The 57,671-nt window shown below is 63.0% G+C and carries 55 protein-coding genes, 1 pseudogene and 1 riboswitch (1 of these 57 only partly in view); of the genes and pseudogenes, 31 read left to right on the top strand and 25 right to left on the bottom strand.

The window, feature by feature from the left end; genetic code table 11:
• Positions 1–2,625 carry the 5' portion of a sacsin N-terminal ATP-binding-like domain-containing protein gene (locus I7X09_RS08695; protein WP_200316403.1) on the bottom strand. 48 nt of this gene lie to the left of the window's left edge, so only the first 2,625 of its 2,673 coding nucleotides appear in the window; it begins with the start codon at positions 2,623–2,625; its stop codon lies beyond the left edge, outside the window.
• 68 nt (positions 2,626–2,693) lie between these two features.
• Positions 2,694–3,515, bottom strand: a complete 822-nt coding sequence (locus I7X09_RS08700; RefSeq protein WP_095968833.1) for a DUF3027 domain-containing protein — start codon at positions 3,513–3,515, stop codon at positions 2,694–2,696.
• 38 nt (positions 3,516–3,553) lie between these two features.
• Between I7X09_RS08700 and I7X09_RS08705 the strand changes: the two genes are divergently transcribed.
• The 3 genes from I7X09_RS08705 to I7X09_RS08715 all read left to right on the top strand — a co-directional run bounded on the left by I7X09_RS08705 (position 3,554) and on the right by I7X09_RS08715 (position 6,642).
• Complete coding sequence (locus tag I7X09_RS08705; protein WP_200316404.1) at positions 3,554–4,384, top strand: glutaminyl-peptide cyclotransferase; 831 nt, start codon at positions 3,554–3,556, stop codon at positions 4,382–4,384.
• Between the two features lie 69 nt (positions 4,385–4,453).
• Positions 4,454–6,148, top strand: a complete 1,695-nt coding sequence (locus tag I7X09_RS08710; RefSeq protein ID WP_200316405.1) for an MFS transporter — start codon at positions 4,454–4,456, stop codon at positions 6,146–6,148.
• 26 nt (positions 6,149–6,174) lie between these two features.
• Entirely contained in the window at positions 6,175–6,642 is a 468-nt protein-coding gene (locus tag I7X09_RS08715; protein WP_234036855.1) for a DUF2771 domain-containing protein, read from the top strand.
• An 87-nt stretch (positions 6,643–6,729) separates the two neighbouring features.
• On the opposite strand, the gene I7X09_RS08720 is transcribed toward I7X09_RS08715, so the two are convergent.
• Positions 6,730–7,143 carry a cold-shock protein gene (locus tag I7X09_RS08720; RefSeq protein ID WP_007733502.1) on the bottom strand — a complete coding sequence of 138 codons (414 nt, stop codon included), beginning with the start codon at positions 7,141–7,143 and terminating at the stop codon, positions 6,730–6,732.
• 215 nt (positions 7,144–7,358) lie between these two features.
• Here I7X09_RS08720 and I7X09_RS08725 point away from each other — a divergent pair, with 215 nt between their 5' ends.
• Positions 7,359–7,586, top strand: a complete 228-nt coding sequence (locus tag I7X09_RS08725; RefSeq protein ID WP_095968829.1) for a hypothetical protein — start codon at positions 7,359–7,361, stop codon at positions 7,584–7,586.
• 33 nt (positions 7,587–7,619) lie between these two features.
• A pseudogene (locus I7X09_RS08730) lies at positions 7,620–8,010 on the top strand (YccF domain-containing protein).
• Between the two features lie 95 nt (positions 8,011–8,105).
• On the opposite strand, the gene I7X09_RS08735 reads toward I7X09_RS08730, so the two are convergent.
• Complete coding sequence (locus tag I7X09_RS08735) at positions 8,106–9,503, bottom strand: YncE family protein (RefSeq protein WP_095968828.1); 1,398 nt, start codon at positions 9,501–9,503, stop codon at positions 8,106–8,108.
• Positions 9,504–9,895: 392 nt separating this feature from the next.
• Positions 9,896–10,105, top strand: a riboswitch (cyclic di-AMP (ydaO/yuaA leader).
• Between the two features lie 8 nt (positions 10,106–10,113).
• Between I7X09_RS08735 and I7X09_RS08740 the strand changes: the two genes are divergently transcribed.
• Positions 10,114–10,677, top strand: a complete 564-nt coding sequence (locus I7X09_RS08740; RefSeq protein ID WP_095968827.1) for a transglycosylase family protein — start codon at positions 10,114–10,116, stop codon at positions 10,675–10,677.
• Positions 10,678–10,760: 83 nt separating this feature from the next.
• On the opposite strand, the gene I7X09_RS08745 is transcribed toward I7X09_RS08740, so the two are convergent.
• Complete coding sequence (locus I7X09_RS08745; RefSeq protein ID WP_019744939.1) at positions 10,761–10,949, bottom strand: hypothetical protein; 189 nt, start codon at positions 10,947–10,949, stop codon at positions 10,761–10,763.
• Positions 10,950–11,009: 60 nt separating this feature from the next.
• Here I7X09_RS08745 and I7X09_RS08750 point away from each other — a divergent pair, with 60 nt between their 5' ends.
• Positions 11,010–13,334 (top strand): helicase-associated domain-containing protein, encoded by a 2,325-nt coding sequence (locus I7X09_RS08750; RefSeq protein WP_124567575.1) that lies wholly within the window; start codon positions 11,010–11,012, stop codon positions 13,332–13,334.
• Between the two features lie 87 nt (positions 13,335–13,421).
• Positions 13,422–13,547 carry a hypothetical protein gene (locus I7X09_RS29590; RefSeq protein ID WP_007733507.1) on the top strand — a complete coding sequence of 42 codons (126 nt, stop codon included), beginning with the start codon at positions 13,422–13,424 and terminating at the stop codon, positions 13,545–13,547.
• 425 nt (positions 13,548–13,972) lie between these two features.
• Here I7X09_RS29590 and I7X09_RS08755 read toward each other — a convergent pair whose 3' ends face one another.
• Positions 13,973–14,623: a TetR/AcrR family transcriptional regulator gene (locus I7X09_RS08755; RefSeq protein WP_200316406.1), complete on the bottom strand. Its 651-nt coding sequence runs from the start codon at positions 14,621–14,623 to the stop codon at positions 13,973–13,975.
• 229 nt (positions 14,624–14,852) lie between these two features.
• Here I7X09_RS08755 and I7X09_RS08760 point away from each other — a divergent pair, with 229 nt between their 5' ends.
• The 5 genes from I7X09_RS08760 (at position 14,853) to I7X09_RS08780 (ending at position 21,915) form a co-directional block, all read left to right on the top strand.
• Positions 14,853–16,085, top strand: a complete 1,233-nt coding sequence (locus I7X09_RS08760) for an LLM class flavin-dependent oxidoreductase (protein ID WP_234036856.1) — start codon at positions 14,853–14,855, stop codon at positions 16,083–16,085.
• Positions 16,082–17,158, top strand: a complete 1,077-nt coding sequence (locus I7X09_RS08765) for an alcohol dehydrogenase catalytic domain-containing protein (RefSeq protein WP_200316407.1) — start codon at positions 16,082–16,084, stop codon at positions 17,156–17,158. The genes I7X09_RS08760 and I7X09_RS08765 overlap by 4 nt, the downstream gene beginning before the upstream one ends.
• A 180-nt stretch (positions 17,159–17,338) precedes the next feature.
• Positions 17,339–18,997, top strand: coding sequence for a DNA repair helicase XPB (locus I7X09_RS08770; protein WP_003940219.1), 1,659 nt, complete (start codon positions 17,339–17,341; stop codon positions 18,995–18,997).
• 102 nt (positions 18,998–19,099) lie between these two features.
• On the top strand, positions 19,100–21,178 hold the full coding sequence (locus I7X09_RS08775; RefSeq protein ID WP_200316408.1) for a peptidase: 2,079 nt from the start codon (positions 19,100–19,102) through the stop codon (positions 21,176–21,178).
• 74 nt (positions 21,179–21,252) lie between these two features.
• A complete protein-coding gene (locus I7X09_RS08780; RefSeq protein ID WP_095968822.1) occupies positions 21,253–21,915 on the top strand; it encodes a DUF3239 domain-containing protein in 663 nt (220 codons plus the stop codon).
• A 9-nt stretch (positions 21,916–21,924) separates the two neighbouring features.
• On the opposite strand, the gene I7X09_RS08785 is transcribed toward I7X09_RS08780, so the two are convergent.
• From I7X09_RS08785 to I7X09_RS08810, 6 genes are read right to left on the bottom strand one after another with little or no spacing between them, the layout of a single operon-like run.
• The gene (locus I7X09_RS08785; RefSeq protein ID WP_200316409.1) at positions 21,925–22,911 is read right to left on the bottom strand and encodes an LLM class F420-dependent oxidoreductase; all 987 of its coding nucleotides are present in this window, start codon (positions 22,909–22,911) and stop codon (positions 21,925–21,927) included.
• Between the two features lie 13 nt (positions 22,912–22,924).
• On the bottom strand, positions 22,925–24,157 hold the full coding sequence (locus tag I7X09_RS08790) for an MFS transporter (protein WP_200316410.1): 1,233 nt from the start codon (positions 24,155–24,157) through the stop codon (positions 22,925–22,927).
• Positions 24,154–25,500: an LLM class flavin-dependent oxidoreductase gene (locus tag I7X09_RS08795; protein ID WP_200316411.1), complete on the bottom strand. Its 1,347-nt coding sequence runs from the start codon at positions 25,498–25,500 to the stop codon at positions 24,154–24,156. The genes I7X09_RS08790 and I7X09_RS08795 overlap by 4 nt, the downstream gene beginning before the upstream one ends.
• Before the next feature lie 31 nt (positions 25,501–25,531).
• Positions 25,532–26,404, bottom strand: a complete 873-nt coding sequence (locus tag I7X09_RS08800) for an ABC transporter permease (RefSeq protein ID WP_200316412.1) — start codon at positions 26,402–26,404, stop codon at positions 25,532–25,534.
• Entirely contained in the window at positions 26,397–27,218 is an 822-nt protein-coding gene (locus I7X09_RS08805; RefSeq protein ID WP_200316413.1) for an ABC transporter ATP-binding protein, read from the bottom strand. Before I7X09_RS08805 ends, I7X09_RS08800 begins: the two co-directional genes overlap by 8 nt.
• Entirely contained in the window at positions 27,215–28,294 is a 1,080-nt protein-coding gene (locus I7X09_RS08810) for an ABC transporter substrate-binding protein (RefSeq protein ID WP_200316414.1), read from the bottom strand. Before I7X09_RS08810 ends, I7X09_RS08805 begins: the two co-directional genes overlap by 4 nt.
• Positions 28,295–28,571: 277 nt before the next feature.
• Between I7X09_RS08810 and I7X09_RS08815 the strand changes: the two genes are divergently transcribed.
• Entirely contained in the window at positions 28,572–29,534 is a 963-nt protein-coding gene (locus I7X09_RS08815) for a sigma-70 family RNA polymerase sigma factor (protein WP_200316415.1), read from the top strand.
• On the opposite strand, the gene I7X09_RS08820 is transcribed toward I7X09_RS08815, so the two are convergent.
• Complete coding sequence (locus I7X09_RS08820; protein WP_200316416.1) at positions 29,510–31,231, bottom strand: FUSC family protein; 1,722 nt, start codon at positions 31,229–31,231, stop codon at positions 29,510–29,512. The genes I7X09_RS08815 and I7X09_RS08820 overlap by 25 nt on opposite strands.
• A gap of 188 nt (positions 31,232–31,419) precedes the next feature.
• On the opposite strand from I7X09_RS08820, the gene I7X09_RS08825 reads away from it, so the two are divergent.
• Positions 31,420–32,607 (top strand): acyl-CoA dehydrogenase family protein, encoded by a 1,188-nt coding sequence (locus I7X09_RS08825; protein WP_095968814.1) that lies wholly within the window; start codon positions 31,420–31,422, stop codon positions 32,605–32,607.
• A 4-nt stretch (positions 32,608–32,611) separates the two neighbouring features.
• On the opposite strand, the gene I7X09_RS08830 is transcribed toward I7X09_RS08825, so the two are convergent.
• Both I7X09_RS08830 and I7X09_RS08835 read right to left on the bottom strand, forming a co-directional pair.
• Complete coding sequence (locus I7X09_RS08830) at positions 32,612–33,229, bottom strand: TetR/AcrR family transcriptional regulator (RefSeq protein ID WP_234036857.1); 618 nt, start codon at positions 33,227–33,229, stop codon at positions 32,612–32,614.
• A 5-nt stretch (positions 33,230–33,234) separates the two neighbouring features.
• Positions 33,235–33,891, bottom strand: coding sequence for a TetR/AcrR family transcriptional regulator (locus I7X09_RS08835; RefSeq protein ID WP_124567585.1), 657 nt, complete (start codon positions 33,889–33,891; stop codon positions 33,235–33,237).
• 183 nt (positions 33,892–34,074) lie between these two features.
• Between I7X09_RS08835 and I7X09_RS08840 the strand changes: the two genes are divergently transcribed.
• From I7X09_RS08840 to fadD11, 7 genes are read left to right on the top strand one after another with little or no spacing between them, the layout of a single operon-like run.
• Positions 34,075–35,631, top strand: a complete 1,557-nt coding sequence (locus I7X09_RS08840; RefSeq protein WP_200316417.1) for a flavin-containing monooxygenase — start codon at positions 34,075–34,077, stop codon at positions 35,629–35,631.
• A complete protein-coding gene (locus I7X09_RS08845; protein WP_200316418.1) occupies positions 35,631–36,563 on the top strand; it encodes a metal-dependent hydrolase in 933 nt (310 codons plus the stop codon). Before I7X09_RS08840 ends, I7X09_RS08845 begins: the two co-directional genes overlap by 1 nt.
• Positions 36,560–37,651 carry a PDR/VanB family oxidoreductase gene (locus I7X09_RS08850; RefSeq protein WP_200316419.1) on the top strand — a complete coding sequence of 364 codons (1,092 nt, stop codon included), beginning with the start codon at positions 36,560–36,562 and terminating at the stop codon, positions 37,649–37,651. Before I7X09_RS08845 ends, I7X09_RS08850 begins: the two co-directional genes overlap by 4 nt.
• Positions 37,648–38,148, top strand: a complete 501-nt coding sequence (locus I7X09_RS08855; RefSeq protein WP_200316420.1) for an SRPBCC family protein — start codon at positions 37,648–37,650, stop codon at positions 38,146–38,148. The genes I7X09_RS08850 and I7X09_RS08855 overlap by 4 nt, the downstream gene beginning before the upstream one ends.
• Complete coding sequence (locus I7X09_RS08860) at positions 38,145–39,578, top strand: aldehyde dehydrogenase family protein (protein WP_200316421.1); 1,434 nt, start codon at positions 38,145–38,147, stop codon at positions 39,576–39,578. Before I7X09_RS08855 ends, I7X09_RS08860 begins: the two co-directional genes overlap by 4 nt.
• A gap of 4 nt (positions 39,579–39,582) precedes the next feature.
• Positions 39,583–40,581, top strand: a complete 999-nt coding sequence (locus I7X09_RS08865) for an SDR family oxidoreductase (RefSeq protein WP_200316422.1) — start codon at positions 39,583–39,585, stop codon at positions 40,579–40,581.
• Positions 40,578–42,380, top strand: a complete 1,803-nt coding sequence (fadD11, locus tag I7X09_RS08870; protein WP_200316423.1) for a fatty acid--CoA ligase FadD11 — start codon at positions 40,578–40,580, stop codon at positions 42,378–42,380. The genes I7X09_RS08865 and fadD11 overlap by 4 nt, the downstream gene beginning before the upstream one ends.
• Here the strand turns inward: fadD11 and I7X09_RS08875 are convergent.
• The 5 genes from I7X09_RS08875 to I7X09_RS08895 all read right to left on the bottom strand — a co-directional run bounded on the left by I7X09_RS08875 (position 42,356) and on the right by I7X09_RS08895 (position 46,243).
• Positions 42,356–43,441 (bottom strand): ATP-binding cassette domain-containing protein, encoded by a 1,086-nt coding sequence (locus I7X09_RS08875; RefSeq protein ID WP_200316424.1) that lies wholly within the window; start codon positions 43,439–43,441, stop codon positions 42,356–42,358. The genes fadD11 and I7X09_RS08875 overlap by 25 nt on opposite strands.
• Entirely contained in the window at positions 43,438–44,247 is an 810-nt protein-coding gene (locus I7X09_RS08880; RefSeq protein WP_095968803.1) for an ABC transporter permease, read from the bottom strand. Before I7X09_RS08880 ends, I7X09_RS08875 begins: the two co-directional genes overlap by 4 nt.
• Complete coding sequence (modA, locus tag I7X09_RS08885; protein ID WP_095968802.1) at positions 44,244–45,053, bottom strand: molybdate ABC transporter substrate-binding protein; 810 nt, start codon at positions 45,051–45,053, stop codon at positions 44,244–44,246. The genes I7X09_RS08880 and modA overlap by 4 nt, the downstream gene beginning before the upstream one ends.
• 90 nt (positions 45,054–45,143) lie before the next feature.
• Positions 45,144–45,539: a TOBE domain-containing protein gene (locus I7X09_RS08890; protein ID WP_200316425.1), complete on the bottom strand. Its 396-nt coding sequence runs from the start codon at positions 45,537–45,539 to the stop codon at positions 45,144–45,146.
• Positions 45,540–45,664: 125 nt separating this feature from the next.
• Positions 45,665–46,243 carry a carboxymuconolactone decarboxylase family protein gene (locus tag I7X09_RS08895; protein WP_200316426.1) on the bottom strand — a complete coding sequence of 193 codons (579 nt, stop codon included), beginning with the start codon at positions 46,241–46,243 and terminating at the stop codon, positions 45,665–45,667.
• Between the two features lie 135 nt (positions 46,244–46,378).
• Here I7X09_RS08895 and I7X09_RS08900 point away from each other — a divergent pair, with 135 nt between their 5' ends.
• Positions 46,379–47,569, top strand: a complete 1,191-nt coding sequence (locus tag I7X09_RS08900) for a pyridoxal phosphate-dependent aminotransferase (protein ID WP_200316427.1) — start codon at positions 46,379–46,381, stop codon at positions 47,567–47,569.
• Complete coding sequence (locus I7X09_RS08905; protein ID WP_095968801.1) at positions 47,566–48,576, top strand: AraC family transcriptional regulator; 1,011 nt, start codon at positions 47,566–47,568, stop codon at positions 48,574–48,576. Before I7X09_RS08900 ends, I7X09_RS08905 begins: the two co-directional genes overlap by 4 nt.
• Here I7X09_RS08905 and I7X09_RS08910 read toward each other — a convergent pair.
• Together I7X09_RS08910 and I7X09_RS08915 are read right to left on the bottom strand one after the other, a co-directional pair.
• On the bottom strand, positions 48,573–48,998 hold the full coding sequence (locus tag I7X09_RS08910) for a VOC family protein (protein WP_095968800.1): 426 nt from the start codon (positions 48,996–48,998) through the stop codon (positions 48,573–48,575). The two genes, I7X09_RS08905 and I7X09_RS08910, sit on opposite strands and share 4 nt — an antisense overlap.
• A 57-nt stretch (positions 48,999–49,055) precedes the next feature.
• Positions 49,056–49,496, bottom strand: coding sequence for an Lrp/AsnC family transcriptional regulator (locus I7X09_RS08915; RefSeq protein ID WP_020970517.1), 441 nt, complete (start codon positions 49,494–49,496; stop codon positions 49,056–49,058).
• A 79-nt stretch (positions 49,497–49,575) separates the two neighbouring features.
• Here I7X09_RS08915 and I7X09_RS08920 point away from each other — a divergent pair, with 79 nt between their 5' ends.
• The 4 genes from I7X09_RS08920 (at position 49,576) to I7X09_RS08935 (ending at position 52,417) form a co-directional block, all read left to right on the top strand.
• The gene (locus tag I7X09_RS08920; protein ID WP_200316428.1) at positions 49,576–50,313 is read left to right on the top strand and encodes an AzlC family ABC transporter permease; all 738 of its coding nucleotides are present in this window, start codon (positions 49,576–49,578) and stop codon (positions 50,311–50,313) included.
• Positions 50,306–50,635, top strand: coding sequence for a branched-chain amino acid transporter permease (locus tag I7X09_RS08925; RefSeq protein ID WP_095968798.1), 330 nt, complete (start codon positions 50,306–50,308; stop codon positions 50,633–50,635). Before I7X09_RS08920 ends, I7X09_RS08925 begins: the two co-directional genes overlap by 8 nt.
• A 140-nt stretch (positions 50,636–50,775) precedes the next feature.
• Positions 50,776–51,912 (top strand): HoxN/HupN/NixA family nickel/cobalt transporter, encoded by a 1,137-nt coding sequence (locus I7X09_RS08930; RefSeq protein WP_200316429.1) that lies wholly within the window; start codon positions 50,776–50,778, stop codon positions 51,910–51,912.
• Positions 51,913–52,042: 130 nt separating this feature from the next.
• Positions 52,043–52,417 (top strand): hypothetical protein, encoded by a 375-nt coding sequence (locus I7X09_RS08935; RefSeq protein WP_200316430.1) that lies wholly within the window; start codon positions 52,043–52,045, stop codon positions 52,415–52,417.
• A gap of 37 nt (positions 52,418–52,454) precedes the next feature.
• Here I7X09_RS08935 and I7X09_RS08940 read toward each other — a convergent pair whose 3' ends face one another.
• Complete coding sequence (locus I7X09_RS08940; protein WP_234036859.1) at positions 52,455–53,099, bottom strand: response regulator; 645 nt, start codon at positions 53,097–53,099, stop codon at positions 52,455–52,457.
• Positions 53,096–54,232 (bottom strand): sensor histidine kinase, encoded by a 1,137-nt coding sequence (locus I7X09_RS08945; RefSeq protein ID WP_200316431.1) that lies wholly within the window; start codon positions 54,230–54,232, stop codon positions 53,096–53,098. Before I7X09_RS08945 ends, I7X09_RS08940 begins: the two co-directional genes overlap by 4 nt.
• Before the next feature lie 132 nt (positions 54,233–54,364).
• Here I7X09_RS08945 and I7X09_RS08950 point away from each other — a divergent pair, with 132 nt between their 5' ends.
• Both I7X09_RS08950 and I7X09_RS08955 read left to right on the top strand, forming a co-directional pair.
• Entirely contained in the window at positions 54,365–55,072 is a 708-nt protein-coding gene (locus I7X09_RS08950; protein WP_234036860.1) for a class I SAM-dependent methyltransferase, read from the top strand.
• Entirely contained in the window at positions 55,069–55,971 is a 903-nt protein-coding gene (locus I7X09_RS08955) for a DedA family protein (RefSeq protein WP_200316432.1), read from the top strand. Before I7X09_RS08950 ends, I7X09_RS08955 begins: the two co-directional genes overlap by 4 nt.
• A gap of 383 nt (positions 55,972–56,354) precedes the next feature.
• Here the strand turns inward: I7X09_RS08955 and I7X09_RS08960 are convergent, their stop codons facing one another.
• Entirely contained in the window at positions 56,355–57,146 is a 792-nt protein-coding gene (locus I7X09_RS08960) for a MerR family transcriptional regulator (protein WP_166809314.1), read from the bottom strand.
• Positions 57,147–57,393: 247 nt separating this feature from the next.
• Here I7X09_RS08960 and I7X09_RS08965 point away from each other — a divergent pair, with 247 nt between their 5' ends.
• Complete coding sequence (locus I7X09_RS08965; RefSeq protein ID WP_234036861.1) at positions 57,394–57,621, top strand: hypothetical protein; 228 nt, start codon at positions 57,394–57,396, stop codon at positions 57,619–57,621.
• Positions 57,622–57,671: the final 50 nt, after the last annotated feature.

A 57,671-nucleotide genomic window follows, 5' to 3' on the forward strand; every position in this document is an offset into this window, starting at 1 on the left:
GTCCGAGTCCACCCACCACGGCACGGTCACCGTCGCCTCCACCGCTCCCGTCAGTTCCACTGTCAGTTCGTGGTGGATCACTACCTCGCCGCCGGGAACCTCACGGCCGAGGGCGGCGAAGCCGAGAACCGCCTGTGGTTCGTTCGCCCACGTAGTCACGATGCCGGTGCTGCTCACTCGACCGTGAACGGACGTAGACGCCGTCGCGACGTCGAGCAGATCCGCCAATGCGTCAGCCGTATCGAAACTGCCGAGCACCACTCGTTGTGCAGGTAGTGCCGCCCCCAGCCACGGTCGGTCGAGGACAAGAGCGTCGCCGGGATCGACCAGATCGCCGGAAAGCCCGCGCACGAACGGCGGCAGGTGCAGTTCCTCCAGGTCGAGAACCCGTCGCTGAGCTGCCTCGCCCAGCAGTCGGTGTGTCCGAGCGACGACCGCGGAGGCCGGCATCCGCAGTGGGTCGGCAAGCCGATCGAGTAGCAGCTGAGCCAGTTCCGGATCGTCGACGGTATCCGATGCCAGCAATCCGGAGAAGAATCCGGCGTCGGGGTGTTCGGCGGCATCGAGCAATCCCTCGAAGGTGCGATCTCCCGGAGCGCGCAGCAAGCCCAGCACCTCACCGCTCAGTTCCGCATTCGAACGCAACCACCACGCCGTGTATCCACGACGGTCGGTGAGCAGCGCCCGTGTCGCCGGTGACTCGACCAGCAGCGACAACGCCTGCGGCCAGCGGTCTTCGTCCACGAGATCGAGATCGCGCACGGCTTCGACGCATTCGGGGTCCTCGTCGAGGGTGTCCCACCATGCGTCTTCGGCGTCGAGATCGTGATCGGGGCCGGACGGCAATTCCTCACGGACCACCGTGAAGCTCCACCCGACACCGACTACCCGTAGCGCCTGCTCCCCCACCTGTTGAACGAAATCAGCGTCGACGATACCGAAGGGAGAATCCTCGACCAGGACGCTTGCGAGGGGAGCTCCCGGAAGCAGAAGTTGGTCGGCAGACCGCAATTCGCCATCCGAATCAGGAAGCAGCACTTCACCGATCCACGACGGCAGCGCTCCTGGCGCCACATGGGCCGCCAGTCCGAGCACCACCTGCGCCAAGTCCGCCGCTACCGAATCATCCTGATCCGCAGCATCTTCGATCAATGCTCGCAGTGCCGGATCGGACAGCAGGTCGGTGGCACTGGCGGTCTGTGCTCCCAATCGGGACAGCAACGGGTGCGCTGCGACAGGATGGACCAACCTCGTCCACTGCACCGACGGTGAGTCTTCGCCCAGTTCGACGCCGACGACGACGGTCCGCGGACCGGTCACCGTTCGTCCGTCGGAAAGCGGAACCGGCAGTGTTCCAAGCTCTTCCACCGCGAGAGTGTCGATCACCAAGGGTTCGAGAGCCGAATAGAGTCGATTCCACCACTTCGGTTCACGTTCCACGCCGCTGAGCAGTTCGGCGATACGCGCGAGCCCGATGCGGTGCGTCGAGACCGCCGCGAGCGCTCGCTCGTGCTTGGGCCCGGAGAGCTCGGGGACAACCAGGCCGCCGATGATGTCGGTGAGCAACTCGGCAAGGTCATCACTGAGCCCGGGCACCACGGATGCTCGCTGCGGCGCGCGGTCGGGTTCACCGACCACCGGAAGCCACTCGTTTTCCTGCAGCTCCTTCAGAAGCGCTTCGCGCAGAAGCGAATCGGTTTCGCTGCGGGCAAAGGCAGGGATCGGGACGAGTGCCGTTCGCTGCCGAGGAGGTAGTGCAGCAAGGAACTTCGCATACCCCTCGGCAAGCGGAGCGATCGGTGCAGCGGGCATGAGGCGTCGCCGATCGGGTTGCATTGCAATGTCGGCAATGACGATCGCGGGGATCGACAGTTCCTCGTCGGATCGCGTCGGCGCCCGCAGGACGTCGCCTGCGACCGGCTCGACGACCCCGTCGCGGACCGGAACCAACCATCGTGCGTCAGCCGCCGTGTACTGCCACCACGTGCGATCACCAATGGAGATCTCGACGAGACCGGACTCCAACACTCGTTCCGATCGCTGAAAGATCTTCTCGCCCACACGAATAGATCCGAGGGCCGGAAGTTCGAGAAGCAGGTCGACGGCCTCGCGCGTCATCTGCGAAAGCAGCGCTGCGGCATCGACTTCCGGCCGAAGCGTCAGCACCACTTCCGAATCGGCACCGTCGCTCGGTAATTCGCCCGAGGGCCACACCAAACGAAGTACGGGGACACCGGTTTCCGGCACGGGGAGCTCGCGTGACTCGATCTCGCGCAGCGTGTGTGACGCGGAGAACCGAATCGATCCCGTCGACGAGCGCAGCTCCACCTCGTCACCGACCGAGAGAACTGCCGAGAATCCGACTCCGAACCGGCCCGTCACACCTTCGTCGGTGTCGACCTTGTTCGACGCTCGCAGCGCGGTGAGTGCGTGGACGCCGGATTCGTCCAGCGGACGGCCGGTGTTCGCCACCGTCAGAGTCCGACCGTCCAGGTCCACCCACAGTGAGCCCTCGATGCCCTCGCGCGCCGCCGCATCGGCAGCGTTCTGCGCCAACTCGGTGAGCAGACGGTCGCGGTACCCGGCCTTCGCGAGGTCGGATTCCGCAGCCGCGTCTTCACGCAATCGCGTCGGAGATTCCGACCACGCGCGCAGCGTCGCCTCGCGGAGTGCGTCCGTGCCGAACGGATCTTCTACTCGGTGGATACCGAATCCTCAACTGCAACAACGCTCGACGGGCGAGCGGGCACCGCAATCAGCTCGACTGCTCCGTCGTCGAATGCGTCGAACTGCGGCGATCCCGCACCGAGCGGCAGGCTGGTGTCCGAGTGCGCGCCACAACCGTAGGACGCGCTGACCACACGGCCGTCTGCGGAGAGTTCGTTTCCGCACACGCCGAACGCTGCGTGCAACGAACCGGCGAGCGGCAGGAAGAAACCACACAGCCCACACGTCGACGGAGCAGCCTTCGCCATCTCCGACTCCGGGCCGAAGTCACCGTCGAACCAACGCTGCGCGGCATCGAGTCGACCCTCGAGGCTCATGACCTGTTTGCGGCCGAGCCCGATTTCGAGAGCTACCTCGTCGACTTCCGGGTCACCGGTGGCGACGTAGCCGGGAACGAGCCGAGGATCCTCGGCCGGCGGAGCCAGTAGGTCACCGACGGAGAGATCGCCGGGACGGATCCGCTGATCCCATGGCAGCCATTCCGGCGCAACCAACGCGTCGGGACCTGGCAGCAGCGCCAACTCACTGACCGTTGCGTGGGTGTCCTCCGGTCCGGCAGCGACGACGACCGCCCACTGCCAACCGCGGTATCCCGGAATGTCTGCTGCAAATCGATGGGTGGCGGCAAATTCGTCCTCCGACGTCACGCCGAGGTATGCCCCCACACCGCCTTCATGCAGGTCGACGACTGCCGTTCGGGCAAGCTCGACCGCATCGGCCAGTACTGGGCGCGGCACTGCACGCTCTGGAGAAGTAGCAACACTCACTCCTCCAGTTTGCCGCACCACCGCAAGTCCGCAACGCACTGGGCTGCCATGCTGGGCAGATGAGTAGGTCACACGCCAATTCCGTGCGTACTTTCGCAGTGGTCGCCGTGATCGCGTCGGCCTTGGTGGGGTGCTCCGATTCCCCCGGTACCCCCGACAACCTCACGACCGAAACCGGCTCCGTCGAGATCGTCCGAGTGTCCGCGCACGATCCCGGCGCGTTCACGCAAGGCCTCGAGATCGACGGAAATCGCCTCTACGAAAGTACCGGGCGCGTCGGGCAGTCCTGGGTCCGCTCGAGCGATATCTCGGACGAGCAGTCCCCCGCTTCGGGACCGGAGATTGCACGTGCCGATCTCGACCCGCCGTTGTTCGGTGAGGGCATCACGATCGCCGGAGACACACTGTGGCAACTCACCTGGAAGGACGGCGTCGCAATCGCCCGGGACAAGAACACTCTGAGCGAACGTGAACGGTTCCCCCTCGACACCGAGGGATGGGGAATCTGTTCACTCGGGGATCGGCTGGTCTCCAGCGACGGTTCGGCCAGGTTGACCTTTCGCGATCCCGAAACCTTCGCGTCGATCTCCACGATCGACGTCACCAGAGCCTCGGAGTCCGTCGGCAAACTGAACGAACTGGAATGCGCCGAAGACGGCTTCGTCTACGCGAATGTCTGGACCACGGACACCGTCGTCCGAATCGATCCGGCGGACGGGCGCGTCACCAACGTGTACGACGCTTCGCCGCTACGCGAAGAACTCGTCACGGATGGATCGACCAGCACCGTCGACGTTCTCAACGGCATCGCGCAGATTCCCGGTACCGATCGATTCCTGCTCACCGGCAAGTATTGGCCGCAGATGTTCGAAGTCCGTTTTGTTAACTGAGTCCGACATGACACAGGACTCGCAGGGGTGTGCGTGGTAGCCGCGCCGACACTAGGACAGAATTGAGTGGTGACCGGACCGCGCGAACCCTACGACCCCGAAACTCGGCGAATCCACGACGAGCCGGAGGGGCAACAGGTGCACCCCGGTTACGACAATTACCCACCTGCGGCCCGCCCGGACAATTACCCGCCCTCGGCCCGTCCCGCTGCCCGTCGCACGCCGTTGCCGCCGCTGCATCCGATTCCCGAATCGCGGGCAGACTCCGATTCCGCGGCCGGTTCGAAGGCGCCGGGTGCGGACGCTCCCAAGGCTCCCCCGATGCCTCGCAAGCTCACCGTCACTCGCGTCGCAGCGATGCGCAGCCGCGAACTGACGAACAAGGGCATCGCGACCTTCCAGCGCGCAGCGAAGGCCGACGGCGCGGACAAGTCCGGTCTGACTGCTCTCACCTACGCAGTGATGACGAACAACGCGACCGACGCGGCGATCTCCGTCGCTCTCGCCAACACGCTGTTCTTCTCGGCGGCGACCGGTGAGGACAAGACCAAGGTCGCGCTCTATCTCCTGATCACGATCGCTCCGTTCGCCGTGATCGCACCGCTGATCGGTCCGATGCTCGACCGCTTGCAGCGCGGCCGCCGCATCGCACTCGCGTCGTCGTTCGGAATCCGGACGCTCCTCGCGGTGATCCTGGTCTTCAACTTCGACAGTTGGATCCTCTATCCGGCCGCGCTCGGAATGATGGTACTCAGTAAATCGTTCTCGGTGCTCAAGAGTGCGGTGACACCACGCGTCCTACCACCGGAAATAGACCTGGTGCGCGTCAATTCGCGTCTGACGGTCTTCGGTTTGATCGGTGGAACCATCGGGGCCGGTGCTGTCGCAGGTGCGCTCGCGCTCGCTTTCGGTTCCACCGGAGCCTTGTGGTTCGCAGTCGCCGTCACCGTCTTCGGCGCATATCTGAGCATGCGAATCCCGTCGTGGGTCGAGGTCACCGAGGGTGAGGTTCCCGCGACCATCACCTACCACCCGGACGAGGCACACCACGCCGGCAACGCCCCGCCACAGCCGAACGCGAAACCGGCCAAGGTCCGACAGCCTCTCGGACGCGCCGTGATCATCGGACTCTGGGGCAACGGGACCATTCGCGTACTTACCGGCTTCCTGACGCTCTACATCGCGTTCGTCGCCAAATCGCGTACCGATCACGAGCCACTCCAGCAGGCCATGATGCTCGGCCTGGTCGGCGCGGCAGCCGGTCTGGGTAACTTCGCCGGAAATGCCGCGGGTGCGCGCCTCAAGCTCGGCCGGCCCGCATTGATCGTGCTCCGGTGCACGGCGTCGGTATGGGTCATCGCGGTGATCGCAGCTCTGACGGACAACCTGATGACCGCCGCCCTTGCCACACTCATCGCCTCGGCCGCCAGCGCACTCGCCAAGGTCTCCCTCGACGCGTCACTCCAACACGACCTGCCCGAGGAATCGATCGCGTCCGGATTCGGTAGATCCGAGACGGTTCTGCAGTTGAGCTGGGTACTCGGCGGCGCATTGGGGGTTCTGCTTCCGACCGAATACTGGATCGGGTTCACTGTTGTATCGGTGTTCCTGACGATCGGGCTCCTGCAGACCTTCCTGAGCTACCGAGGAAGCAGCCTCCTGCCCGGCCTCGGCGGGAAGCGACCCGATCTGGCCGAGCAAGAAGTGACCGAAGTGATTTACACCGGTAAATCCAACCGAGGACAAGGAAGTACTCCGCAGTGATGATGCGCTCGAGAACAAAGAAGATCGTGGCAGCGATCAGTGTCCTGATGGTGGTGGCACTGGTTGCTTACGTCTCCGTTCTTTTCGTGATCATCAAGAACATCAACGACGACCCCGACAAGCTGCCGGTCATCACTGCATACGCACACGGCACGACGATCGAGACCAACCCTGCCGGGTTCTGCACCATCGATCTGTCCCAGTGCGCCCAGGTGGGCGACATCTACGCCCTCGATGTTCCCGCGGGCTACCCGCTGCAGCTGTCGTTGTCGACGGACGTTTCGGATGCGCAGTGGGCACTGCTCGCCGTCTACGAGGACGCCGACGGCAACCAGACCGGTGAGCCCCGAGTCTTCGAGCCCGGCGAGGCCTTGGCCGTGACGGTCGAGTCTTCGAGCGATCCCGTCAAGCAACTCGTCGGCGTCGAAATTCACCTCGCGGTCGGTGAGGGAAGCGAACAGGGACTGTTGATCTGGTCGATCAAGACCGCCTGATCCTCTGAACATGAAAATGCCCTGCACACCGATCGGTGTGCAGGGCATTTTGTTTCGAAGCCGTGTACGGCAGCTCGCATCGAGCGATCAGGTGTCGAGCTCGCGAGCAACGGCCCGGACGACCTCGGAGATCCGCTGAGCGGTCTTGCGGTCCGGGTACTTGCCGTTGCGCAGATCCGGCTGGACCTTCGCCTCGAGCAACGTGATCATGTCCTCGACCATGCCGTGCAGCTGGTCAGGGGTGTGCTTGCGCTCGACGGGCTCGCGACGCGTCGCCGTAGCACCCCGCAACGACGGCGCCGGCTCGAGCACCTTCAGGCTCAGCGCCTGCGGACCGCGGCGGCCTGCAGCCATGCCGAACTCGACGCGCTGGCCGGCCTTCAAGCCTTCGACACCCTCGGGGAGGGCGGAAGCACGGACGTAGACGTCCTCGCCCTCTTCCTGCGACAGAAAGCCGAAACCCTTTTCGACGTCGTACCACTTCACCTTGCCGGTCGGCACCGCGTTCACCTGCTCATCACTCGACTGGGGCATCTGCCCCAATGTGCTCGGGAGGCTCCCGGAAGAGCCTCATGGCCTTGCTCGCATTGCTTCCGGTGGAAGAATGCAAAAGAACGCGCCCCACACTTGCTTCAGCGGGGCGCGCAGTCTGTTACCAGTCTACCTGTGACCAACCCGTGTCGGCACCCAGGTTTACAGGCACTATCCTCGTAGGTGTGGACCCTCAACCGAACCCGCGCACTTCCGGCACCGGAAACGGTCTGTTCCGTACGGCGATGGCACTCTTCATTGTCGGATTCCTGGCGATCGTGGCCATCTTCGCAGTCCATATCTTCAGCGACACCCCACCCGGCCTGGCCTTGTACCTGGTGGCACTTGCGTGCCCGATCGGCTTCATTCTGGCCATCGTCTACACGCTCAGATCCGGTCGACGCGTGCGCTGATCACTCCCGCCTCCAACCGAAAGGTCACTGACCATGAGAATCCTCCTGAACGTGATCTGGCTGGTGTTCGGCGGCTTCTGGCTGGCGTTGGGTTACTTCGCCGCAGGCATCATCTGCTGCATCCTCATCATCACGATTCCCTTCGGAATCGCAGCATTCCGCATCGGCATCTATGCACTGTGGGCCGTTCGGTAAGACCGTCGTCGACAAGCCGACCGCTGGCGTCGGTTCGATGATCGGCAATGTCATCTGGGTGATCATCGCCGGTATCTGGTTGGCGATCGGACACATCGTCACCGCCGTCGCGATGGCAATCACGATCATCGGAATTCCGCTCGCGGTCGCGAATCTGAAGATGATTCCGATCTCGCTGATGCCGCTCGGCAAGGAGATCGTCGACGTGGACCGCGTCAATTACGCGTAGCCGTGGACCGCGTCAATTACGCGTAGCCGGCAGCACAGCCAGAAGAACCCGACCACGGCAGGCGCTGTGGTCGGGTTCTGTCGTATCAGGTCGGATCAGCGGCCGAGGCTACCGAGTCCGGGGAGATTGCCGAGCGAACCGGTACCCGTTCCCGGGTTGCCCGGATCTACGGGGCCGACCGGACCCTCGGAGACCACGATGGTCACGCTCGACGCGCGCGAGAGCACGCTCTTCGCAGTGATCTCGACGGTGACGCTGCCGACAGCGGTGGGGGTTCCCGAGATGGTGCCGTCCTGTGCAAGTGACAGTCCACCGGGCAGAGTGCCGTTGGTGAGTGCAAAGGTTGCGCGGGAGTCAGCGGAAGCAAGCTTCTGCGAATACGCCTTGCCGACCTGACCAGCAGGCAGTTCGACGGTCGCGGGCAGCGGGTACGCAGCAACTACCGTCACCTTGCCCCCGTTGGTCGTCGACGCGATGGCGCCGGTCGAGGTATCGAGTGCGAGGTTTTTGACCTTCTCCAGTGCGGGAACCTTGGTATCGGTCAGAGCGGTGGTGGCGCGGGTCGTCAGGTCGACCGACCACAAGTGTCCGTTCATGATGTCCGCGACATATGCAATGCCTGCAGCCGAGTCGACGCTCACGCCGTTGGGAATCGCAGTCGGAGACAGCGTGGTCTTCGACAGGACTGCGCCGGCTGGCGTGATCGTCCACAGGTTGGTCGCCCTGGTGTCGGTCATGTAGACGTTTCCGGTGTTCGTGTCGACATCGACGTCGACCGGGTAGAGGTTGTCGGCACGCACGATCGACTTGAGCGCTCCACCCTTGCGTACGTCCGCCTGCCACAGCGTGCGTCCGTAGTTCTCGTCGAAGAAGTTGGTGTCTGCGATGTAGAGGAAGCCGCGGTCGCCGTCGAAGGCGAGCTTGGTCGGCGTTGCCGACTTGTCGACGAGAATGCTCGACACGGCGTCGGCGGCGTTGGGGTCGACGACTCGGATGTTGCCGGACTTGTAGTCCGAGAAGTACGCGCGGTGCGTTGTGGGGTCGACGACGACATCGTTGATCTGCGGCCGCGAGCCGTCAGGGTTCTTCTCGCTCAGCGTGACCGTCTTTTCGACCTTGCCGGTCTTGGTGTCGACAATCGAGATCGCGCCGCCGTAGGAGGAGGACACGTATGCGCGTCCGAGGCCCGAGTCCACGGCAAGTGCCGACGGGTAACCGACGACACCGTCGATGTTGCCGACGGACTCGCCGGTGTTCGTGTCGACGACGGACAACGAGCTGGTCGGTCCGCCGTACTGCGTGATGTATCCGCGGTGGGTTGCCGAGTCGACGACGATGTCGCCAGGCTGCGTTGCGGAATAACTTCCGACAACGCCGTGTGTCGGATCCTCGGGTGAGGCGTGTGCAGCGGGAGCAGTGACGGCCAGGCCGACAGCAGCAGCGGCGACGGCGAGGGACGCGGTGACCGCGCGCCGACGGTAGTGCAGATTCATGAGGGGTGCCTTAATGCTTTGGAAGACTCTGAGGATTCTGCCCTTCGGGCAGATGAGGCAAACCTAACCTAAGTTTCAATTTCGATGTTGAGACGCAGGCCACATCTTCGGCCGGAATCGACGCGCCTCTCAATCACCCGCCATTCCATTTCCATATAACGTGTGACCTTGCTCACATTACGGATGGATAACGGAACGGACACAACCGGACATTCACTCAGGCACCCCCACCTACCTGGGAAGAGTCTCCTGCGCTTTGTGTGACGCGTTGTACGTCCTTCGCCACGCCGCGTTATCAAATGGTGACACGAGAGACTCGAGCCGTTACCGTCGTTTTCGGCCGGGAAACTCGGCCACCTCCGGCCCGCCGCGCCAAGCCTTGTCCCGCGGGTACCGGACTTCCGACAGAGCATTCCAGGGACGAGGACGGGGGACCCAAAGTCCTCTGTGAGAACAGAAAAGTTCTCCAGTGGACACCGGTTCGATCGCAAGACCGAATCTTGGGGTGAAGCCAGACCCTTTCCAGCCAGGAAAGGCGAGGCCGGGCGACCTCTCAGCCCGAACCCGACAGCTGACCTCGCAGGCGCGTGTGGAGAGGATTTCGACCATCATGAGCGGACGCCATCGCAAGCCCACCACCACCGGCCGCACTGTCGCCAAGGTCGCCGTCACCGGCGCCATCATGGGCGTAGCAGGAATTGCAGCCACCGGAACCGCAAACGCTGCCCCCGACTCCGACTGGGATCGTCTCGCCCAGTGTGAGGCCGGCGGAAACTGGGCCATCAACACCGGCAACGGTTACCAGGGCGGACTGCAGTTCTCCCCCAGCACGTGGAACGCACACGGCGGCGGACAGTATGCAGCCACCGCAAACCAGGCCACTCGCGAGCAGCAGATCGTTGTTGCCGAGCGTGTTCTCGCAAACCAGGGTTGGGGCGCATGGCCGTCCTGCTCCTCCAGCCTCGGACTGAGCAGCGGCGCCACCGAGCGTTCCGCTCCGGCCACCACGGCTCCTCAGGCAGCTCCGGCTCCGGCTCAGCAGGTCGCTCAGACCGTTGCACACCCGGTCGCTGACGCCATCGATCAGGCAATCGCGTTCGCCAAGGCCAACGGCATCCCGGTCGACCCGCAGATCCTCGCAGTCGCCGACACCGCGAAGACGTTCCTCAAGTAACACCGGTAAGACTGTCCGCTCGGACGCTCGAACATCAAGAAGGCCCGCACCGATTCGGTGCGGGCCTTCTTCGTGTCGAGTTGTTATCGGTTGATGACGGTGTGCGGGTGTACGTAGGGAAGTGACTCCACCGGAACCGGAAAGGTGGTGTCCTCGCCGAAGGGTGAAAGTCCACCTGCGCGGGTCGATGACAATTCGGTCACTGCGTGATCTCCGTCTGCAGTTTCCGGCCATCCTGGATCTACATAGTGTTGCTTCGAATTGTTGGCCACGAAGTCATTTTGACAGGACGCCGTTACGCCGTACAGACCAGGTCTCTAATCTGATACCTGATGACCGAAACACGTGGCACCCCGGCGGGCAGTTCCGCAGCCGAAAGTCTGACCGATTGGCTCTCGGCGCGCAGTGACGCCGAGTTGACGGAGTTGCTGCGTCTGCGCCCCGATCTGGCCGTACCGCCGCCGAGCACGATGGTGGTTCTCAGCGGTCGGGCACAGCAACGCGCGTCGGTCAGCCGAGCTGCGGACGAACTCGACACCCTCGATTTCGGTCTTCTCGAATTGTTGGCACTGGCTGGCGCCGAGGAAACCCCGATGACGCGGGCGGAGCTCAACAGTGCGATCGCCGAACGCGCCCTGACCGGCAAGGGCAAGGTCACCAAGAAGGCCGTCGACAAGTCACTGTCGAAGATGCGCGAGTCCGCCCTCATCTGGGGTGTCGATCCCATAAGCGTCGTCCCGGCGGTCATCGGGATGATTCCGTGGCGTGTGGGGCGAGCCCTCGAGCCTGCCGAGGCGATGACCGAGACCGAGATCTCGGCAGCCCTCGACGCTCTGGACACCCGCGAGCGGGATCTCCTCGAGACTCTCGCCAACTCGAGCCCGATCGGCCGCACCCGCGACGCCGCCCCCGGAACGCCGCCGGAGCGCCCGGTTCAACGACTGCTGGCGGCCGGCCTGCTGCGGTGGCTCGACGAGCAGACCGTCGAACTCCCGGCGACGGTTCGTCAGGTCATCCGCGGCGAGCCGGTTTTCGATCCGACGACGCTGACCGCACCCGTCATCGGGGGCGACAAACTCAAGCCCGCGGACGTGAACGCCGCAGCAGCGGGCGAAGCGCTCGAGTTGGTACGCCAATGCGAGAACGTGATCGCCGTTCTGGGCGCAGCACCGGCCCCCGCACTGCGAGCCGGTGGTCTCGGTGTTCGAGAACTACGACGCGTGGCCAAGACGGCCGATCTCGACGAAGCGCGCGTGAGCCTGCTCGTCGAATTGCTCTCGGCAGCCGGCCTCATCGCCAGTGGAACGCCCGACCCGGCGCCGGTCTCGGACAACGCGGACGAATACTGGACGCCCACACTCGCCGTCGACGGCTGGCTCAACGCGTCCACAGCGCGTCGGTGGGAGGTCCTGGCATCCGCCTGGGTCGACGTACCGCGAGTTCCGTGGATGATCGGGCTGCGCGATTCCACCGACAAGCCGATCGCCGCATTGTCCGAGGAGGGCCGAGCCCCGGCGGCGCCTCGCGATCGCCAGGCCATTCTGGGGCTGCTCGCCGAACTCGACAGTGGCCAGACTGCATCGGCCGTCGAGGTGAGTCGACTCCTCGCGTGGCGGCGCCCGCGATGGAGCGGGCGCCTGCGGACGTTCGCGATCGAGCGGACTCTGGACGAGGCCGCCGCGCTCGGACTGGTCGCCCGCGGTGCTTTGTCGTCGCCCGGACGAGCATTGCTGCACGGTGGGGACGCCGAAGCCGAAATGCAGTCCGCGCTACCCGAGCCCATCGACTACATCCTGGTCCAGGCAGATCTGACGTTGGTTGCTCCCGGCCCGCTGGTACCGGACCTGCTCGAGCAGGTGAGCCTGGTCGCGGACATCGAGTCGGCAGGATCGGCGTCCATGTACCGCATCAGTGAGGACAGCGTGCGTCGTGCGCTCGACGCCGGTCTGACGGCTACCGAACTGCATGCGATGTTCGCTTCGAAATCGAAGACGCCTGTTCCCCAATCACTTTCGTATCTGATCGACGATGTCGCCCGTCGACACGGGCGACTGCGTGCCGGGGTTGCGGCGTCGTTCATTCGGTGCGAGGACGCATCGCTTTTGGCGGAGGTACTCGCATCCGCGGTGGCCGAGCCGTTGGCTCTGCGCGCATTGGCTCCTACTGTCGCGATTTCGCAGGCCCCGCTCCGCGAAGTCCTGGCCGAGCTGCGAGCCGCCGGATTCGCGCCGGCAGGTGAGGACTCCTCGGGCACGTTGGTCGATCTCCGCCCACGTGGGGCACGTGTACCTAACCGACGCAGCCGACCGGCGTCGAGAATGCCGGCGAGCCCCTCGGCGGATCAGCTGGCGTCGTTGGTACGCACGATGCGGGCAGGTGACCGCGCTTCCGCCCCGGGCCGTGGTGGTGTCCGGACGGACGGTTCGAGGGAGAACAACGCCGCCACCATCGCCTTGCTGGCCACGGCGGCCCGAGACAATTCCAGCGTCAACATCGGCTACGTCGACGCTCAGGGGGTGGCGACGCATCGCATCGTCGACCCCGTCAGCGTGGGCGGCGGACAGTTGGACGCCTTCGACCCGGCTAGTGGTGCCGTACGCCGTTTCACGTTGCACCGCATTACTTCCGTCAGCCCCGTCGACTCCGGAAAAAAGTAGCAGAAAACAAGCAACTGGCTTTTTTCTGTAAATGAAGTATGGTCGAGGTCAGTTTGTGATTGCCACTTCGAAAAATGAGGAGCGACAATGGCTGACAAGGCGCCGGGTAAGAACATGAAGAAACCCGCCCAGTCGATCAAGGAACGCCGCGCGGAAAAGCGGGCGAAAACTGCGGAGTCTTCCGAGTTCATTCGTAAGCGGAAGCGGAGCTGACGGCACAGTCCAGAAGAAGACGAGCTGACTGCGAAGCTGACCCATGCCTGCCTCCACCGACACCCTCGTGCACCTGCACGAGACATTCAACCTGTTCAAGTCACGTAGTCGAGGAACTGATGCGCGCTCGCGCGGCTACGCAGCGGGCATGACCCTCGCTTCACTCTGTGTCCTCGACGAACACGCTCGGCAATCCGGAATACTACTTTCGGATTTACCGCAGAAAGAGAATCAACCATCGTGAAAAGAACAATCCACACCCTGGACCGTATTCAAACGAGACTTGAATCGGAGCTTGATTCCACTCCGGGTGATTCCGAAAAGAATATCGGTTATCGATCCGGGATTTCCGAAGCTATTACTCATGTAATGGAAATGCGGAAGTCAGTGGTCGCGCAGAAATAGGAGGCGGATCGATTAGGTACTCACCCCAATAACTGCCGTACACCACCGATAAGAAAGACGACCTGGTCCTCGTAGAAGTCGGCGAGCCGCTCCGGCGCGAGCGGCTTGCCACTTCCGCTCCAATCGTCCGCCCGGCTCAACGCGTGGAGGAAGCCCATCAAGGCGATAGCCCAGCGAGTCTCCATTCTGTCCGGATCGGTAGCGGGAAAGGTACGACGGACCTGGTCGAGCAGGTGATCGCGGAGGTGCAGCTCTGTCGCCTCGAGGGCTGGATGGCCGGCTCGCGACATCCGCGGCTGCGAGATCTGCGTGACGATTCTGATCCATCGCATCCCCCGCGTGCGATGGCGAACGAGCAATGCCTTGTAGGGCGCGGTGACGGCCCGTACCAGCGCCTCGACCGTCGGCGGTGTCTTGTCGGCGGCGAGGGCGTCCACGTTCGCGCTGATCTGATCTCGCACCGACGTCCCCATGTCCAGCAGCACCGCGGCGACCAGATCGTCCTTGGTGCCGAAGTGGTAGTGGACGGACGACGGCCCGAGGCCGGCTGCGGCGTTCACCGCGCGCAGGGACACGGCGTCCAATCCCTCTGTCGCAAAAAGACGCTCGGCAGTTTTGAGCAAGCGTATGCGCGTCGCGTCGCCTTGACGGTTCTGCCTGGAGTCGGTCATACGAACGAGCTTCGCACGGGCTCGACAAACGTCTCCACAGTGGCGAACGCGGAGTCAGAGTGATTCACAGCCTGCTCTTTCCTGATTCACATGATCGACTTGAAGAAACACTATCCTGCAACATCGACGCATAAGTTGTTGTATTGCAGATGATTACAAACCTCCCACTGTGCGGGAGATTCAACTTATTGGATCACTTGATCCATGTTAGACATCTCAATCAGAGCGAGTGAGCCAAATCACTTCCCTGTCGACAGGAGATGTCATCGTGTGGTCCGCATCGTCCATCCGCTTCGGAGCCTTCCTCGCCCCGTACCATCCGCTCGACGCCGATCCCACCCTGCAACTCAGACGCGATATCGACCTCATGACGCACTTGGACCACCTCGGATTCGAGGAAGCCTGGATGGGTGAGCATCATTCGACCGGCGCCGAGATCGTGCCTGCCCCGGACATCTTCATCGCCGCAGCCGCCGAGCGGACCGAGCGCATCCAGTTCGGCACGGGTGTGACGTCCCTGCCCTATCACCACCCGCTGATCACCGCCGACCGCATCACTCAGCTCGATCTCCAGACCCGCGGACGACTCATCTTCGGCACCGGTCCGGGCAAGATCCCCCTCGATGCGCACATGATGGGCATCAACCCGTCGGACCAGCGTCGGCGCCAGGGCGAAGCACTCGAAGCCATTCTCGCGTTGCTCCGCGGCGAGGTCGTCACTATGGAAACCGACTGGTTCACGTTGCGTGACGCGCGTGCACAGCTGCCCACCTACCGAGCGGACGGCATCGAGACCGTGACAGCGTCGACCATTTCCCCCAACGGTTCGGTACTCGCAGGCAAGAACGGCCTCTCCCTGCTCTCGTTGGCGGCGAGTTCACCCAGCGGCTTCGACGCACTGGATCGCAACTGGGATGTGTACGAGAAGGTCTCGACCGAACACGGCCACCGCGCCGACCGCGCGACGTGGCGTGTGGTCAATCCGATGTTTCTCGCCGAGACCCGAGCCGAGGCTGAGCGCGCCGTGAGCCGACGGATCGGATCGATGGCCTCCTATGTGAATCGACAGACCGGCCAGAACCCGGCCTGGGCTGATACCCCTGCCGGAATCATCGATCAGTGGCGCAACGACACGCTCGGCGAGTTCGGTCAGGCGATCATCGGCACCCCCGAAGATGCGATCGCGCAGATCGAGCGTCTGATCGAGAAGACGGGAGGGTTCGGCACGTTCCTGATCCTTCACGTCGACATGGCGAGCTGGGAGGACACCAAACGCAGCTACGAATTGTTCGCCTCCGAGGTGGTCCCGCACTTCCGGAAGCGCAATGTCGGGCGTCAGGCGAGCATGCAGTTCGCCGAGGACAACCGCGAATACCTGATCGGCGGGCTGGTCGGAGCGATCACCAAAGCCCATACCGACTACTACGGCCGGCCGGCCGGGACGGGAGCCGTGCGCGCATGAGGGCCGTCCGATTCCAGCAGGGAGAATTCGCCGTTGCCGAGGTGGCCGACGCGCCGCCGTTGGCGCCCCATCAGATCCGCATCGACGTCGTCGCCTGCGGGATCTGCGGCAGTGACCTGAGCATGTCGAAGGACCCGTGCCGGTTCGTTCAGGTCGCGCACGACGGGGGCTACCCGCTCGCCACCTTCGATCCAGACGCGCCAGTGGTCCTGGGGCACGAATACGCGGGTATCGTCTCCGAGACCGGTTCTGCAGTAGAAGATTTCACGATCGGCGATCGGGTGGCCGGCATCGGGTTGGCCACCGACACGGCTACCGGGATCCCGACGATCATCGGCTACTCGAACGACTATCACGGCGCGTTCGGCGATCACATCGTCGTCGATGCGTTCTGGGTCCGCAAAGTTCCCGATCACCTGTCACTCGAGCACGCCACACTTGCCGAACCGCTCCACGTGGGCGAGATGCACCTGCAACAGTCCGGCCTCACCTCGGCCGATTCGGCGCTCGTCATCGGCTGCGGAACGATCGGACTGGGCGCCATCGTCGCCGCCAAAGCGCGCGGAGCGCAGATCGTCATCGCTTCGGAGCCCTCACCGAAAAGACGTGAGCTCGCCGAGAAGATGGGTGCGGACATCGTCGTCGATCCGGCCGAGCAGGATCCGATCGAACTGTGGAATCGGATGATCGCCGAAGGCAACCAGCTTGTCGGTCAGGCCGCGAACGGAGTTCTGATCGCCTACGAATGCAGCGGCCGGGCGGGAGTCATCGGAGAACTGATGCACACGCTGCCGTTCAACTCGCGGATTCAGGTTCTGGCTGCGCCGTTCGGCGACGAGACGATCATTCCCGTCGTCGGGCAGTTCCGGAGGATCTCGATCAACTTCGGTCACGGTCCTTACGAGAATGCCTACGACATCACCCTGCAGAGGCTCGCCGACGGCGAGATCGACGCCGAAGCGATCATCACCGGCCGGGTCGGTCTGGATGGAGTCTCGGACGCTTTCGCAGCTCTGCGCGCACCCGACGAACACGTGAAGATCCTCGTTCTACCCGCCGGCCTCCCGGAATAGCGGTCGATCCTGCCCTGTTGACGTAGGGGTGCCCGCACTCGGGCACCTCTACTTCGGGGTGTGCAAGCGTCGCCTGTTGGCGTATGCGCTCCGATACCAGGACAATGGCAGGGTTGGCGTCAGCCGACAGCGCGGTGCAACGCTTTGTGGCTGCCGCGTTTGTTTCACTAGGAGGCTTCCGTGACCGACGGACCGTTGATCGTCCAATCCGACAAGACGCTGCTGTTGGAGGTCGACCACGAGCGCGCCGGCGATGCCAGACAGGCAATCGCCCCTTTCGCGGAACTCGAACGGGCCCCGGAACACGTCCACACGTATCGCATCACTCCCCTGGCCTTGTGGAATGCCCGCGCCGCCGGACACGACGCCGAGCAGGTTGTCGACGCGCTCGTGTCGTACTCGCGGTTCGCGGTCCCCCAGCCACTGCTGGTCGACATCGTCGACACGATGGCCAGGTACGGACGTTTGCAGTTGGTCAAGAGCCCGGTGCACGGCCTCATCCTGGTCAGCCTCGACCGCGCAGTCCTCACCGAGGTGATGCGACACAAGAAGATCTCGCCGATGCTCGGTGAGAAGGTCGACGACGACACCGTGATCGTCCACCCGAGCGAACGCGGCCGCCTCAAGCAGATGCTGCTCAAGGTCGGCTGGCCCGCCGAGGACCTCGCCGGCTATGTGGACGGCGAAGCGCATCCCATCGACCTCGCCTTCGAAGAGGGCCACTGGGAACTGCGTGACTACCAGCAGATGGCAGCGGATTCGTTCTGGGCCGGTGGCTCGGGCGTCGTCGTGCTGCCGTGTGGCGCCGGGAAGACGATGGTGGGCGCAGCCGCCATGGCGAAGGCAAAGGCCACCACCCTCATTCTGGTGACCAACACCGTCGCCGGCCGGCAGTGGAAGCGTGAGCTCATCGCCCGCACGTCGTTGACCGAGGAAGAGATCGGCGAATACTCCGGCGAGCGCAAGGAGATTCGGCCGGTCACGATCGCCACGTACCAGGTCATCACGCGTCGTACGAAGGGCGAATACAAGCATCTCGAGCTGTTCGATTCCCGCGACTGGGGACTGGTGATCTACGACGAGGTGCACCTGCTGCCCGCGCCCGTCTTCCGGATGACGGCAGACCTGCAGTCTCGCCGCCGTCTCGGCTTGACTGCGACACTGGTGCGTGAAGACGGCCGCGAAGGCGACGTCTTCTCGCTCATCGGCCCCAAGCGCTACGACGCTCCGTGGAAGGACATCGAAGCGCAGGGCTGGATCGCGCCGGCCGACTGCGTCGAGGTGCGAGTGACGATGACGGACGCCGAACGCATGTCCTATGCCGTCGCCGAACCCGAGGAGCGCTACAAGCTGTGCTCGACGGCGCACACCAAAATTGCTGTCGTGAAATCGATTCTGGCTAAGCACCCCGATTCCCCGACCTTGGTGATCGGTGCGTATCTCGATCAACTCGACGAACTCGGCGAGGCTCTGAACGCTCCGGTGATCAAGGGATCCACCAAGAACAAGGAACGCGAGATCCTGTTCGATCAGTTCCGTAACGGTGAGATCCAGACGCTCGTGGTGAGCAAGGTCGCGAACTTCTCGATCGACCTTCCGGAGGCGTCTGTCGCCGTGCAGGTTTCGGGAACGTTCGGGTCGAGGCAGGAAGAGGCTCAGCGACTCGGGCGCCTCCTGCGGCCCAAGCACGACGGCGGTCAGGCTCACTTCTATTCAGTGGTTTCCCGCGACACTCTCGATGCGGAGTACGCGGCCCATCGTCAGCGATTCCTCGCCGAACAGGGCTACGCCTACCGGATCACCGACGCCGACGACCTGCTCGGACCTGCAATCGGCTGACCATTTCTGCAACACGTTGCAGAAACAAATGGACATACGTCCAGTTATCTGTAGAGTGTCCCCTGTCACAGTCGTGTCCATCGGCCGGGAGTCACCAGCACCATGCGCTCAGTTCCACGTCTACGGGGTCGGCTCGCCGGAACCATCTCGCTGCTGACTGCCGCCGTCGTCGTCGCCACGACCGGCGTCAGTGCTGCGGCACCGAGTCCAGCTCCTGGCGCGCAGAACTCGGTGTACGCACTTGCGAACGGCTGCTACGCACTTCGCACGGAGTCCGGTGATTTCGTGCGCCGTGACGGAACCGCGTACCTCACCGATTCCACGAAAGCCGCCGACGCCGAACCGTTCCGCCTACACGCGGCCCAGTTGGGCCGTTTCATGCTGTACGGCCCGGACGGGTCGATGCTCTCGCACGACGGCGCAGACTCCGTTCTCGCCACCTCCGAAGCAGCTCCGTCCACCGACTGGACCGTGATGTCCACCGGCGAGTCCTTCGTTCTGACCGCGACCTCGAACGGCCGCCAACTGATCTCGCGAGACTTGATGCTCACGATGTCCGATCCCGGTGACGTTCCCGAATCGGCGTTCACTCTGATCCCCCGCGACGGCTGCGCCGTTTTCCCCGAAGCAGAAGTGGGTGCAAGCGGTGTTCCGGGAGAAATCGGGCCGAACGGTGAAGTCACCGGATTCATCGACACACACGTGCACATGAATGCTTCCGAGTTCATGGGCGGAAACCTGCACTGCGGCCGACCTTTCGATCCACAGGGCGTCACCGCAGCGCTCGTCGACTGCCCGGACCATCAACCCGACGGGATACCGGCCCTCCTCGAAAACGTTCTGTCGTACGGAAATCCCTTCGAAACTCACGACACCACCGGCTGGCCCAGCTTCGCCGACTGGCCGGCGCACGATTCCCTGACACACGAGCAGACGTACTACAAATGGGTCGAACGGGCCTGGCGCGGCGGACTACGCATCTTCACCAATCTCTTTGTCGCCAATCGGGTCCTGTGCGAGCTGTATCCGAGCAAACGGAATCCCTGCGACGAGATGGAGACCGTCCGAATCCAGGCGCAGCAGACACGCGAACTCCAGGACTACATCGACGCCCAGTACGGCGGACCCGGCCGCGGATGGTTCCGCATCGTGAGCTCCCCCGAACAAGCCAGGCAGGTGGCCGCCGACGGAAAGCTCGCCGTCACCCTCGGGGTGGAGGTATCCGAACCTTTCGGTTGCTCTGTGCGTAACGGGATTCCGCAGTGCACCGAGGACGACATCGACCGCGGCCTGGACGAGTTGTACGACCTGGGTGTCCGGCAGATGATCGTCACGCACAAGTTCGACAACGCTCTGGGCGGTGCCCGTTTCGACGGCGGCGTCACCGGCGTCGCCGTCAACATCGGCAACTACCTGGGTACCGGGGAGTTCTGGCAATCGGAATCATGCACCGGCGTCGCCGAGGACAACGTGCTGCCCACCAAGGTCGACGGCGCACAGAATCTTCTCGCCGTACTCCCACCCGGAGTGACGCTTCCGGTGTACCCCTCTGGTCCGCAATGTAATTCACATGGCCTCACCGATCTGGGCGCATACACGATCAGGGGTTTGATGGATCGAGGAATGATCGTCGACATCGACCACATGAGCGTCAAGACCGCCGAAGCAGCCCTCGATATTCTCGAAGCCGCGAATTACTCCGGAGTCGTTTCCAGTCACAGCTGGAGCGACCCGAGCCTGTACAAGCGGATCTACGCGCTCGGCGGTTTCGTCGCCCTGTACGCCGGGCAACTGGACGCGTCGGACGAGAAGCCCGAAGAGCGTGGATTCATCGACCAATGGCGCGACGCGCGGGCGATGCGAAGCGAGAACTACTACTTCGGTTTCGGCTACGGCGCCGACACCAACGGCTTCGGGCCGCAGGCCGCACCGCGCGGTGACGCCGCCGAAAATCCGCTGCAGTATCCGTACACCGCCTTCGACGGCACGGTCATGGACCAGCAGCGCGCCGGCACCCGGATTTTCGACGTGAACACCGACGGTGTGGCGCAGTACGGGATGATTCCCGATTGGATCGCGGACATGCGCATCGCTGCGGGAGCCGACGGCGACACCATCATCGAGGACATGAGCCGAGGCGCCGAGGCTTACCTGCAGATGTGGGAGCGCGCGCGAAACTAGCTACGCTGGTGGACGGTCCCCGCGCGATCGGGGGCCGGTCCTAGATCGTCCGGCACCACCCGAAGGAACTTTTCGTGGCTGACTTCCAGTTCACCGTCGACAAGGCTCACGCCAAGTCGGTCAACGACACACTGGCCGACGTACGCCGCCTGCAGATTTCTGCGGTGATCTTCGCGATCGTCCTCGCCGCCGTCGGGGCCTGGCTGATCAGCATGGGCGAGGTGTGGTCCATCATCATCGGCGCGGTCCTCGCCATCGGTGCGGCCAGTTCACTGTGGGTGGCGGTGTGGGCGCCCCGCAAGGTGGGAAGCGTCGAATCTCTGTATGCGAACAACCCACTGGTCCCTGCGATCGTCACCGAGGTCCACCCGCGTGCGGCGACGCTGACCGCGCTGATCGACATCGCGAAGCCGGCCGCCGGGGCGCCGAAGTACGCGCTCGTCAGCCGCAACGTTCGACTCAATCCGAAGTGGCGAGTCGGCGACCGCATTCCGTCGGTGGCGCTGCGTTCGGATCGTTCCACCCGAAGCAAGGCAGACACCTGGCAGATGGTCAGTCCCATGCCGATCGAATGGGGAACCAAGGACTCGGCCGTCCTGGCACGAGCGATCGCCGCTGTCAGCGCGAGCGAGTGGAACTTCCTGCAGAGCCGGATTCCCGACTCCGAAGAAGTTCGCACTCACCCCGATCGCCGGGTTCTGATCAAACCGGCCGATCTTCCCGACTCCCTGCGCTAGCCCCAACGGTTACGCGAGCGCGGGAAGCACTTCCTTCTCGAACATCTCGATTCCCGACGTGTCGTACGCGGCCTCGGGGAAGTAGAAGATTCCGTACTCGAGTCCCTGCGCCTTGAGCGCCGACAGGTTCTCGATGATCTGCTCGGGTGTACCCACGGCAGGCATTCCGCGGAAGGCGTCGAGCGACGCATCGGCGGCAGCTTCGCCGACCAGCGGCGTCAGTCTGGCTTTCAGTGTCTCCAACCGCTGAGCCACCTCGGCTTCCGTCGCGCCGATGGCCACGTTGTAGTTGGCCGAACGGACGATGGCGTCGAAGTCGGTACCGACGGTGTCGCAGTGCTTCTTCAGGATCTCCGACTTGTGTACGAAGCCCTCCGGGGCGCCGTCGAAGTTGGTGTACTGCGCGTACTTGGCCGCGATCTTGAGTGTGACCTTCTCGCCGCCGCCGGCAACCCAGATGGGAATTCCGCCCTCTTGCAACGGAAGTGGGCGGCACAGCGCTCCGTCGACCTGGTAGTACTTGCCGTCGAGCGTGGCGCTGCCGGTCGACCACGCCTGCTGCATGATCTGGATTCCTTCGTCGAGTCGGCCCAGTCGCTCACCGGCAGAGGGGAAGCCGTAGCCGTATGCGCGCCACTCCTGCTCGTACCATCCACCGCCGATTCCCATCTCGACGCGTCCACCCGTGATGAGGTCGGTGGTTGCAGCGACCTTGGCGAGGTACGCCGGGTTGCGGTAGCTCATGGCGGTACACATCTGGCCGAGTCGGATACGCGACGTCGACGCACCGAGTGCGGCCATCAATGTCCACGCCTCGTGAGTCGCTTCTTCCGTCGGCTGGGGAACGGTGTGGAAGTGGTCGTAGACCCACACCGATTCCCACGGCCCTGCCTCCGCGCGCAGCGTGAAGTCTCGCATCACCTCCCACTGCTTCGCGGGGTCGATGCCGACCAGGTCCAGACGCCAGCCTTGAGGTACGAACAGTCCGAATCGCATGTAGCGAGCGTACCTACCGTTTCCCGACGCGCGAGCGGGGTGACACCCGCGGCGAGTAGACCGGAATGAAGCGGAACATCATTGCTGCGCCGGCGAACGAAGTCGCGCCCAGGGCGGCGAATGCCCACCCGAGCGGGAACACCGCGGCGAGAAGACCGATCGCGAGCGGCCCACCGAACATGCCCGTGTCGTGGGTCAATCGCCATGCAGCGAGGAACTCGGCGCGCTCCTCGGGCGGAGCGATATCGGCACCGAGAGTCATGATCACGCCGTTGCCCAATCCGTTGCCGATCCCCATCACGACGGCGACCGCGGTCAGCCCCAGTGCACCCGTCGAGAACGGCAGCATCAGGTACGACACACCGATCACCGTCAGAGAAGGCACCGCGACCAGCCTGCGGCCGTACCGGTCCATGATGTGTCCGGCCGGGTACGAGCACAGCAGGTCCACGGCCGCACCGATACCGAAGATCACACTCACCTGGGCTGCATCCAACCCGAGGTGCAATGCCCACAGTGGCAGAACCGCCTCCCGCGAAGCACGGGCTGCGCCCATAAGAAGGGAGCCTGTCCCGAGCGTCGACAGGGCGGCACGATGACGGCGAAGGATGTCCGGGAGGGTGACGTGCCCGTGATCGCCGATGCCCGCCTGCGCCTTTCGCGGCGGGTCGGGAACGCGAGCCATCAGTGCCCCGGCGAGTACGACGCCCACCAACTGGACCAGGAATCCTCCGCGCGCTCCCACCAGGAGAATCACGCCGGCACCGATGAGCGGTCCCAGGAAGAAACCCAACCGCCACATCGCCGCGAACGACGACATCGCTCGGGCCCGTAGCCCGAGTGGCACGGTCTCGGCGAGGTAGCTCTGCCTCGCGAGGCCCCACACCGCATTCGCCAGTCCGGTCAGCAGTGCTCCGACTCCCAGCATCCACGGAGTCTGCGCAAGCAGGCAGATCACCACTCCTGTTGCACCCAAGGAACTTCCGCCGATGATCGATCTTCGCTCACCGAAACGCGACACTATCCGTCCGGCCGGGAGGTCACCGAGTACGGCGCCCAAACCACCGAGGGCAACGATCAGGCCGGCGACGGCGACCGACGCACCCAGATCCCGGGCTGTCACGGCCATGATGGGGGCAGCCGCACCCTGACCGATCCCGAAGATGGCCGCCGGCACGAAAACCGTTGTCACCAGCGGCTTGAGCCCGGCAATCGCCGGCTGTTCCTTGGGTACAGTTTCCGTCACGCGCTCACTTCTGCCGCGTCAGCGGCCCGCGAAAACCGGTTCGCCGGACGATCGAGGCCGTAGTGGCCCCGCAGGGTGGATTCGGTGTACTCGGTTCGGAAGAGCCCACGCGCCTGCAGAATCGGCACGACCCGATCGACAAAGACCTCGAGCCCACCCGGCAGGTACGGCGGCATGATGTTGAAGCCGTCCGCGGCGCCCTTGTCGAACCATTCGGTCAACTCGTCGGCCACCTGCTCCGGTGTCCCGGCGAACGTCCGATGTCCTCGGCCACCACCGAGTTTGCCGATCAACTCTCGAACGGTCAGCTTTTCGCTCTCTGCAAGGTCTTTGACGAGTTGGTATCGACTCTTGTTTCCCTGAATCCGATCGATGTCCGGCAGTGGCGGCAGCGGGGCGTCCAGGGAATGTTCGGTGAGATCGACGCCCACCATGTTCGAGAGTTGGCGCAGTGAATACTCCGGAGAGATCAGGTCCGTGAACGACTGCTCCAGGGCCTTGGCTTCTTCTTCCGTATCCGCGATGAAGGGAACGATGCCCGGCAGCACCTTGATCTCGTCGGGACTACGCCCGTACTTGATCAGCCGAGCTTTGAGATCGTTGTAGAAATCCTGCCCCTGCTCGAGAGTCCGTTGAGCGGTGAACACGGCTTCGGCATATCTCGCCGCGAAATCCTTACCGCTCTCGGAGGAACCGGCCTGCACCAGCAGCGGACGTCCCTGCGGAGACCTCGGCGAATTGAGTGGACCGGCGACCGTGAATCGTTCACCGTCGTGGTCGATCCGATGGACACGATCAGGATCGGCGAAGATTCCGGTCTCTTCGTCCAGGACAACGGCTCCCTCTTCCCAACTGTCCCAGAGTCCGAGCGTCACGTCCAGAAACTCCTCGGCACGCTCGTAACGACCGCTGTGCGCCGGTACTGCATCGAGGCCGAAGTTGGCCGCCTCGTCGGCGCCGGCCGACGTGACGATATTCCATCCGCCGCGTCCCCCGCTGATGTGGTCGAGGGAAGCGAACTTTCTTGCGAGAGTGTACGGATCGCTGTAACTGGTCGACGCCGTCGCAATCAGACCCACCTTGTCGGTGGCTGCAGCGATCGCCGAGAGCAGGGTCACGGGTTCGAAGATCGCCTGCGTGTTGTGCTTGACCCGCGGGCCGACCGCCAGTCCGTCGGCGAAGAACACCGAGTCCAGCTTTCCTCGTTCGGCGATCCTTCCCAACTCCTGGAAGTGCTTGACGTCCAGAAGGTTGGCCGCATTTGTGTGTGGGTGGCGCCACGCCGCCTCGTGATGGCCGACGCCCATCAGGAAGGCGTTCAGATGAAATTGTCGTTCGGACATGAGTTCGCAGAATCTTTCCGTGAAAGTGTGGTCAGGTCGTGACGCGCCAGCGCGAGAGCCGACGTTCGATCAGGACCAGAATCGCGTTGATCGTCAGACCCAGCAACGAGATCGCGACGATACCCGCGTACATGTTCGGGATCTGGAAGTTGAGCTGTGAGGCGGTGATCAGATACCCGAGACCGGCTTTGGCCCCGACCATTTCGGCGGCGATCAGCACGAGAATCGACGATGCGGCGGCCATGCGAATTCCGGTGAAGATCGTGGGCACCGCAGCGGGTAGAACCACCTTCTGGAACAGCCGAATCGAGGAGAACCCCAGCGAGGCAGCGGACTTGATCAGCAGCGGATCGACCGTGCGGACACCGGAAATGGTGTTGAGCAGAATCGGGAAGGTGCAGGCGTAGATCACCAGGGCGATCTTCGATTCCTCACCGATTCCCAGAATCAGCACGAAGACGGGAAGCAGCGCCAAGGCTGCAGTGTTACGGAACAATTCGAGAATCGGGTTGAGGAAGTCGGAGACCGGGCGGTACCAGGCGATCGCAATTCCCAACGGAATCGCGATCGCGATGGCCACGAAGAATCCGGTCAGCGCACGCGTCAGGCTGGCTGAAACATGTTCTTGCAGTTGCCCGTTCTCGGCGAGGGTGAAGAATGCGGACACGACTTCGGTGAAGGGTGGGAGGAAAACCTTGTCCACCAGCCCGAGCCGAGATGCCGCTTCCCAGATCCCGAGGAAAATCGCGATCGCAATCGACGGCTTGGCGATCCGCCACGCGGCGGAACCGACGTAACGCGCCGCCTTACCGCCGGCCTGGCTCCGCTGCGCAATGTCAGGTGTTTTCTCGGGCAACGGTTTCGGGTCGACGACCACGTCCGGCGTTGCCAATGCGCTAGACATGTGCAACCTCCTTGGCGGGATCGAGTTCGCCGGCGCGGGCGCGCTCGACTTCACCGTGCAGCAGTGTCCAGATCCGGTGCCGGAACACTCGGAACTCCTCACCGGATCGCACGTCGTCGCCGGACCTGTCGATGTCGATGTCGACGATCGTCTTGACGCGCCCCGGCCTCGAGGTCAGCACGGCAACACGTTGTCCGAGGTAGATGGCCTCGTCGATTCCGTGGGTGATGAACAGGATCGTCTTGCCGGTGGCCTTCCAGATGCGCAGAAGCTCATCCTGCAGCGACTCCCGTGTCTGTGCGTCCAGGGCTGCAAACGGTTCGTCCATCAGCAACACCTCGGGATCGAAGGCCAGGCTGCGAGCAATCGCAACTCGCTGCTTCATTCCGCCGGACAACTCGTGCGGATAGCGATCCGCGAAGCCTTGCAGACCGACCAGTTCGAGGTAGTGCTCGGCGAGTTCGCGTCGCTCGCTCTTCTTGACGCCCTTCGCCTCGAGTCCGAACTCGATGTTGTGACGTGCAGTGCGCCACGGAAGCAGTGCGTACTGCTGGAAGACGATCCCCCTGTCCAAGCCGGGGCCGGTGATCTGCTTGCCGTCCAGAAGGATTCGACCGGAAGTGGGTGAACTGAGTCCACCGAGAAGGTCAAGGAGAGTTGACTTGCCGCAACCACTCGGCCCTACGAGTACCAGGAACTCCCCCGGCGCCACGTCGATGTTGATGTCCTCGACTGCGGTGAAAACCTCGTCGGTCCCACGAATGTCGAACTGTTTGGTGACGTGCTCGAGCCGTAGTTTCGGTTCTATGCTCATTTTGCTGCCTCCAGTGCCTGTCCGTCAGCGCCGCTGTCGGGTGAATACGTTCCGTTGGCGTATGGATTGAACTCGTTGGTGTAGATGTCCGACGGCTTCAACTTCCCCTCTTCGAGTTCGCCGTTTCGGGTGAGCCAGTCGATCCACGTGCTGATCTCGGTATCGGTGATCGTTCCGCCGGGGCCGGCGACTCCCGGACTCTTCCAGTAGCTGATGAGCTTGGTGTCCTCGTTGCGTCCTCGGTTGTTGATGATCGAGGTCAGCTTCGCGATCACTTCCTCACGCGGGTGCGTCTGAGTCCAGCGGATGGCTCGCGCTGTTCCCTGAACGAAATCGGCGACCGCCTCCTTGTTCTGCGCGATGTAGTCGTCACGGAACACCAACGTGCCGTATGTGAACGAGCCGAACAGCGACTCGTCCGTGAACAGCTCACGAAGACCACCACGTTCGAGCGCGGAGTCGCGGAAGACCGAGCCGAGAGTGGCGACGTCGATCTGTCCCTGCCGCAGCGCTTGTTCCGTGTTGACCGGCGGCACCACGATCAATTCCACCTGCTTGATCTCGTCCGGCGTAAGCCCCTGCCGCGCAAGCCATTCACGCACGACGAACTCGTGGTGCGCGCCGAGGGTATTCATCCCGACCTTCTTGCCGATCAAGTCCTTCGCAGACTTGATCGGACTGTCGTCGAGCACGTAGTACCCGTTGAAGCTCTCCTTGTCCGAGCCGTAGTACCCGATGACCGAGGTGATCGGCGAACCTGCGGAAGCCAACTTCACCACGGCACCGTTGAACGCTCCACCGAACTCGGTTTGACCGGTCGCCGCGTTCTGAATGCTCTGAGGGCCGCTGGTCGTGTCACCGATCCAGTTGAGCTCCACGTCGTTGAAGTAGCCGAGGTCGGCGGCCAACTCGGGGTAGATGACCTGTCCGGTGCTGCCTTCGTACCGCAGGACGGTCTTGCCGTCGGCGGTCTTGACCACTTCGTCGGAGGAGCCCGAGCAGGCAACGGCGAGGCTGGACAGAGTGACAAGAGCGACGACCGCGGCTACCGAGCGCGCGAAACGAGGGCGAATCATGAAGTGGCTTCCTGTAGAAGATGATTGGTTCAGTTCTCGGCTACACCTGTCCGGAGCGCCGTGTGCGGCGCTCGGCACAGGCAGGTGTGGGGAATGTCAGTTCAACGACAACAGTTGAGCGACATGAGCGGGAAAGACCGAAACACGTGGGACTCCAATGAATGTGACGACGGAATCGAGCCGTAAGCAGTGCCGAAACCATACGTCGGCACCCACTACCTGGGTCAACGGTTACATTCATGCCGGATTTAAAGTGTCAGGTCCGTATCATGATGGCATGCTTTCGCCGACGACTGCGCAAGACTTCGAGCAACACCGTGGCCATCTGACGTCGGTGGCCTACCGGCTCACCGGCAGTTTCAGTGACGCCCAGGACGCGGTGCAGGAAACTTGGATACGCTTGCAAGTCGCGCAATCACGCGAAGGTGCCGACCTCGAGATCCGCGAACTGCGCGGATGGCTCACCACCGTTGTCGGGCGGATCTGTCTCGATCATCTCAAGTCGGCCGCGGTGCGCAGAGAAAGCTATGTAGGACAGTGGCTTCCGGAGCCGATCGTCACGGCCGTCGACGCCACCGCGAGCACACCCTCAGCGACACCCGATCCGCTCGCGTACGTGGTGGCTCAGGAACAGAGTCGCTTTGCTGCCCTCGTCGTCCTGGACACCCTCACGCCCGCTCAACGAGTCGCCTTCGTCCTGCACGACGGCTTCGACGTACCGTTCGCCGAGGTGGCCCGCATCCTCGACATCGAAGTCGCCGCCGCCCGACAGTTGGCTTCACGGGCTCGGAAAGCCGCAGCATCGGCGCCGGTACCGGTCAGCAGCGAGGAGCATTCCGCCGCAGTCGAACGATTGGTGACGGCTATCGCGAGTGGAGATCTGAACGCCGTGATCGATGCACTCGATCCCGATGCCGTGCTGATCGGTGACGCAGGCGGAACCACCCGCACGGCGGTCAACATCGTCCGTGGCAGTGATCGCGTGGCGCGGTTCTACCTGGGATTGGCGCGCAAGTACGGACCCGCTGCGGTGTTCTCGATGTCACCGGTTCTCGTCAATGGACAGCTCGGCGGTGTATTCGCCGGCTCACCCGGGGACGACCAGTACCCACAGTTCGCCGCGCGAGTCGCCGGCTTCACCGTTCGCGACGGAGTTGTGTGCGCGGCCTACGACATCGCGAATCCAGCCAAGTTCAGCGCTGTGCCGATGCTCGATCACACCGAACCCGAGCGCAAGTAGCGAGACTCCCATTCTTCGAGGTGAGACCTGGACACCTGCGTTCCGAACCACAGCCGGTGCAGCACATCCGATCCCAGGTGATGTAGTGCGGTGTGCGTTCCCCACCGCTGCGACGCCCATTCGGGTTCGTTGTGGGCGGCGTCGATCCCGGCCATCGTGCTGCCTCGCAGTTCGAAGTCCAGGTCGCGACGAAGCGCGGAAAGCTCGGACCAATTCGCCTGTGGTGCATAGTGCCTTGCGCGGATTTCGGTCAGCAGCTTGAACAGGACACTGCCGGCGCGTTCGTCCACCCAGACCAAAGTCCGTCGATGTGCCCCGCGTCCGACCGTCCACAGGACGATCAACGCCACCACGACTCCGATTGCCGTCTCGAGCATGCGGCTGAGAATCAGATGCTGGACGGTCCCGTGCGCACCACCGGCAGCGCCGAGGAGAATGGCCAGGGCGGTGATGAAGATGACGGCGATCCCGTAGTTCCGCACCAGGAACAGCTCGATCCCCGCCATCAGGACGGCAAGCACCGCCACCATCCACAGACCGGTCGGACCCCATGCATAGATGACGCCCAACAGAATCAACCCGACAACGGTTCCGCCGATGCGATGGATTCCGCGATAGGTGCCCAGTATCCGATCCGGCCCCTGGTGAAGGACCATCGCAGCGGCGATCACCGCCCAGTCCGGGCGATCGATGCCGAGCAGAACAGTGAGGGTTCCCGCCGCCATACAGGCCACTGACAGCCGAAGGGCCGTGATCGACGCTCGGCTGGACGGATTGCAGGCGCGGAGGAACCGATACCGGATCGTCGGATCCGGCAGAGGTGGATGAGCACCGACCTCGTCGACGTCGAATGCGGGGTCCGCCATGAGTTCGGGATCGTGGTCGTCGGAGATCGCCCTTGCCATCGAGATCTGCGCTCGTTGGAGTTCGCGGGTCAACGGGTGGTCCTTCCCGACGATTGCGCCGCGGTACAGGCACTGCCACGCGTCGTGCAGGCGAAGCGCGGCAGCGTGGCGCTTGTCTCGCGCCAACTCCGGCGGGGCGTACGTCGCCTGTGCTTCCGTGTACTCCGCAACGGCCGAAACAGCTGCCTGTACCACGCTGCGCTCTATCGCTCTCGGTGCCCACAGGATGCCCGTCATCGAGACGACCACCGCGCTGATCCCGCCGACAGCCGTCCACGTCGCGACCTCGACCGGCGGCTGGCCGGGAGTGGCGATCACGGAGCTGATCTCGGTGGTGAGCAGTAGGAAGAACGCGCCCGGTGGGCCCAATCGAAGTGCGTCGACGGTAAAGGCGCACGTCGCGACCACGACCGCCATGATCAGTACGACGAAGACCAGGAGAACCGTCGGCGCGCCCTCGGCGATGGCTCGGTGGACCGGCTCCCCGACCGACGCCCCGATGAAGGACAGGATCGTCAGCACCGTCGCGGCGATACCGACTGCCTTCCATCTGCTCCGGTACGGGCGCCCCTCACCGTAGATCGACGCGAACGCGCCGAGGCCGACCAGGAGTGAAGAAGGTCCGAATCCGAGCAGCGTGGCGATGGACGCCGGAATCGCCAGGGCGAGTGCGACCCGAACAGCTCCTGGATACCGGTTTCCCACCGGCGGCAATCCGAACAGGACGCTGCGCGCCGGCTGCGGTGCCGGGAGGCTGGACTCGTGACCCGCTGATGTTTCTTCGGGGTCCACTGCCCATCCTTCGCGCCGGCCTGTTCGTGTCTGTGTCGTCCCATTCTTGCGGGCGGGCGACGTGGCATTCGAGGCGGGTCTGGAGGTCGATTCGACCACTCCCTTATTGACACACCGTCAACAGTGTGGATGATAGGTGGGGTCAGATCCGCTCGCGGGTCGCACTTCATCGATCGGGAGAAATCACGATGACGCAAGGATCAACCGCAGTCGCTGCAACCCGGACCACAGAACGACGGTCCCCGTGGATGGACGACGAATTGGAGTCCGTTGGCGACCTGGCGAGGAACTTCTTCGCCAAACACGTGACACCGCACCAGAAACGCTTCGCGGACCAGGGTTTTCCCGACAAGTCTGCATATCGGGAACTCGGAACACTCGGGCTCGCCGGCATGTCGATCCCCACCGAGTACGGCGGCGGAGGAGGAACTTTCGCACACGACGCCGTCCTGTTTCACGAGCAGGTGATGGCAGGTGATCATTCACTCCAACTCGGTGTGCACTCGGGAATCGTGCCGCACTACCTCAATGCCTACGCCGATCACGAGCACAAACTGCGCTGGTTACCGAAGTTGGTGAGCGGCGAATGGGTGGGCGCAATCGCCATGACCGAGCCCGGCACCGGGTCCGACCTACAGAACATCACCACCCGCGCCGTCCGTGACGGTGACGACTATCTGATCAGTGGCGCAAAGACATTCATCTCCAACGGCCGCAATTGTGATCTGGTGATCATTGCCGCCAAAACCGATCCCAGCCTCGGAGCGCGAGGAGTGTCGCTCATCGTGGCCGAGGTCGACGACAACACACCGGGTTTCGAGCGCGGGCGAATACTCGAGAAGGTCGGACAGAAGGGCCAGGACACCACCGAGTTGTTCTTCGACGGCTTGCGCGTGCCGGTGACAAACCTGCTCGGGGACCGCGAAGGCACAGGATTTGCCCAGCTGATGCAACAGCTACTGCCCGAACGATTGATCTGTGGGGTTGCTGCCACTGCGGCAATGGAGCGTGCAGTCGCCATCACCGTCGAGTACACCAAATCGCGAAACATGTTCGGGCAAACGCTCTTCGATCTGCAGAACACCCGCTTCGAACTTGCCGAGTGCGCGTCCATCGCTCGTATCTCACGAACGTTCATCGACGACTGCATCGTCAGATACCTTGCCGGGCAGCTCGATGCGACTACCGCCGCGATGGCCAAGTACTGGCTCACCGATCAGCAGTGCGCCGTGATCGACCGGTGCGTACAACTGCACGGCGGGTACGGCTACGTCCTCGAATATCCCATCGCCCAGATGTACGCCGACGCTCGCATTCAGCGCATCTACGCCGGATCGAACGAGGTCATGAAAGACCTCGTCGCGAGATCTCTCTGAGCCATCAGGAGTCCGCCTCGCAGGCCGGCAGCACTTCACGCACGATTGCCAGCAAGCTGCGTACCAGCAGAAGGTGCACCTGTTCGCGGTCCAGCGACCCGGTCACCAACCACTGCTTACTGGCGGCCTTCGCCAATCCTCCGTACGCCACGATCACCGAATGAACAGCGGCCTTGCTGCCTTCAGTCGGTTGAATCTCGAGCGCATCCATCATGCGTCGCGCGGCAACGTCGTCCGCGTCCTGCAGGATCCGATCCATCTCGGGATCACGGCGAAGGTCGTCGGACATGACTGTCGAGATCCACATGTCTCGATGACGCCAGGCGACGTCGAGCCACCGATCGATCACGGCGGCGATCCGCTTCTCCTGGCTCGCCGATCGCGGAATGCGGTCCACCGCCACTTCGGGGATGAAGACGAATCGCCGTACGACGTCGAGATACAACTCGCGCTTGGAGCCGAAGTAATGATTGAGCAGCGGACGACCGACCCCAGCGGCCTTGGCCAACTCGGTCATCGAGACGTCGGCATAGGGCTTCTCCTCGAAAACCTTTGCCGCGCTGACAATGATCTGTTCACGGCGGTCTTCGGGTCCGAGACGCTTTCCACTGGCGACCGGCACCGAGTTCATTCTTTTCTCGCCGGCGTGCTGTTGACGGTCGCCTGGGCCTCGACCATGAGCGAAATGTGTTCCACCAACCGCTTTCGAGAGATCTTGGAGGACGGGGTGTGCGCCTGATAGATGAACGCGAGGGCGCCGAACAGCCCCACCGAGTTGAGTTCGGAGTTGGCGGAGTCGGCCGTCTCGCCGCCGTACATCAGCTCCAGCGACGCGGAAATCGGATTGGTGAACTCCGCCATCAGTTCTCGCCCCCGGTCCCACAGGGCTGGTTCCGCCTGGGATTCGACGAACATGATGCGTCCACGGCGCGGATCTTTGAATACGTAGTTGGTGAAGGCCTTCACCACGTGACGGATCAGGGCCGACGGTTCGGAAGGCGCGGCTCCGAGAGCGTCCAGAATGGTGTCACGAGCGCCGAGGACGACTTCGTCGAGCACGGCGACCAACAGTTCGTCACGGTTGGTGAAGCTCTCGTAGAAGTACCGTTCGGTCAGCGCGGCCTCGCGGCACGTCGCACGCATGGTCGCGGCAGCCGCGCCCTCGGTGCCCATGATCTGCAATCCGGCTTCGATCAGCTGCGCCCGGCGCGCGGCGCGGCGGTCTTCCGGTTCCTGCCCACGCCACCTGCGCGGGCCGGTCCGCCGAGCCTCGATATCCGTCATGCCTCCATGTTCTCACTGACCGGCAGTGCTCTCGACCTCAGGTGATCGCGGTGACGCTCGAGAGCGAATTGACAGCGGTTGATGTCAGTCGAACACATTCTGACATCAACCGCTGTTGACATCACATGATGTCAGACTTACTCTTCGTTCAGTTGTTCACGCACCAATCAGGAGGCGTCACACATGGTCGACATCGACCCACCCTCGGGGCCATCGGCCAGTGAAGAGGAAACTCCAACTCGCCGAACACGAGTCGTCGTCATCGGAGCCGGTTTCGGCGGCATCGGAACTGCCGTCCGCTTGAAGCAATCCGGAATCGACGACTTCGTCGTTCTCGAACGCGCTGCGGAACCCGGGGGGACCTGGCAGGTCAATACCTACCCCGGCGCACAGTGCGACATCCCCTCGATCCTGTATTCGTTCTCGTTCGCGCCCAATCCGAACTGGACGCGGCTGTATCCGCTGCAGCCGGAGATCTACGACTATCTCCGCGACTGTGTCCACCGCTTCGGACTCACCGGTCATTTCCACTGCAACCAGGACGTGACAGAGGCATTGTGGGACGAGCATGCCCAGATCTGGCGGGTACACACCTCGGAAACCGTGTGGGAAGCACAGTTCCTCGTTGCGGCCACCGGCCCGTTCAGCGCCCCGGCCACTCCTGACCTCCCCGGACTCGAATCGTTCCGTGGTCAGATGTTCCACACCGCAGACTGGAACCACGATCACGACCTTCGCGGCGAACGGATCGCAGTCGTCGGCACCGGCGCCTCAGCGGTGCAGATCATCCCCAGACTGCAACCGCTCGCAGACACGTTGACCGTGTTCCAGCGGACACCGACGTGGATTCTGCCGCACCCGGATCAGCCGATGACCGGCTGGCCGAGCACCCTCTTCGAGCGGGTACCGCTCGTCCAACGACTCGCACGCAAGGGACTCGACCTCCTTCAAGAAGCCCTGGTACCCGGATTCGTGTACAAGCCGTCACTGCTCGAAGGCTTGGCCGCGCTCGGCCGAGCTCACCTTCGCCGGCAGGTACGCGACCGCGAACTTCGCGCAAAGCTGCTCCCCCACTACGCATTCGGATGCAAGCGTCCGACGTTCTCGAACACCTACTATCCTGCGCTGGCGTCATCCAATGTGGAGGTCGTGACGGACGGAATCGTCGAGGTACAGGAGCGGGGAGTACTCACCGCGGACGGCACTTTCCGCGAAATCGACACCATAGTCATGGGTACCGGCTTTCGCATGGGAGACAACCCGTCGTTCGACATCATCCGAGGCAAGGACGGCCGTAGCCTCGCGCAAACGTGGAACGGCAGCGCCGAGGCCTTCCTCGGCACCACCATCAGCGGGTTTCCGAACTTCTTCATGATTCTCGGCCCCAATTCGGTGGTCTACACCTCACAGGTCGTCACGATCGAAGCGCAGGTCGAGTACATCGTGAGTTGCATTCTCCAAATGGACCAGCGCGGTATCGGCAGCATCGACGTCCGCGCCGAGGTGCAGCGCGAGTTCGTGCGCGCGACCGATCGCCGACTCACCACCAGTGTGTGGAACGCAGGCGGGTGCAGTAGTTACTACCTCGTCGACGGTGGCCGCAACTACACCTTCTATCCCGGATTCAACCGATCCTTCCGTGCCAGGACCAAGCGGGCCGACCTCGCTCACTATTCGCACGTAGAACCCGTCTCGCCCACAGCACTCGCCACTGCTCGAGAAACCGTGAGGAGCCGATAATGCTCGGCATCAACGCCTTCCGAGGCACACCCGTCGTCGCACCGTCCGGCTCCCGCCGCTACACCGACGAGGCACACGCGATCGCTGCCCGCGACGTCGAATTCGACTGGGACGGTGTACCACTGCACTACGTGCCGAACGAACCGATGGTCACCCACGTCATCAACTTCATGCATCTCGTGTTACCGGAGGGAGAGCGGGCCATGTCCGCGACACTCGCCGAAGCACTCCCTCTCATCGAGGACACCCGCCTGTACGAGGAGGTGGTGGGGTTCGTCGGCCAGGAAGCAACACATGCGTCGTCTCACAAGGGTGCACGCGAACATCTTGCGGACCTCGGCATGGACATGAAACCGATGTCACGCCGGATGGACTGGCTCGTGGACAAGATACTGGGCGACAAAGGATTGACCGGAAAAGCCAAGCACGCCTGGCTCTGTGAACGTCTCGGCCTGTTTGCTGCCATGGAGCACTACACGGCAGTGGTCGGGGAATGGCTGCTCACCGATCCCGCGCTCGAAGATGCCGGTATGCACCCGATGATGCTCGACATGGTCAAGTGGCACGGCGCCGAGGAAGTCGAACACCGCAACGTGGCTTTCGACGCCTACATGTACGTGGACGGTAGCTATGCCAGACGCGTTCGCACGGCGCTGCTGGCCAGCTTCACGCTGTTCGTGTTGTTCATCGCCTCGATGAATTACCTTTTCCGACAGGACCCGTCGAAGGCGAAGGGACGCCTGTGGCCTCTGCAGCTGATCAGCGCCACTCGTCGCGGCCTGGTTCCCAACATGAAATTCCTGGTCACCGAGATCCCCCCGTATCTGCGGCCGAGCTTCCATCCGTCCCAGATCGGGGACATGGACGTCGCCATGCGTTACCTCGCTCGCTCACCTGCCGCCAATCGTTCTTCCGGAGAGGGTGAAGGATGAACAAGACGACTGCCGACCGTCCTCACGACGCACCCGACTTCACACCGACTCGGTCGTTGAGGTTTGCCGCGCAGGCTACGGGCGCATACCGTCGAATCTTTGCGTCGAGCCTTGCAGCGCAGATACTTTCGCGCCCCAGCCCGGTCCGCTACAGCGGGTTCGACATGACTCTGGACGTGAAGTCCGTCCGGTTCGAATGCGACGACGTCCTGAGTGTCACCTTGGCCCCGAGGGAAGGCATCACCCTGCCGTCGTGGATTCCCGGCGCTCACCTCGACGTCTTTCTCCCCTCGGGAAGGCAACGACAGTATTCGCTGTGCGGCGACCCCGACGACTTGGCCTCGTATCGGATCGCCGTCCGCAGGATCGACGAGGGTGGGGGCGGCTCGCGCGAGATACACGAGTCGCTGAAACCCGGCATGGTGGTGGACGTCCGAGGGCCACGCAATGCATTTCCGTTTGTCGCTGCTCCGTCGTACCTCTTTGTCGCAGGCGGAATCGGGATCACTCCGCTCCTTCCCATGGTGCAACGTTGTCACCGCCGCGGAATCCCTTGGCGTTTGGATTATCTCGGACGAACTCGGACGGCCATGCCATTTCTCGACGAGATCGAGGAATACTCCAGCGGCCAGGTAACCATCCGACCGGACGACGAGTTGGGCCCGGCGGATATCGAAACACTGGTCGCTGCTGCGGATCCCGGTGCCGCGGTCTACACCTGCGGACCTGCCCCGCTGATGAACATGGTGCGTGCTGCAGCTTTCGCGGGCAACCCGACCGGATCGGTGCACAGTGAGCGTTTCTCCCCACTTCCGGTAGTCGACGGCAAGGAGTTCACGGTGCATCTGGCGCGCACCGGTCTCACCGTCGATGTAGGCGAATCCGAAAGCACTTTGGCTGCAATACGACGCGCACTGCCTGGAGTCGCGTATTCCTGCCAACAGGGCTTCTGCGGTACGTGCAAGGTCCGGGTGCTCTCCGGGACCGTCGATCATCGCGACACCCTTCTCACCGAATCCGAACGTGCCGATTCGATGTTGACCTGTCGATCACGTTCCACCGGTGGATCCCTGGTGGTGGACCTGTGATGGGAAGATTCTCCCTCGCTGCGGCCGACGAAGACTTCATCCGATCCGCGCCGGTGCGGATCACTCACCGGATCGAATCCGAAGCGACGTGCGAAAGCGTGTGGCAGACGTTGACCTCGGATGGAGCGCTCGCGTCCTGGGCGCGCGGGATCACCGGAGCCGACTGGACCTCGGCCAGACCATTCGGCATCGGGACTACGCGAACTGTGCGGGCCGGCGCACTTGCTGCACTGAACGAGAGATTCTTCCGCTGGGACGAGGGAAACCGGATGTCGTTCTACGTGGAGTCTGCGTCACTTCCGGGTTTCCAGCGCTTCGCCGAAGATCTGGTCCTGGAACCGACTTCGGCTGGAAGCCGCCTCACCTGGACGTTCGCGGTGCAAGCGCAGCCGTGGTTCGCCCCGATTCTGTTACTGGCCAGACCGATCCTCGACCGCGTGACCCGCCGCTGGGCCGACGGCGCCGTACGCCACTCACTTCAGGGAAGTCCGCGATGACGACGACCGAGATCGACACGACCACACAGGCGAACGACGACACGGTGACGCAGGCAGTGCGCGACGCGCGTGCTGCTTCCGCGTGGTGGGCAGAACTGACATTCGAGCAACGCGCTCGTCGCCTGGATCGGTGGCGAGGAATCATCGCGCGTCGAGCATCCGAACTCGCCGACGTCGTGCATCGGGACATGGGCAAGCCGCACCCCGACGCGATGCTCGAAATAGCCATGGCACTCGAACATCTCGCGTGGGCGTCGAAGAATGCCCGAAAGGTACTGGGCAGGCGCAGCGTCGGTTCCAGTCTGTTGACGATCAATCAGGCCGCCTCGGTGGAGTATCGGCCTCTCGGGGTGATCGGTGTGATCGGTCCGTGGAACTATCCGGTCTTCACTCCGCTCGGTTCGCTCTCGTTCGCCCTCGCTGCCGGCAACGCCGTGGTCTACAAGCCGAGTGAGTTCGCGCCGGCAGTCGGGCAATGGTTGGTCCGAGCGTTTGCCGAGGTCGTCCCTGAACATCCTGTGCTGCAGGTCGTCACGGGTGACGGTTCCGTCGGCGCGGCACTGTGCCTGGCCGGCGTCGACAAGATCGGGTTCACCGGATCCACCGCCACCGGCAAGAAAGTCATGGCGGCCTGCGCCGAGACCCTCACCCCGGTGTTGATGGAATGCGGCGGCAAGGACGCGCTCATCCTTGATGCCGACGGAAATGTTGGTGCCGCCGCGGACGCTGCAGTGTGGGGTGCGTTGTCCAACTCCGGTCAGACCTGTCTGGGCGTCGAGCGTGTATACGTGCACGAACACGTCTTCGACGAGTTTCTGCACAAGACAACCACTTTGGCTGCCCGAGTTCATGCGGGGCCCGACATCGAGGACAAGATCGGCCCGATCACCATGCCCTCGCAGGTCGACGTCATCCGGCGCCACATAGAAGACGCGGTATCGCGGGGTGGGCGTGTCCTTCTCGGAGGGCTCGGCTCGATCTCCGGTCAGTACGTGCAACCGACCATCATGGTCGACGTCCCCGAAGACAGCCTCGCCGTCACGGAGGAAACTTTCGGCCCGACCATGACGATCACCAAGGTCGCCTCGATGGACGAGGCGGTGAAATTGGTCAATGCGTCACCATACGCGTTGGGAGCAAGCGTGTTCGGCAAGGACGGAGCGGCTGTTGCCGATCGGCTCCGATCCGGAGGAGCGTCGGTGAACTCTTACGTGATGTATGCCGCGGTTCCCAACCTGCCGCTGGGTGGGGTCGGAGCATCCGGTTTCGGGCGCGTGCACGGCCCAGACGGACTGAAGGAGTTCACGTATGCCCGGTCTGTGACCAGGCAACGATTCCGTTCGCCACTACCACTGACGACGTTTCGACGGACCGCCCGAATCGACTGGCTGGTCAAGGTTCTCATCCGCGCGCTACACGGAAGGCACTGAAGCAATGACGAGACGCTTGTCCGCAATTGCGGGGACAGTCCGCGATCTGGGTATTCCACTGCCCGGACGCCGAATCGACTACGACGTCGCCGGAAAGGTCGTTCTGATCACCGGTGGAGGCGACGGTATCGGTTCCGCGCTGGCGCGCACTCTTCACCGGCGTGGGGCCACCGTGGCGCTGGTCGACGTCAACGAGAGTTCATTGGCAACGGCCGAGCGCTCATTCGAGTCACAGCGAGTCGTGACGGTGACGGCCGATGTCCGAGATCGGGACGGCATGACCGCAGCCGTGCAAACGATCATCGAGCAGCTGGGCAGAATCGACGTCGTGGTGGCCAACGCCGGAATCACCCCTCCCCCGGCAACGTTGCGCCAGATCGATCCCGACGCCTTCGATCGAGTAATCGACGTCAATCTCACCGGTGTCTTCAATACCGTGCATCCGACGATCGACGAGGTGATCCGGAACCAGGGGCACATCGTCGTCGTCTCGTCGGCTGCGTCGTTCGCCCCCGGTTTGGGCGGAGCGTCGTACATGATCAGCAAGGCGGGTGTCGAAGCACTCGGGCGGGCACTGCGTTTGGAAGTTGCCGGCTACGGCGCCACCGCCGGCGTCGCGTACTTCGGGATGGTCGACACACAACTTGCGCGGGCAACACTCGACGACGACGAGATCGGGCGCAAACTCGACGCTCGACTACCTGGTCCCCTCCGTCATCGAATCTCCCCGGACCGTGCCGCCACGGTGATCGCCGACGCGATCGCGCGCCGCGCCGGCCGGACCCTTGCACCGGCAGCCTGGGAACCCTGGGCGTGGGGACGCGGATTCGTCAACGTCCTGGCCGACGGCTACCTGGCCGGGGACAAGCAAGCACATGAACTGATCCGCGAACTCGAAGCCAGAACCACCTCAGCAGTACCGACAAACACAGTAGTTCCGACAAACACAGCAGTTCCGACAAACACAGCGGCCCCGACGAATGCAGCCAGGAGAACATCATGACCACGTTGTGTGCAGCCTTCCAACGAGTGTCGGCTGTAGCGCCCGACGCGGTGGCCTTACGTGACATCGGCGACGCGCGAACACTGACGTGGCGCGAGTACGCCGAACAGGTACGCGAGGTTGCCGCGGGATTGGCCGGAATCGGCGTGGGACATGGCGATACGGTTGCCTTGATGATGAGCAACCGGATCGAGTTCTACCCGATCGACGTCGGCGCCCAACACCTCGGCGCGACGTCTTTCTCCGTCTACAACACGTCGGCACCCGAAGCCATCCACTACATCCTTGCCAATTCCGGTGCGCGAGTTCTCGTCTGCGAAGCCCAGTACGTGGATACCGTTCGCCGATCCGGAGCCACACTCGACACGATCGTGGTAGTCGACGCGCAATCGCATGTCCACCAGCCTGGCACCGTGACCTTGGAGCAGATGAAGGCCTCTGCCGCATCAGATTTCGATTTCGACGGCACCTGGCGTGCGGTGAAACCGAACGACGTCGCCACGTTGATCTACACCTCCGGCACGACGGGCAACCCCAAGGGCGTCGAGACGACTCATGGGTGTCTGTTGTTCGAAACCAACGCCGTCAGCGCAGTCCTCCCAGTCGAATTCGGTGACCGCATCACGTCGTACATGCCGTCGGCGCACATCGCGGATCGACTCACCTGCCTGTACATGCAGATGGTGTTCGGCACCCAGATCACCGTCGTATCGGATCCCGGCCAGGTGGCTGCCGCGCTCCCCGATTGTCGCCCCACAATCTGGGGCAGCGTCCCCCGCGTGTGGGAAAAGCTGAAAGTTGCCGTCGAATCGGCCGTCGCCAACGAACCGGACGATGCGCGTCGGGCTGCGTTGAAGTGGGCACTCGACGTCGGCCGCACTCGTCTCGCACACCTGCGGGCTGATGAATCCGTCCCCGCCGAACTGGAAGCGGAGTACTCCCGAGCCGATGCGATGGTTCTCTCCGCTCTGCGTGCGAAACTCGGCTTTGCCGACCTGAAGTGGGCAATTTCCGGTGCAGCGCCGATTCCGCCGGAGACCTTGGCATTCTTTTCAGCCTTGGGAGTTCCGATCTCGGAGATCTGGGGAATGTCCGAGCTGACATGCATCGCGAGCACCGCTCCGGCCGAGCCGACCAAGCTCGGAACCGTCGGAAAGCTGCTCCCAGGCATGGAAATGCGCATCGAGGCGGACGGCGAGCTGCTGGTTCGAGGCCCGCTGGTCATGAAGGGGTACCGCGGCGAACCGACGAAGACGGCCGAAGCGATAAGCGCAGACGGTTGGCTCTCGACCGGAGACATCGTCACGGCCGACGCAGACGGATACCTCACCGTGATCGATCGGAAGAAGGAGCTGATCATCAATGCGTCGGGAAAGAACATGTCACCCGCCGCCATCGAGACAGCGGTGAAGACGTCGTCGTCGTTGATCGGTGAGGTCGTGGCGATCGGCGACGGACGGAAGTTCAACACCGCATTGATCACGCTCAGCGCCGACGCCGCGGTCGAGGCGGCGCGCGCACTGGGACTTGCGGTCGACGCCGCAGTACTAGCCAAGGACGCTCGGGTCGTCGACATCGTCGCAACTGCTGTCGCCGAGGGAAACTCGCGCCTGTCGAGGGCCGAGCAGATCAAGCGATTTCGCGTACTCACCACGTTCTGGGAACCTGGTGGCGACGAGCTGACACCGACGATGAAGCTCAGGCGCAAGCCGATAGCCGAGAAGTACGCGCCCGAAATCGCGTCACTCTATGCGGATTCGAATGCAGAGGACGTTTACGAGCCGGCGCCCTGCGCATAGATCAGTGTCTCGGTGGCCTTGACCACAAACGTAGCGGCCGATCCCGGAACCAGATCGAGCTCGGCCGCTGCGCTCGCCGTGATGTCGGCAGACAAGCCCGGCTGGCCCGCGTCGTCCTCGGCTCGGACTCTGACGACATCGCCTCGGTTTTCGATCTCCGCGATCGTGACTGCAAATGCGTTTCGGGGGCTGCCGTGCGGCGGATCCAGGTAGACCGAAACTGCTCGCGGCTCGAAGACCGCCACGGCGGCACTGCCCGCCGGTAGGTCGGTCTCCATCCGGCCCGCAATATCCACCCCGGTCGGACTTCTGAGCACTCCGTCTCCGCTCATCGTGCCGCTACGCAAATTGATCCCGGCGATGCGTGCGGCGAAGGCACTACGCGGGCGGGTCAGAACCGTTCGTACGTCACCACGTTCGACGACCCGGCCACCGTCCACGACGACGACCGTGTCGGCCAGCGCCAGTGCGTCCAGAGCGTCGTGCGTGACGAGCACGGCCGTACGATCCCCGGTCCGGAGCACTCGGCGCAGCAACGACCGCAGCGCGGGAGCAGAGGCGACATCGAGCGCGGACATCGGTTCGTCGAGTAGAAGCAGTTCGGGTTCAGCAGCCAATGCCCTCGCCACTGCGACCCGTTGCGCTTGGCCGCCGGACAGCTGTGAAGGCCTGCGGTCAGCCAAATCGCCGGCGTCGACTGCGTCCAGCCAATGGCGCGCAGACTCGGCGGAATCGCGACGCGACCGCCCTGCACTGCGCGGCGCGAACGCCACGTTCGCAGCCGCACTGAGATGGGGAAAGAGAAGTGCCTCTTGCGCGAGTAGAGCAGTGCCGCGCCGATGCGGCGCCAACGCGACTCCCCTACCGGTATCGGTGAGAACACGGGAATTGAGTTCGATCAACCCACGCCGCGGATGATGTAGTCCGGCAACCGCCGCCAGTACCGTCGACTTGCCTGCGCCGTTCGGTCCGAGGATGGCGGTCACCTCACCGGCCGCGACGTCGAACGCCGCGACGACATCGCGCTCCGGAATCTCGATGTCGACGTGGAGGCCACTCATAACGAACCCGCCGATCCGCGTCCACGCACCGCAACCACGATCACCACCGCGACCACGACCAGCACCAGCGAAAGCGCCACCGCTGCATCAGGATCGGTCTCACGCTGGAGATAGATTTCCAGGGGCAGAGTACGCGTGACCCCTTGCAGACTTCCCGCGAACGTCAGCGTTGCACCGAACTCCCCCAAAGCGCGCGCGAAAGCCAGCACTGCCCCTGACACCAGACCGGGAAGCACCAGCGGCAGAGTCACCCGACGAAGCACCGTGGTGGGGCGGGCTCCGAGCGTCGAGGCTACGGCCTCGTATCGCGTTCCCGCAGTGCGTAACGCACCTTCGAGACTGACGACGAGGAACGGCAGCGCCACAAACGTCTGCGCCAGAACCACCGCGGTTGTCGAGAATGCTATCTGGATGCCGAGCACTTCCAACTGCTCACCGATCAACCCTTTGCGGCCGAACGTGTACAGCAAAGCGATACCGCCCACCACGGGCGGCAGAACCAGCGGGAGCAGAATCAACGATCGAAGAACTGACAGTCCCCGAAAGCGGCTGCGTGCCAACACCGCCGCCATCGGTACCCCGAACAGAATGCACAACAGCGTGCTCATCGCCGCTGTCTTCAAACTCAGTTTCAGCGCGGCAACCGACGATTCGGAAGTCACGAGTTCCCAGAACTGCGACCACTGCACGGTGGCAAGCATCGCGGCCAAGGGAGCGATGACAAACGCCCCGCCGATCAGCGCGGGGAGGTAAATCCATACCGGCAGCCCGAGCGGGGCGCGGACTGCCGGTCGTAGGCGTGTCACGGAGCAGCGAATCCCGCGTCACTCAGAACTGCCAGGCCCTTGGGCCCCTTCACAAGGTCGACGAACTTCGTTGCCGTTTCCGAATTCTTCGAATCCTTCAGCACCGCGATCTGGTACAGGTTGACCACCGTGGTGGCTTCCGGGAACGCTACGGTCTGCACCTTGTCGCCGGCGGACTTCGCGTCGGTGACGTAGACGATGCCGGCATCGGCCTGCCCGGACGTCACCTTGTTGAGAACGTCCGTCACCGAGGATTCCTCACTGACGGGCGAGAGGGTCTCACCGGTGGCCGTCTCGACCTTCTTCGTAGCCGCACCACAAGGGACCTGCGGAGCGCAGATCACCAGTTGCGTCCCGTCCTTCGTCAGGTCGGCGAAGGACGCGATGCCCTTCGGGTTGCCGGGCGGCACAACGATCGTCAAGGTATTGCTCGCGAAGTCCGACGGCGACCCCGCGACGACGCCGGCATCGGTGGCCTTGGTCATGTTGGCGGCATCGGCCGAGGCGAACACGTCAGCCGGTGCACCCTGCGTGATCTGGGCGACGAGATCCGATGACCCGGCAAAGCTGAAAGTGACCTTGGAACCGGGGTTCTCGGACTCGAACTCAGTACCGAGTTCGGTGAAGCTGTTCTTCAGTGACGCCGCCGCGAAGACGGTGATGCTTCCCGTGGCACTCTCGCTCGAGCTTGTTGTGGTCGGAGCGGCCGACGACGTCTCCGACGACGAATTGTCGGAGGAACTACAACCAGTCACCAGGGCAAGCGAAAAAGCGCCTGCTGCAACAAGTCCGACTACACGCTTCACGGATTTCCTCCAGTATGTTCAGTACTACGGTGTTTGCAGAGTTGCCAGGTTTTCAGAGTTACGGCGTTTCAGGGTTACGGCGTTTCAGAGTTACGGCGTTTCCACGATGACCGTGGTGGCCTTCACGATTGCGACGCCGATACTCCCGACCTCGAGTCCGAGCTCCCGAACCGCGTCGGTACTCATCAACGAGACGACGGTGAAGGGCCCACACTGCATTTCGACCTGTGCCATCACCATGTCGGTGACGACCTTGGTGACGAGACCGGCAAACCGGTTGCGGGCCGAACTCGCGCCCGTCAGCGGATCGGCCGGAGCGGGTCCGGCGTTGGACCGGGCGAAGCCCGCCAACTCGGCGCCGTCGATGACCTTGCGGCCGGAGTCGTCCGTCGTCGCGGTGAGAAGCCCACCGTCGACCCACCGTCGAACGGTGTCGTCACTGACACCGAGCAGACCGGCAGCTTCGCGGATTCGAATGTTGGGCACCAGGTGATCGTAGGTCGCAAGTGCGGACCTAACAAGCCGAAATGCTCCGCAGATGCGTGAACTAGTCAATCCTGATCACGTATCTGCGGAGCATTGTCGATAGTTGCCGTAGACGAGTCAGCGCATCATTCTTCGGCCCAGGGCACGCGGCAGGAGTCGGTGCTGAACCCTTGCTCGGTGATCCCCAATGCCGAATACATCCGGGCGCGCATGTTTTCGAGCCCGATCTGATAGGTCAGTTCCACGACGCCCGCCCGCCCGAACCTGCGCTCGAGATCCGCGACCTGCTCGTCCGTCACTCCGTTCTCCCCGTGGGGGTCGCCGGTCATGGAATCGGCGTAGGCGATCGCGGCCCGCTCGTCCTCGCTGTACTTCGGTGAATCGCGGTAATTCGCGATCCCTTTCAGCTTGTCGATGTCCAAACCGTCCAGGCGCGAGAGCATCGTCCCGAAGTCGACACACCACGAGCAGCCGACGGTCCAGGCGACGCGATAGACGGCCAGTTCACGAATGTTCGACGGCAACACCTTCGACGCCTTCTGCACGGCCATCTCGTGACGGGCAGCGGCGACGAACAGTTTTCGGTGATTGGCCAGGACGGCGAAGGGCTCGGGGACTTCGTCGTACTGCCTGGCGGCAAATTTGTATGCCACTTTGATCAACGGACTGGCTTCTGACGGTGTCACTGCGGGAATGCGAGTCATGGCAAGCCTCCGTTTGTTCTGGGGCACCGGATTCGATGCTCTCTACAGAGTTGGACGACGGCGGCGATTCAAACGTGACAAGCACCGCGCCCGAGCGGATGTGAGGATGCGGTCTCAGCCGACTAAGCTGCAAAGATGCCTTCGACGCCCCGCAACCGCACCGTCTCGCGTCTGCAGCCGTTCGCATCCACGATCTTCGCCGAGATGACAGCGTTGGCCACCCTTCACGACGCGGTCAACCTCGGTCAGGGCTTTCCGGATACCGACGGTCCTGCGGCCATGCTCGAAGTAGCGCGGCGAGCCATCGCCGAGGGCGTCAACCAATACCCACCCGGCCCGGGCATGCCCGTGCTGCGGCAGGCCATTGCTGAGGATCGGCGCGTCCGCTACGGACTCGACAGTGACCCCGACTCCGAAGTTCTGGTCACCGTCGGCGCCACCGAGGCGATCAGTGCTGCGATTCTCGGACTGGTCGAACCCGGCGAAGAAGTAGTGCTGATCGAGCCGTACTACGACTCCTATGCAGCATCTGTCGCATTGGCAGGCGCTGTGCGTCGCACAGTTCCGTTGGTAGCCGCGGGAGACGGATTCGCGGTCGATCTCGATGCATTGCGCGGCGCGATCACCGCCAAGACGAAGATGTTGATCGTCAACAGTCCTCACAACCCCACCGGCACCGTGTTCACCGATCACGAACTTCGAGCGATCGCCGAACTCGCGTGCGAACGCGACCTGATCGTGTTGAGTGACGAGGTCTACGAGCACTTGGTCTTCGACGGCCTCACCCACACACCGATGGCGTCGCTCCCGGGCATGCGTGAGCGCACCGTCACGGTGTCCAGTGCCGCAAAGACTTTCAATGTCACCGGCTGGAAAACCGGCTGGGCGATCGGCCCCCGCGAGCTCATCGACGGTGTTCACGCAGCCAAGCAGTTCATGTCGTTTGTCGCCGGTGCACCATTTCAACCTGCCGTTGCGTATGCGCTGACCAACGAACAACCGTGGGTGGTCGAGCTTCGGCAGAGCCTGCAAGGCAAACGGGACGTACTCGGCAAAGCACTGACCGAAGCCGGTTTCACCGTGCATTCCGGCGGCGGCACGTACTTCCTTCTCGCAGACATCAGGCCGTTGGGTGAGACCGACGCGGGAGATTTCTGCCGCGCGCTTCCCGAGCGTATCGGCGTCGCAGCCGTACCGGTCGACGTGTTCGCGGACAACCGCGACGATTGGAAGCACCTGGTGCGCTTCGCCTTCTGCAAACAGGATCACATTCTGTCCGAAGCAGCGCGCCGTCTCCACCTGCTCCAAGGAGCAGCACACCCATGACAGCGCGGACAATCCCGACCGCATTCGTCCACCGCTACCTCGCGTTCTCGCCGGACAATCACGTCGATTTGTCGGGTGCACTGCGAACTGCCGGGATCGACCTCGAGACTTTGTCCGACCCTCGCGCCCGACTCACCCCGACACAAGTCACCACCTTCATCCAATCCACTTGGCAGATCACCGACGACGAATTGTTCGGCCTCGGATCAGCTCCGGTCCCCCGCGGCACTTTCCGATTGATCTGCCTGACGCTGATCCACTGCCCAGATCTCGGATCGGCCTTCGATCGAATGTCCGACGTGATCCGCGCACTGCCGGCGCTCGCCCCACTGTCGATCGAGAAGGGCGAGGAAAGCACTCGGGTGAGTTTTGCCGTCCGAGCTCGCGAAGGTATCGCCGAACCTGATGTAGCAGAACGTGTTACCACCGATTTCGTCCTGATATTGCTGCACCGCTTTTCCGCGTGGCTGATCGGGAAACGCGTCCGCCTGCGGGCCGTCGAATTTCCTTACTCGGCACCGGATGCGCGGTTGGCGCAGGACTACGACTACATCTTCGGAGCACCCGTCACCTTCGGCGCGCAGCGAGCGGCACTGGAGTTCGACAACTCGGCAATGCGTGCACCGATCATCCAAACCGAGGAGACATTGGAGGAGTACCTCCGAGAATCTCCGATTCAGCTTATGTCCGAACGCGATTACGACAGCACTGCGTCGGCGCAGGTGCGACGGGTCCTGGAACTCGGGGTGAAGGGTCGAACCTCCACCGCCGAGGAGATCGCCGAGATGCTCTCGATCAGTGTTCCCCACCTGCGTCGACTACTGCGGCGCGACGGAACGTCACTGAATCAGCTGCGCGAGGAAGTACTCCGCGACGTAGCCATCGCCGGTCTGCGACGCGGAGAATCCGTCGAAGTACTCTCGGCGCGATTGGGATTCTCCGAACCCAGCGCCTTCCGTCGGGCCTTCAAACGATGGACCGGCGACACTCCGAGTTCGTACCGTTAGCTGACACAGAACTCGTTTCCCTCGGGATCGGTCATCGTGATCCACACACTCGGCCCCTGTGCTCCTCGATGCAGGATCGTCGCTCCGACCTTCTCGAGTTGCGCTGCGACATCCTCGCGCTTGTCCCCCACGCGTATGTCGAAATGGAGTCGGTTCTTCACTGTCTTCGATTCCGGAACCAGTTGGAAGAGAACGCGCGGACGTTCAGGATGCTCCGGATCGCTGATGGCCGCACCTTCGCGCCAGACGAGAACTCCCTCGAAGGTCGTGGTGTCGGATTCCTTGGCGTGACCAGCAGCAACGAGGCCCCTGATGAAGTCTTCGTCGCTAGGCTCCGCTGCCCACCCGAGTGCTGCGGCCCACCACTTCGCTTGTTCGTGCGGGTGCGCCGAATCTACTGTGACTTGAAATTCGTATCCCATGTTCCGACGTTAACGCCGACCACCGACACGTGGCGCAGGTTCGGGTGAGCCCGGGCGTCAGTCGACGCTCTTGATGGTCTTCATGGTGATCAGCGACGTCACCCTCGAGACAGCCGGAAGCCCGCTGAGCTTGGTGACCATGAAGTTCTCGTACGTCGCGAGATCTTTCACCGCGACGCGGATGAAATAGTCGGGAATTCCGAACAGTCGCCGACATTCGATCACTTCGTCGAACGCCGCGACCTGGGATTCGAAGTCTTCGATGGTGGCCTGGTCATTGACTCCGATCTCGGCGGTGACGATCACCTGAAATCCTCGACCGAGCGCTTCCTGACTGACGATCGCCCGGTATCCGGTGATGATTCCGTCGGCTTCGAGCTTTTTCACGCGGCGCAGGCAAGGCGAGGGCGTCAGACCCACCAGATCGGCCAATTCGGTGTTGGTCAAACTAGAGTCCTGACGAAGGTGAAACAAAATTGCGTCATCCATGGCATCCATCGCACTATTATTGCGCACTGTTCACTATGTGGGCATTATGAGCAATCGATCACCTCGATCTTTGTTATAGATTTGCGTCGTGATCGAACCAGCATCGTCGACGGCCGCAACTGCCGTCGAACTCCCGCCGCGAACCCCGGCGTGGCGGCACGCCTTCCAGCTGTCGCTGCCGGTCGGATTTGGCCTGCTCCCACTCGGGATCGCACTCGGTGTTCTTGTGGTCCAACAGGGCCTCAGTCCTTGGTGGGCAGTCGCTTTCACCTCGCTGATCTACGCAGGATCGCTGGAGTTTCTCGCCGTCGGAATGGTCGCGGCCATGACACCACTGCCGTACGTCGCACTGACCGCACTGCTGGTCAACTTTCGACATGTCTTCTACGCCTTGAGTTTTCCGCTGGAAAAGATTCGAAATCCCTTCGCTCGCTTCTACAGCATGTTCGCACTGACCGACGAGGCCTACGCGATGTCGGTGACTGCCGATCCCCGGACGCTCACCGGTCGCACCATCGTCTACTCGCAGCTGTACCTGCACGCCTACTGGATCGGTGGTGCGGTTCTGGGCGCGACTGCAGGGCAGTGGATTCCGGACTCGATCGTCGGTCTCGACTTCGCCCTGACCGCGCTGTTCGTCGTCCTCTCGATCGAAGCGATTCGTGCACAGAACGGATTCGCGGTGCCGGTCGCCGCGGTCACCTGCGCTCTGGTCGCCCGGCTAGCAGCGCCGGAGCACATGCTGCCAATTGCGATGGGCGCCTTCGTGCTCTTCCTGATCGGCCGCTTCGTCTACGACTCACGAAAGGCGAAGATCGATGCCTGACACCTCGTACATCTTTGCCGCCGTCGCCGTCATGGCCGTGGTCACCTTCGCGCTGCGGGCGATACCGTTTGCCGCGCTCATGCCACTGCGCTCCTCCGCCTTGGTCGGCTACCTCGGCATCTACATGCCGGCAGGCATCATGTTGATCCTCGTCATGTATTCACTCAAAGGGGTGTCGATCACCGCCCCTTCTCACGGCCTACCCGAACTGATTGCAGTGTGCGCCACGATCGCCGCGCACCTGTGGCGAAAGAATGCCGTCCTGAGCATCGTTGTCGGAACGACGATCTACGTCGCGCTGGTCAACACCGTGTTCGCCTGAGCATTTCCCATCGACGAGCAAAATATCTTTACTCCCGAATGGGCAATTTGTAACCTCCAGGCGCTTATCTGAACAGTTGAACACTTATACGATTTCAGTAGTGTGGCCGCCGGCCGCGACTGAAAGATCGGTGAGGTTCGATGTCCACGACAATGACCACGACGGGCACTCGAATCGCCGGTGCCTGGCACAGTCTGGATCGAGGCCAGCGTCGAAGCATCATCGGGATGACCGTCACCGTCGTTGCACTCAACGTCGTCGGGTGGGCAGTTCTTCTCGGTCTGGTCGTGCCCGGCCACTACACGATCGAAGGCAGTGTCTTCGGCATCGGACTCGGTGTCACGGCGTACACGCTCGGCATGCGCCATGCGTTCGACGCCGATCACATCGCCGCTATCGACAACACCACTCGGAAGTTGGTGGCGGACGGCAAGAAACCGATGTCCGTCGGGTTCTGGTTTTCGCTCGGACATTCGACCATCGTCTTCGTTCTCGTCGCCCTGTTGGCTTTGGGTGTGCGGCAACTGGCCACCAGTCTTTCCGACGACAACTCCGATCTGGAGAAGTGGACCGGCTTGTTCGGCACAACCATTTCCGGCACGTTCCTGATCTTGATCGGAATCCTGAACCTCGTCTCTCTCATCGGGATTCATCGGGTGTACACCAAGTACAAGGCCGGCACCTTTGACGAGGAACAACTCGAAAAGGAACTCGACAACCGCGGTGCCCTGAACAAGATCCTCGGCCCGGTCATGAAGATGGTCCGCAAGCCCTGGCACATGTACCCGGTCGGCCTACTGTTCGGATTGGGATTCGACACCGTCACCGAAGTCGGACTTCTGGTGATCGCCGGCGGCGCGGCGGCGACAGGGCTCCCGTGGTATTCGATCCTCGTCCTACCGATACTCTTCTGCGCCGGGATGTCGCTTTTCGACTCCATCGACGGATCGTTCATGAACTTCGCCTACGGTTGGGCGTTTGCCCAACCGGTGCGAAAGATCTACTACAACATGGTGATCACGGGGCTCTCGGTGGCAGTAGCCCTGTTGATCGGGACCCAGGAAATCATCTCGATCTTCACCGACAAACTCGACATCCACGACGGCGTTCTCGGCGCAATCGGAAACCTGGATCTCGGCGCAATGGGCTTCATCATCGTCGGACTCTTTGTCGCCACCTGGGTGATTGCTCTACTCGTGTGGCGGTACGGCCGCATCGAAGAACGGTGGCAGGCACAATCCGTTGCCGCCGCCTCACCCCGATCGCCCGCTGAATAGTTTCTCGATTTGAATCTCCTGGTGGGCACGTTCAGCGGCTTTCACTTACTTATCGGAAGGCGCATCCTGCGGAGTTGGTGAGATGCAATAGTGGAGCTCGTAGAGCAACAGCCCCGGCGAGGAGCAAACAGTGCAGGTACGTCACGCGGTAGCGGGTTTGGCGATCACGGGACTTGTTCTCGCAGTGGCAGGCTGCGGTAGCAGCGACGACAAAGCTGCCGAAGGACCAGGCGTCGCCGTGGCGGCGGAAACCACACCGGCTCCCGACCGGGTGACCGTGCACCGACCTGGCTTCATCGACACCAGCATTTCCCCGTTCGACGTTCCCGCATGGCCGGGTCCGCACCCCACCGAATTCCTGCGGCCCAACCCGCCGTCGGGCGAGAGCGGTGAAATCGTCGGCAACCAAGCTGCGGCAACGTACTCAGCCTCGCTCGACAACCCCGACGCACTGTGGAATGTCGGTGGCACGGTGGAGTGGCTGGTTGTCGATCCGCTTCGGTGAATACGCGAGCAGGGCCGTAGAGCACCGTGGCTCGGCGTCATTGCTGGGCGTCACGCACAAGCAGCGCGGCTTGCACGCGGTTTGTGGTCTGCAACGCGGCCAAGATGCGACTGACGTGAGCTTTGACCGTGCTCTCCCGCATACCGAGCTCCTGCGCAATCTCTGCGTTGGTATCCCCGCGAGCGAGGAGGTCGAGGACGTCCCGTTCGCGGGGCGTCAAAGACTCGATGCGTTGGCGGGCATTTGTTGCCGCCTTCGTATCGGTGCGGTGGTAGCGGTCGATAAGTCGCCTGGCGGCGTTGGGGTGCAAGATGGCCGATCCCGCAGCCACAGTGTGGACCGCGCGCACTATTTCGCCGGGAGCAGCGTCCTTGAGCAGGAACCCATCGGCGCCCGCAGCCACTGCTTCGTAGACGTATTCGTCGAGATCGAAGGTGGTCAGAGTGATAATTTTCGGTGGATACGGCAGAGCTCGGAGCCTCGAGATCGCCGCGATACCGTCCATTCTCGGCATACGGATGTCGACCAACGCAACGTCGATCCGGTGAGCGGTAGCCTTCTCGATTGCTTCGATGCCGTCGGATGCTTGCGCAGCGACCTCGATGTCGGGGTCGTCGACAAGTAGGTCCGTGAGGCCGAGTCGAACAAGTGCGTCGTCGTCGACGATCATTACGCGGATCATTTTTCCTGCCAATCTTGTTCGACCGGATGGGGGTGTGGAATTCGAGCTGAGACTCGCCACCCGCCTTCGTCGGTGGGGCCCGCTTCGAATTCGCCTCCCAGCGCGAGCACTCGCTCACGGAGTCCGACCAATCCGTAGCCGGAGGGGGCTGCATCCGGGGATGCCGACCCGGGCGTGTTGTCGACCGACACGGTAGTCACAGGTAGTCCGTAGGTGAGGCGGACGGTGACCGAACCGCCTACCGCATGTTTACGCGCATTGGTCATCGACTCCAAGACGATGCGCTGTACAGCGAGCTGATGGGCGACAGGGGCGTCAGCTGAGGTGCCATCGACTACGAGCGTGACATCTTGCCCGGCCGCGCGTGCTTGTTCGGTCAGGTCGTCGACATCTACGAGAACCGGTCGAGTCGGCAGATCTTCAGGGGATTCGTGAAGGGCCCCGAGAAGGTCTCGCAGATCGGACAATGCTTGCGTGGATGCGTTGCGTAACAGAGTAAGTCGATCACCGATCGGAGCGGGGAGGGTCGCCGATTTGGCCTCGAGAACACCGGAGTGCAGAGCGATGATGCTCAGACGATGCGCGAGAACGTCGTGCATCTCCGCTGCGATCCGGGCCCGTTCCTTGGCGCGCGCCCGGTCCTCCCCCAGACTCCGTTCGTGCTTGAGACGCGCGACTTCGTCGTTGAGCACCGCGATCCTTTTCCGGCGGTGTCCGACCCACATTCCCGCCAGCATCGGCAACGCGAGAATGATGATCATCGCGGATATCTCGATTGCCTGTGGAGTGGCCTGAGCAGGCGCGAATGCTGTCACCGCGATCGCGATTGCACTGAAGAGCAGGGCGATGTTCGTGCGCCGCTGGACTGTAAGATCGAACAAGACCAACGCCAGCAGCGGCAGAAGAACCCAGCCGAAAATGCCGGTTGCAGCCGTAATCACCACTGGGGCGACGTACCAGGGGACTCTCTGCCAAGCGATCAATGCCCCGGCAACTGCCGCGACGACGATCCCGGGAACCCGATATCCGCTGTCGAGAGATGACGCACAGTTCTGGATAGCGGTCGCGGTGAACACCGCGACGATGACGAGACGCCCCGTTGCACGGACGGTCGAGTTCTCAGCCCAGGTCATGCCAATGACAGTAGTTGTCACAGCTCCCGATTGACCCCGACGATGGGAGCCCACGACCCCCGACTTTCGTCGGGGTATACCGTCGTCGATCGGCCGATTCTCCTGCTCACCGATATTCGTAGCGTCGAATCCGTGAATGACAAACCCCGCTCCACTCGATCTGTCCGCCCCGGAGTCAATTCTTCCGCCATGTTCCTACGCGAGGCGTTCGACGGTTTCCGCGACGTCGGCGCCGTCGCTCCGAGCAGCATCTCACTTGCCCGGGCGATGACTGCACCGGTTACCCGATTCGACGGTCCGCGCACTGTCCTCGAGGTCGGAGCAGGGACGGGCCCGATCACAACGGCGCTGCTCGACCGGCTCTCGCCGACCGACAGACTCGATGTCGTCGAAACGAATCCGCGCTTCGCAGCTCGATTGCGCGAGCTCACTCGCGACGCCCATAGATTCGGTGGGCCGCGCACGCATGTCCACGAATCACGAATTGAATTGATGAAAAATGACATTCGCTACGACGCGATCGTTTCCGGACTACCGTTCACCAATTTTGCGCCTGGCACGGTGAGGGACATTCTCACGCGCTACGACGAACTTCTCACAGGTGGAGGGTGTTTGACGTACTTCGCCTACCGGGGCACTCGTCGACTGCGTTCGGTGACCGCTGCACGGGAATCAGTGCGTCGCCACCGCCAGGTCGAGGAGCTTCTCACCGAATACCGACAACGATTCACCGTGGACTGCAAGACAATCTGGGCGAACCTTCCGCCCGCCCTGGTGTGGGAACTGTCTCGTGAAGTCCTACCGAACCCCGCCCCGACTGATCCCCAGGTGAACGCGTGATCGATCTGGTTGGGCTGCTGGGACATGTACCCGCTTATGGTGCCTACGCGCTGGTCGGCACTGCGGTCCTGGCCGAGTCCGTTCTTCTTGTCGGCGCTCTTGTCCCCACGTTCACACTTCTGGTGACAGGTGGCGCAATGGCCCGGTACGGGCACGTCAATCTGGCGGTTCTCATCGCAATCGCCGCCATGGCAGTCGTGGTCGGTGACTTCCTCGCCCACCGCACCGGGCGCTCGCTTCACCGGCGTCCCTTCAGCGAGAGGCTCTTTCGCCGCGTCCCCACTCGGTTACTGCGACGAGCCGAGGCACTGATCCTTCGACACGGCGGCCCTGCTGTGTTGGCAAGTCGATTCATCCCGGTCGTGCGAACACTGACTCCCCACCTCGTCGGGATGTCTGATCTGTCGTACCGCAAGATGGCTCCGTACAGCACGGTCGGTGCCCTCGTGTGGGCGACAGCCGAGACAACCCTCGGGTACATGACCGCCGCATCCCTCCATCAGATCACGACGTTCGGGGCCCCGTTTCTTGTCGCAATTGCCGCACTGACGGCCGCTGCGGTGGTCGGAGCAAGATGGGTGACCCTTCGCAGCAGATCAAGAGCGCGGGTGTTACCTGCTTGGTCCCGTGCGTACTCTTGCGGAAGCACCTTCTGCGAGCGCTCGGCGCAGGCTGGGCGCCACCGCATGCAGGAGGACATCGATCATTCGGATCGCAGACGACGTGATGTGAGTTCAGTTCCGCGACAACGCTGCACAGAACTCTCCGGGTTGGTCGACATGCAACCGCAACCCATCGATCAGAGTGGAGCCAGATCCCTTCGACAGCCGTTTCGGGAGCGTGACCGAGACGGGTCGGTCGAAGCCGACGTCCACGACAGTGCCGTCGGGCCCCGGTAGAACCAGGCAGTCGTCGACAATCGCATTTGCCGTCTCACCGAATCTTCGGACCATGCTCACCCGCGAAATCCGTGATCGGTCCACCTCGACGCGTATACCTGCGCCTGATCGAAACACCGCTGTTCGAGGTGACACGAGATGCGGGCGCACGACACGTCCGGCAAGCCACCCACCGATCGCGATCAGCGACAACACCGTTGCGATGAGCAGCACGATGCGGAGCCAAGGCCATGGAACCAGGAAATGAATCGCTACGGCCTCGATCACACTCGCCGCTGCAAATGCCACCGGTATCGACATGGTCCCCCTCGAGTAGCCGAAAGTCGCTGTATCGCTGGAACCTCCGTCAACCCGACCTCTCGCGAGTAACCACAATGTTCGGATCATGAACTTCCTCCAGACATGAGACGTGCTGCGACGCGCACGACCACTTCCCGTTGCGCCGGATCAGGCACCAGATCTGCGATCCCGACCGAGACGCCCACACCTGCAGATTCTCCGTCCGTGGGCACGTCGCCGAGGACTTCGGCCAGCGATTCCTCCAACTCGCACGACAAGTTCGCGATCTCGTATGCGGCCTCGGTAACCTCGCGCCCAGCCAGTGCGGCGAAACGGCGGTACAGATCGACGATTCGCTTCCGGTCACTCTCGTCGGACAGCAATCGCGTAGCCGTGGAGAACAGTTCATGCGGCGCAGTTCCCGAGATCGCCACCAATTCCCACATGTCGCGTTCACGCTCGAAGACATGCCGAACCGAATCCGTCGGGGACGACGCGATCAACTCGTCGAACGCAGACAGCAACTCCACCGGAAGCGGCGAGACCACCCGGCCGGCACCTCGCGCCGAGAGCATTTCCTCGAGGCGCACTCGCTGGTCTGCGAGGACGCGCTGCTTCCGGTCTATCTCCGCGATCAGGGAAGAAAGATCTTCGGCGAAGTCGTCCGGTTCTCGTGCATCGATCGGTTCCGGCTCGATCATTGCGGCAATGGAGCCGAGTGGAATGCCGGCGGCAGAGAGCCAACGAATGCGCATCAGCCTTACCAGATCGGGTAGTTCGTACGTTCGGTATCCGTTGGACAGCCGTCTCGGCTCAGCCAGCAGGCCCAGACGGTGATAGTGCCGAACGGTCCGTGGGGTGGTGCCTGCCGCCCTGGCCACGTCGCTGATTCGCATACGAACAGCATCAACTATGACGCTACGTCATAGTCAATATTCGGCACGCCGGGCCACGGGCCCAAGGTCCTGTTCTAGCGGCCAGGAGTTTCGCGGACGAATTTCGCGGGTATTGATCCCTTGCGGCGGCGATTTCCAGAGCGAGGGGTCAGCCGCGCAAGGTCTGCCCCCGGCTGTCACTCGCCGGGCGGCGGGCCGCCAAAACCAGCGGGGCCGGCGAAACAATCTGTGCCAGGCGATGATTTCGATGCAAACGACACGAATCGACACCATCCTGATTCTGATCGTCGGGACGGCCATCGGACTGATCGTATGGTTGGCCACCCGGCAACCGATCGCTTCGATCGGGCTCGGCCTGGCTACCGTCGCCATCTGCTGGATCTCGTGCTCGATGATCCACGGCTTCCCTCAACGATCGTCCAAGCACTTGCATCCGAACGACGACCCGGAACGCGATTCTCCGAAGCGGAGATGACTCCGGCCCCCGCACCGAGCAGTGAGTGGTTCACCTGTCGCAGGTGAACC

Source organism: Rhodococcus sp. P-2 (assembly GCF_016598535.1).
GTDB lineage: Bacteria > Actinomycetota > Actinomycetes > Mycobacteriales > Mycobacteriaceae > Rhodococcus_F > Rhodococcus_F baikonurensis.

Bases quoted from the DNA above. Each gene is read 5' to 3' on its own strand.
- I7X09_RS08785 (WP_200316409.1), bottom strand. From the start codon at position 22,911: ATGCGATTCGGACTGTTCGTACCTCAAGGCTGGCGTCTGGACCTGGTC.
- I7X09_RS08795 (WP_200316411.1), bottom strand. From the start codon at position 25,500: ATGTCCGAACGACAATTTCATCTGAACGCCTTCCTGATGGGCGTCGGC.
- I7X09_RS08960 (WP_166809314.1), bottom strand. From the start codon at position 57,146: ATGCGAATCAGCGACGTGGCCAGGGCGGCAGGCACCACCCCACGGACC.
- I7X09_RS08835 (WP_124567585.1), bottom strand. From the start codon at position 33,891: ATGACGGATATCGAGGCTCGGCGGACCGGCCCGCGCAGGTGGCGTGGG.
- I7X09_RS08775 (WP_200316408.1), top strand. From the start codon at position 19,100: ATGCGCTCAGTTCCACGTCTACGGGGTCGGCTCGCCGGAACCATCTCG.
- I7X09_RS08805 (WP_200316413.1), bottom strand. From the start codon at position 27,218: ATGAGCATAGAACCGAAACTACGGCTCGAGCACGTCACCAAACAGTTC.
- I7X09_RS08925 (WP_095968798.1), top strand. From the start codon at position 50,306: ATGCCTGACACCTCGTACATCTTTGCCGCCGTCGCCGTCATGGCCGTG.
- I7X09_RS08915 (WP_020970517.1), bottom strand. From the start codon at position 49,496: ATGGATGCCATGGATGACGCAATTTTGTTTCACCTTCGTCAGGACTCT.
- fadD11 (WP_200316423.1), top strand. From the start codon at position 40,578: ATGACCACGTTGTGTGCAGCCTTCCAACGAGTGTCGGCTGTAGCGCCC.
- I7X09_RS08900 (WP_200316427.1), top strand. From the start codon at position 46,379: ATGCCTTCGACGCCCCGCAACCGCACCGTCTCGCGTCTGCAGCCGTTC.
- I7X09_RS08965 (WP_234036861.1), top strand. From the start codon at position 57,394: ATGCAAACGACACGAATCGACACCATCCTGATTCTGATCGTCGGGACG.
- I7X09_RS08815 (WP_200316415.1), top strand. From the start codon at position 28,572: ATGCTTTCGCCGACGACTGCGCAAGACTTCGAGCAACACCGTGGCCAT.
- I7X09_RS08740 (WP_095968827.1), top strand. From the start codon at position 10,114: ATGAGCGGACGCCATCGCAAGCCCACCACCACCGGCCGCACTGTCGCC.
- I7X09_RS08860 (WP_200316421.1), top strand. From the start codon at position 38,145: ATGACGACGACCGAGATCGACACGACCACACAGGCGAACGACGACACG.
- I7X09_RS08945 (WP_200316431.1), bottom strand. From the start codon at position 54,232: ATGACCTGGGCTGAGAACTCGACCGTCCGTGCAACGGGGCGTCTCGTC.
- I7X09_RS08810 (WP_200316414.1), bottom strand. From the start codon at position 28,294: ATGATTCGCCCTCGTTTCGCGCGCTCGGTAGCCGCGGTCGTCGCTCTT.
- I7X09_RS08910 (WP_095968800.1), bottom strand. From the start codon at position 48,998: ATGGGATACGAATTTCAAGTCACAGTAGATTCGGCGCACCCGCACGAA.
- I7X09_RS08840 (WP_200316417.1), top strand. From the start codon at position 34,075: ATGGTCGACATCGACCCACCCTCGGGGCCATCGGCCAGTGAAGAGGAA.
- I7X09_RS08750 (WP_124567575.1), top strand. From the start codon at position 11,010: ATGACCGAAACACGTGGCACCCCGGCGGGCAGTTCCGCAGCCGAAAGT.
- I7X09_RS08705 (WP_200316404.1), top strand. From the start codon at position 3,554: ATGAGTAGGTCACACGCCAATTCCGTGCGTACTTTCGCAGTGGTCGCC.
- I7X09_RS08905 (WP_095968801.1), top strand. From the start codon at position 47,566: ATGACAGCGCGGACAATCCCGACCGCATTCGTCCACCGCTACCTCGCG.
- I7X09_RS08755 (WP_200316406.1), bottom strand. From the start codon at position 14,623: ATGACCGACTCCAGGCAGAACCGTCAAGGCGACGCGACGCGCATACGC.
- I7X09_RS08930 (WP_200316429.1), top strand. From the start codon at position 50,776: ATGTCCACGACAATGACCACGACGGGCACTCGAATCGCCGGTGCCTGG.
- I7X09_RS29590 (WP_007733507.1), top strand. From the start codon at position 13,422: ATGGCTGACAAGGCGCCGGGTAAGAACATGAAGAAACCCGCCCAGTCG.
- I7X09_RS08875 (WP_200316424.1), bottom strand. From the start codon at position 43,441: ATGAGTGGCCTCCACGTCGACATCGAGATTCCGGAGCGCGATGTCGTC.
- I7X09_RS08845 (WP_200316418.1), top strand. From the start codon at position 35,631: ATGCTCGGCATCAACGCCTTCCGAGGCACACCCGTCGTCGCACCGTCC.
- I7X09_RS08895 (WP_200316426.1), bottom strand. From the start codon at position 46,243: ATGACTCGCATTCCCGCAGTGACACCGTCAGAAGCCAGTCCGTTGATC.
- I7X09_RS08940 (WP_234036859.1), bottom strand. From the start codon at position 53,099: ATGATCCGCGTAATGATCGTCGACGACGACGCACTTGTTCGACTCGGC.
- I7X09_RS08765 (WP_200316407.1), top strand. From the start codon at position 16,082: ATGAGGGCCGTCCGATTCCAGCAGGGAGAATTCGCCGTTGCCGAGGTG.
- I7X09_RS08865 (WP_200316422.1), top strand. From the start codon at position 39,583: ATGACGAGACGCTTGTCCGCAATTGCGGGGACAGTCCGCGATCTGGGT.
- I7X09_RS08825 (WP_095968814.1), top strand. From the start codon at position 31,420: ATGACGCAAGGATCAACCGCAGTCGCTGCAACCCGGACCACAGAACGA.
- I7X09_RS08735 (WP_095968828.1), bottom strand. From the start codon at position 9,503: ATGAATCTGCACTACCGTCGGCGCGCGGTCACCGCGTCCCTCGCCGTC.
- I7X09_RS08800 (WP_200316412.1), bottom strand. From the start codon at position 26,404: ATGTCTAGCGCATTGGCAACGCCGGACGTGGTCGTCGACCCGAAACCG.
- I7X09_RS08850 (WP_200316419.1), top strand. From the start codon at position 36,560: ATGAACAAGACGACTGCCGACCGTCCTCACGACGCACCCGACTTCACA.